This window comes from Streptomyces sp. NPDC005485 (assembly GCF_040606085.1).
Lineage (GTDB): Bacteria > Actinomycetota > Actinomycetes > Streptomycetales > Streptomycetaceae > Streptomyces.
In genome coordinates this window covers 1-49,050 of record NZ_JBEXDZ010000061.1, presented here as the reverse complement: position 1 = coordinate 49,050, position 49,050 = coordinate 1, and the positions used below count along the sequence as shown (strand labels likewise).

Here is a 49,050-nt window from a genome sequence, read left to right as displayed (position 1 = left end):
CCCGGCGCGGCACCCTGCGGCGGCCCGCTCCGGCCGGCGCTGGCTTCCCGCTCGCCCCCTGCCCTGCCGTCTACGGCCCGCCCGCCGACCGGGCCCGGACCGTGCCACGGCAAAGCCGGGGCGCCGCCGGGCGCGGCACCCAGCGGCGGCCCGCATCCGGCGGCCGTGGTCTCCCGCTCGCCCCCTGGGCTGCCTGTGCCGTCCGCCGGCCGTGCTGCCCCCGTTCGCCGCGGGGCTGCCGGTATGGGCGCGCCCTCTTCTATCCGCGCACATGCTTAAGGGGTGACCGCCTTCTCAGGCGGTCACCCCTGTGTGCGTTTGGGTGTACGAGCGGCTCGAAGAGCCGGGCTCACTGGCCCTGTTCGTCGCGGCGGCGCTGCCACCGTTGTTCGATGCGGTCCATCATGGAGCGGCGCTGTCGTCCCTGACGGCGCGCGGCGGGTGCGCCGGGCGTGGCCGACTGCTCACCGGGCTTGGGGGCCTTGCGCCAGCCGGTGACGGCAAGCACCGCGCAGCCCAGCATGACGAGGAATCCCACCACGCTGACCCAGATCTGCTGTGCGACCATTCCGGCCATGAGGAGCGCGATACCCACCAGGAAGCCCGCGACCGCCTGGTAGACCCGTCGTCGGGTGTACGTACGCAGCCCGCTTCCCTCAAGCGCTGTCGCGAACTTGGGATCTTCGGCGTACAGCGCTCGCTCCATCTGCTCGAGCATTCGCTGCTCGTGCTCCGAGAGCGGCACGGCGTCCTCCTCATCGTGCAGTCGCCGGGGCGACCGGGGGTCCCCTTCAGGATAGGCAGGGAATCGCCCCCGTGAAACCCGCCCCTCTACGCCAATTGGCCAACCGGGACCCGCCATGGCACCCCGGTTCACTGAGGCGTGCATTCCCCAGCGGCCGGTCCGTCATGCCGGACGGTCTCCCTCGATCATACGGCGCCGAGCGGCCGATCGGGGGGCCTGTGGCGTACTCCATGTGCAGCCAAGGCCCTGATCAGCGGGGCGCCGCGGGAGGCGGCTCAGCCCTCCTCGGTCCCCTGAGTCTCACCGAGCACATGCAGTTGTGTCGCCACGGAGTGGAACGCGGCGAGCTCGGCGGCCGCCGCCTCCAGCTTCAGCAGGGCGTCCAGGGCACCTGGCTCGGTGTCCACAAGGACCCCGGGGACGAGGTCCGCGAAGACCCGCACGCCGTGCACGGCACCGACCCGCAGGCCCGCGCCCTCGACCAGCGCGGTGAGCTGTTCGGCGGTGAAGCGGTGAGGTACGGGATCACCCTCGCCCCAGCGGCCGTCCGGGTCGTCGAGCGCCTGCCTGGCCTCCTTGAAGTGCCCGGCGAGGGCGCGCGCGAGCACCGCTCCGCCGAGGCCCGCGGCGAGCAGGCTCAGGACGCCGTCGGGGCGCAGCGCGTCGACCACGTTGCGCACGCCCTCGGCGGGGTCGTCCACGTACTCGAGGACGCCGTGGCACAGCACCGCGTCGTACCCGCCGCGCTCGACCACGTCGAACAGGCCGTGCGCGTCGCCCTGGACGCCCTTCACGCGGTCGGCGACCCCGGCTTCGGCGGCCCGGCGCTCCAGCGCGAACAGCGCGTTGGGGCTCGGGTCGACGACGGTGACTCGGTGGCCGAGGCGAGCCACGGGCACCGCGAAGTTGCCGCTGCCGCCTCCGGTGTCGAGGACGTCCAGCGATTCCCGCCCCGTGGCCTTGATCCGGCGGTCGAGGGCGCCTTGGAGGACCTCCCAGACCACGGCGGTACGCAGAGAGGCGCGGGGTCGGGAGGGGCCGGAGCGCAGCGACGTCGGTGAGGGGCTTTGGTGGGAGACGGGCGGGCGCATCGGGTCCGACACGGCAGTTGACTCCTCGGCGCGGCACCGCCTCTTGCACGGCGGAGCGATCGACGTGCCTCCCGGCCCCGGGGCCGGGGCGGAAGGCTTCAGGCGGTTCCACCCTATTGCCTCCGATGCCGTACCCGGTCCCCCGTCTCACGCGGCGGATCGCGCGGTGGCGGGGCGCGCGTCCCCGGCACAGTGGGCAGGTCACCCGGCGTCGGGGACGTCACGGTCCTCGTCCTGCCTCGGCTGGGGCAGCACCGGCTGCAGGACGAGCATCCGCTCGACGAGGCGCAGGAACATCGCCACGTCGCGCAGCAGGTCGTCGGCGTCGCGGCTGCTGGCCGCGCCCTGTATGCCCGCCTCGGCACGGGCGCGGCGGCGGGCCCCGGAGGCGAACAGCGCGCTCCACTCGGCGAGTTCGGGCGCTATTTCGGGGAGCACTTCCCAGGCGCTGCGGATGCGTGCCCTGCGTCGGGACGTGGGCTCCGGGCGTCCTCGCGCGGCGAGGACCGCGGCGGCGGTGCGCAGGGCGGCCAGGTGGGCCGTCGCATAGCGCTCGTTGGGTGTTTCGAGGACGGTCGCCTCGTCGAGGCCGGCGCGGGCCTGGGCGAGCAGGTCGAGGGCGGCGGGCGGGGCCGTGGCCCGGCGGAGCACGGGGTGCACATCGCTCGCCGGGCCGGTCAGTGAGGGGGCAGGGCCGGAGGCGCGGCGCCGGTGGGAGGCGGCTGCGGACGAGTTGGCCATGACGAACCTCCTGTCGTCGTGTGACGGCACTGTGGCCGTATGTGCCCATCGTGCGGTATGCCACTGACAATCCGTTCTGACCTGGGCCTTTGCTTCGATCGACAGTTCGGGATAGTTTTTGCACTGACCAGTCAGTTCAAAAATGGGGGTCTTGACCGGGCCCCCGGCTCAGGGGAGCGAGGGGGACATGGACGGGCCGGAGCAAGCTGCCGGAGTCGCTGTGCACGCCGAGGGGTTCGGGCTCAGGGGGCCGCGGGGATGGGCGTTCCGGGACGTCCGTATCGCCGCGGAACCCGGTTCGCTGATCGCGATCGAGGGACCCTCCGGCTCCGGCCGGACATGTCTGCTGCTCGCGCTCACCGGGCGGATGAAGCCGACCGAGGGGACCGCCACGGTGGGCGGTTCGGTGCTGCCGAAGCAGTTGGCGTCGGTGCGGCGCTTCAGCGCACCGGCCCACGTCCCCGGCGTCACCGACCTCGACCCCGCCCTGACCGTCGGGGAGCACCTGAGGGAACGGGCGCTGCTGCAGCGGCGGTTCGATGGTTCCGTGCGCGCTCTCCTGCGACCGCGCGCGGAGCGGATCGCGGCGGCGAAGCTGCGGATCGACACCGCGCTGGCCGCCGCCGGGCTCGACCGGTCCGCGCTGCCCAAGGGCTCGCGGACGGCCGTACGGGATCTGGAGCGCCTGGAGGCGCTGCGGCTGTCCATCGCCCTCGCTCTCATCGGACGCCCGCGTCTGCTGGGCGTCGACGACACCGACCTCAAGCTGTCGGACGCCGAACGGGCCGAGGCCTGGGCCCTGTTGAGGTCCGTCGCCGCCTCCGGCACGACGGTCCTGGCGGTGTGCAGCGAAGCCCCCGAGGACGCCGTCGTGGTGCGGACCTCGCCGCACGAGGACGAGCGCCAAGCGGAGGACTCCGACGCCGGCAGGCCTGACGGCGCGACACGTGACGACGAGAAGGGGGCGGCTGATGCGCTCGCCGAAACTGGCCGTTCTTGAGCTCAGGCGCTTCGGCAGGGGCAGGCTGCCCCGGGCCGCGCTCGCCGCGCTCCTGCTGCTGCCCCTGCTGTACGGCGCTCTGTACCTGTGGTCCTTCTGGGACCCGTACGGCCGCCTGGACCGCATCCCGGTGGCGCTCGTCAACGACGACAAGGGGGCGACCGCCGCGGGCAAGAAGGTCACGGCGGGCGACGACATCACCGAAGGGCTGCGCGACAGCGACACCTTCGAGTGGCACGAGGTGAGCGCCGCCGAGGCCCGTGCGGGCGTCGAGGACGGCACGTACTACCTGTCGCTGACCATGCCGTCCGACTTCAGTAAGAAGATCGCCTCCAGCTCCGGGGGCTCCCCCGAGACGGGCGCGCTCCAGGTCCGTACGAACGACGCGAACAACTACATCGTCGGGCAGATCTCCAGGACGGTGTTCAGCGAGGTGCGCACGGCCGCGTCCACGAAGGCGTCCCGGTCGTTCCTCGACAAGATCTTCGTGTCGTTCTCGGACATCCACGGGCAGACCGAGAAGGCCGCCAAGGGGGCCGACAAGCTCACGGGCGGGATCGGCAAGGCGGAGAAGGGCTCCAAGGACCTCGCGGACGGGCTGAAGGAGGCCAAGAAGGGCAGCGGCAAGCTCTCCGGCGGCCTCAAGAAGCTCAACACGGGTGCGGGCGACCTGGAGGACGGTTCGCGGCAGGTCGCGGACGGCACACAGAAACTGGCCGACAAGGTCAACGGGGTCGCGGACAAGGTGGGGCCCTTCCTGAAGGACAACGAGAATTCGATCGGCGACACGGCACAGCTCGTCGCCGACTCCGCCTCAGGGATCCGCGACAACCTCGACACCCTGGTGAAGACCGCCCCGATCGCCGCCAAGGGCGCCCACACCGCCTCCGACACGCTGAACGCCGTCTACAAGGCGCGCTGCGAGGACCTGCCGCTGCCCGACGCGGCCTGCCCCGACCTGAAGAAGGCCAAGCAGGCGGCCGCGGACGTCGCGAAGGTCGCCGACGACCTCAACACGCTGATCGCCGACCAGGACGGCGACCTCGACAAGCTCGACAAGAACCTCGCCACGCTGCAGAAGCAGGCGCAGGCCCTCGCCGACCGCTCGCCGCACCTCTCCGAGGACCTCACCGACTCCGTATCCAAGATCAACAAATTGAACGAGGGCGCCGGCAAGGTCGCCGCGGGAGCCAAGACGCTGCACACCGGGCTCGACACGGCCAAGACCGGCGCCGCGGACCTGGACACCGGCGTCGGCAAGCTCAAGACGGGCGCGTACGACCTCAACGGCGGCATGTACAAGCTCGGTGACGGCTCGGGGAAGCTGGCCGGAGGGCTCCACGACGGCGCCGGGCAGATCCCCGACTACGACAAGAAGGACCGCGACGAGCGCACCGGCGTCATGTCCGATCCGGTGCGGCTCGCCTCGAAGGACCTGCACCACGCGCCCAACTACGGCACCGGCTTCGCCCCGTACTTCATCCCGCTCTCCCTGTGGGTGGGCGCGATGGTGGCGTACATGCTGATCCCGCCGCTCAACCGGCGTGCCCTCGCGGCGGGCGGCTCGGCCTGGCGCATCGCGCTGGCGGGCTGGCTGCCGGTGGCCGCCCTGGGTGTGCTGCAGACGGCGGCGCTGATGTCGGTCCTGCACTGGGCGATCGGCCTGGAGATGGTGCGAGCGGCCGGAACGGTGGGCTTCCTCTTCCTGGTGACGGCCTGCTTCGCGGCGATCGTGCAGTGGCTGAACGCACGCTTCGGAGCGGCCGGCCGGATCCTCGTCCTCGCCCTTCTGATGCTCCAGCTGACGTCGGCGGGCGGTACGTACCCCGTCCAGACCAGTCCGGGCTTCTTCAACGCGATCCACCCCTTCCTGCCGATGAGTTACGTCGTCGCGGCCCTGCGCAGGCTCATCACGGGCGGCGGTCTCGGGCCCGTCTGGCAGGCGTGCGCCGTCCTCGTGGCGTTCACCGCGGGCGCTCTCGCGCTCACCGCCCTGTCCGCGCACCGCAAGCAGGTGTGGACCCTCGACCGACTGCACCCGGAGCTGAGCCTGTGACCCCGCACGTGACCGGTCCTGTGACAATCAAGGCCATGGACAGCAGCAGCACCACGGGAGGCGGCGGCACCCGCCGCGAGGCGACACGGCAGAAGCTCTACGAGGCGGCCGTCACGCTCATCGCGGAACAGGGCTTCTCCGCTACCACCGTGGACGAGATCGCCGAGCGCGCCGGGGTCGCGAAGGGCACGGTCTACTACAACTTCGCGAGCAAGTCCGTCCTCTTCGAACAGCTGCTGCGGCACGGCGTGGAACTCCTCACCGCCTCCCTTCGGGAGGCGGCGGAGAAGACCGCGCGCGATGGGGGCAGCAAGGTCGACGCCCTGGACGCGATGATCCGCGCCGGGCTCGTGTTCATCGACCGCTATCCGGCCTTCACCCAGCTCTACGTGGCCGAGCTGTGGCGCACCAACCGCGCCTGGCAGTCCACGCTGATGGTGGTGCGGCAGGAGGCGGTCGCGGTCGTCGAGGGCGTCCTGCGCGACGCTGTGGCGGACGGCGAGCTCAGCGACGAGATCGACATCCAGCTGACGGCGTCCGCCCTGGTCGGGATGGTCCTGGTAGCCGCCCTGGACTGGCAGTCCTTCCAACCTGAACGCTCCCTGGACGACGTCCACTCGGCGCTCTCCCGGCTGCTCCAGGGGCGCGTGAGCGGCAGCCGCTGAGCCGGGCCGACCCGGCCCGGGCCGGGCCGGGCCGACGGGCGCACGCAAAAGCGCCGGTCCGATGTGGCCGCGGGCCACTCGAACCGGCGCTTCGCCGTGCTTCCCCCGTACTCCCCCGTGTTCCCCCGTTGGACCCCCGTTCGGTCGTTCCCCCGGGCCCCCCGTGTCTCGCTTCCGCCGACGGATCGGCGGAAGGAGCGGTGAAGGGCGCCGCACCGTTCCGCCGCCCCGTGTCGGCGGTGCCGGAGCCGCGCCCCTTGCCGTGCCTCCACTCTCCCGTTCACGCAGGTCGGGCCCATCCGCGCGCGTACTCATCTCACTCCCTAGGTACGGATACTCAGCACTGCGCACTCAGGCCCAGGACACACCGTTGCCGACTGGTTACGATCGCGTCCGTGTCCGTACTCCCCTTGGCCGGGGGCCTGGGAGTTTGCCCCCGGAAGGCACAGCACCAGCGGCTGGGCCGCGGCCTGAGCGACCACGTGTCCGAGCCCCTTCAGCTTCCTGAGATCCTGGTCACAGCGGGCTGCGGAACGGGACGGGCGCCCGCCCGGCTGACGGCCGGGGCACGGGTTGTCAGTGGTGGCCGATAAAGTCCCTGGCATGGCACGGATTGCGGTGATCGGCGCCGGGATGGGCGCGATGGCGGCCGCTGCCCGGCTGGCCGTCGCGGGCCACCGGGTGGTGGTGTACGAGCGCGCGGCGACGTACGGCGGAGCGGTGGGCCGAGTCAAGCGCGACGGCTTCTCCTTCGACACGGGACCGGGGTTGCTCCCGCTGCCCGCGGTCTACCGCGACCTGTTCGTCAAGACCGGCAAGGAGCCGCTGGAGGCGTGCGTCGAGCTGGTCCAGGTCGATCCGTCGTCCCACCACGTCTTCGCCGACGGCACACGGGTCTCGCTGCCCAACGCCTCCCGCGCGGGGGTCGTCGCGGCCCTGGACGGGGCTCTGGGGGCCGGTGCGGGCGAGCGGTGGGGTGATTTCCTGGTGCGGGCCCGCGAGGCCTGGGACCGGACGCGCCGGCCTCTCCTGGAGGAGCCGCTCTGGACCGACTGGTCGGTGCTCGCCGAGCGCGAACCCTATCCGGCGGTGCCGCACAAGCGGCTGCTGCGCACCCGGCGGGCCACCACGCTCGCCGAGGTCGGCGCCTGGGAGCTGCGCGACCCGCGCCTGGCGGCCCTCCTGGAGAGCCACGCGCTGGCGTACGGCCTCGATCCTCGGGCCACCCCCGCCGCCGCGGCCGTGCTGCCCTACATGGAACACGCCTTCGGCAGTTGGTACGTGCGCGGTGGCGTCCGGGAGCTGGCCCGCGCGGTGTACGAGCGGTGCGTGGCCCGCCGGGTGGAGTTCCGCTTCGGGGCCGCCGTCGAGCGGCTCGTCGAGAAGGACGGCCGCGCGGCCGGTGTCGAGCTCTCCGACGGCTCGGTCGCGGAGGCGGACTTCGTGGTGGCCGGTGTCGCTCCCGGCGCGCTGGACCGCATCGCCTCCGGGGCGGCGCTGCGCGGCGAGGGCGAGGTCGCACCGCGCGGCGAGAGCATCACGCCGAGCCGGCTGAGCGTGCTGCTGGCGCTGCGCGGCGGACGTCCGCAGGGGGCTGCGCACCGGACGGTGGTGCACACGGCGGACCGGGAGGGCGAGTTGGCGCAGCTCTTCGGTGAGCGCCCGGGGTTCCCTGCCGCGCCCACCGTGACGGTGCTGCGGCCCGACGACCCGTCGCCGGTCCCGGACGCGGAGCACGAGGCGGTCACGTTGACCGTGACCGTGGCGCCGGGCCTGACGGTGTCCGGGGCGGACGTCGAGCGGGTGCTTTCCCTCGCCGAGCGGGCGATACCCGACCTCCGCGACCGCCTCCTGTGGCACGAGACGCGCACCCCCGCCGACATCGCCGGGGCGACGGGCGCGGACGGCGGCGCGGTGCCCGCCCCGGCACTCGCAGCGGCGGACGGGCGCCTGCTGCACCCCGCGAACAGCACCCGGATGCCCGGCCTCTTCGCGGTCGGCGGCTGGGCTCACCCCGGCGGCGGGCTCCCGCACGCGGGCATGTCGGGCGCCCTGGTGGCCGGACTGATCGTGGAGGGACCGGAGTTCCGCGGCTCGCAGTGAACCGCGCTCAGTACCGGTACTGCTCGTCGTACCCGTTGTTGTTGCCGTTGTTGTTGCCGTTGCCGTCGCCCTGGTACGGGTACGGCTGTTCCTGCGGGAGTTCGCCGCCGTACGGGTCGTCGGTGTTGCGCTGCTGGGGCACCCAGAGGCCGCCGGCCGGGGTCTCGCCGCCGTAGGTGCCCGTCGCGTACGGGTCCTGGGTGTAGCCCTGCTGCTGGCCGTACTGCTGCTGCTCGCCGTAGCCGGTGTCGTACGTGGCCCCGCCGTACGTCTGGGTGCCGATGTACGGGTCGGAGTAGGCGGCGTACTGCTGCTGGCCGGTGGTGTCGTAGGCGTACTGCTGCTGGTCGTAGCCGGCGTAGCCGTCGTACGCGAAGTTCTGGCTGGGGTCCTGCGCCTGGGCGGCGGCCGCATAGGAGGGGTCCGTGGCGGCCGCGTACGCCGCGTCGGTGTAGACGCCGTACTGGCCGGTGTCCTCGGGCAGCGGCTGCGGTTCGTAGACGGCGCTGCTCTCGGCGGCCGAGGCCATCGTCTCGACGGGCTGCGCGGGGCGGAACACGTCGTCGCGGTCGTAGTCGTCGTACGCCTCGTCGGGCGTGTACGACGACGTCTCGTCGGTCGCTTCGAGGTCGGTGACCTCAAGTGTCGGTTCCTGGTGGTCCGGCTCGCCGCGGCGGCGCTTGCTCTTGCCGCCGCTCTTGGCGCCGATGCCCGGGCGGTTGCGCACGGCCCAGCCGGCCGCGAAGCCGCGGCGGAACGAGAGCGTGACGTACGTCTGGCCGACCGTGAAGGCCGCCGCGCCCAGGCCTATGACCACGACCGAGCGGCTCAGTACGCCGAGGACGACGCAGAGGAAACCGACGAAGGCGAGCAGTCGCCAGCGCAGTCGCGCCTTGTACTGCAGCAGGACCTCGCCGAGCAGCCACAGCGCGACGATTCCGAACGCGATGTAGAGGACCGTAAAGCCCATGTACGCCCCTCTCCCAGGTGGCCGCTACGCAGTGTGTCGTACGCGGGTGCGACCGGTCTAGGCCTGCTGTGGGTGGTGCAGCCCCAGATTTTCGTAGATTTCCAGCGTCGCCGTGGAGTTGTTGAGCGTGATGAAGTGCAGACCGGGGACTCCCTCGTCCAGCAGCTTCGCGCAGAACTCCGTCGCGAACTCGATGCCAATGGAGCGTACAGCCGCCGGATCGTCTTTGGCTGTGAGGATCCGCTCTTTCAGAACGGCGGGGATCGCGGCGTTGCTGAGCTGCGGCAGGCGTTCCAGCATCTTCACGCTGGTCACCGGCATGACCTCGGGAATCACCGGGGTCTCGCAGCTCGCGGCGCCGACGCGGTCGCGCAGGCGCAGATAGGACTCGGGTTGGAAGAACATCTGCGTGATCGCGTAGTCGGCGCCGGCGCGGCATTTGTCGACGAAGTGCTCGACGTCACGGTCCCAGGTGTCGGAGCGCGGGTGCATCTCGGGGAAGGCCGCGACGCCTACGCAGAAGTCACCGGACTCCTTGATGAGACGGACGAGTTCGGCGGCGTAGGTCAGGCCGCTGGGGTGCGGCACCCAGTCGCCCATGGGGTCGCCGGGCGGGTCGCCGCGGACCGCGAGCATGTTGCGGATCCCGGCGTCGGCGTACTGGCCGATGATGTTGCGCAGCTCGGCGATGGAGTGGTTGACCGCGGTGAGGTGGGCGACCGGGGTGAGCGTCGTGTCGACGACGATCTGCTGGGTCTCCTTGACGGTGCCCGCGCGGGTTGAGCCGCCGGCGCCGTAGGTCACGGAGACGAAGTCGGGTGCGACGGCCTCGACCCGGCGCAGCGCGTTCCACAGGTTGCGCTCACCCTTGGGGGTCTTCGGCGCGGAGAACTCGAACGAGTACGTCTTCTTGCCGGTGGCGAGCATGTCGCGCACGGTGCGTGCGCGGTCAGTCCTGGTGGAAGCGGATCCGAGGGCCATACCGGCAGGTTAGCCAGGGGGCGTCGGTACCCCAACCGAACCGCTGAGAATTGTCCGATTTGTCGACTTCTTGTCCACCCCTCGGACAGTTCTCGGACAGTTGCCGCGCGCCTACGCGTCGCGCAGCCGCTTCGCGAACTCGCCCGCCGCCGCTCCGGGATCGTCCGCCTCCGTGATCGCACGGACGACCACGACACGGCGGGCGCCCGCCTCCAGCACCTCGTCGAGGTTGCCGAGGTCGATGCCTCCGGTGGCGAACCAGGGGCGGTCGGTGCCGAGGGAGGCGGTGTGGCGGACCAGGTCCAGGCCGGGGGCGTGGCGGCCGGGCTTGGTGGGGGTCGGCCAGCAGGGGCCGGTGCAGAAGTAGTCCACGCCGTCCTGGACGGCGGCGGCCTCGGCCTCGGAGTCGGCGTGCGTGGAACGGCCGATCAGGACGTTCTCCCCCAGGATCGCGCGGGCCGCGAGCACGGGCAGGTCGCCCTGGCCGAGATGCAGCACGTCGGCACCGATGGCATGGGCGACGTCCGCCCGGTCGTTGACCGCGAGGAGCTTGCCGTGGCGCGCACAGGCCTCGGCGAAGACCTGGAGGTGCTCCAGTTCCTCCCCTGCCTCCATGCCCTTGTCGCGCAGCTGAACGATGTCCACGCCGCCGGCCAGGACCGCGTCGAGGAACTCGGCGAGGTCACCCTGGCGTCTGCGGGCGTCCGTGCAGAGGTAGACGCGGGCGTCGGCGAGCTGAGCGCGAGCGCTGTTGGGCATGGCGGTGTCCCCCGTGGTCGATGGCGTACGAGCCGCCGGGTGCTCGGCCCGTACGCCGGACGGTTCCTTCGTTCGTTCAGGTCAGACGGCGAGCGCCTGGGCGCGGCGCTTCACCTCCGTGCCGCGATTCTCGCTGAGGGCCTGCGCGGGCGTGCCGGGCAGGCTCGGGTCGGGGGTGAAGAGCCACTCGAGCATCTCTTCGTCGGTGAAGCCGTCGTCCCGAAGGAGCGTCAAGGTGCCGGTGAGGCCCTTGACGACCTTGTCCCCGTCGATGAAGGCGGCGGGGACGTGCAGCGCGCGGTTCTCGCCGCGGCGTACGGCGATCACCTGGCCCTCCTTGACCAGCTGCCGGACTCGGGTCACCTCTACGCCGAACTGTTCGGCGATGTCGGGCAGGGTGAGCCAGGCAGGGACGAGAGCATCGGTCTTTGCGTCAATCTCGGTCACGGGACAAGCCTGCCATCCCGGACTGACACTCGGAAGCCGGGGCCGTCCGACCTGGGCCGACGGAGTGCCCCTCACCGCTGTCCCGACGGAAAACTCCGCCGACTACACCGCCGCCGCCTTCAGCGGCCGCGACGGATCGGGCAGCAGCTCCGGGTCCATCGGAGTGCCCGCCTCGATCAGCCGGCGTCCCTGGGCCAGGTCGCGGGGGCGGCCGACCGCCAGGAGGGCGACGAGCCGGCCGTCGCGAAGCCAGCAGACCGTCCAGGCCGGTGCCGAGGGGTCGCCGCGCCACACCGTCGTGTCGGCGGCCTCGTGGTGGCCGACGTACTGGACGAAGCGGCCGAACTGCTCGGACCAGAAGTACGGCACCGGGTCGTACGCCGTCGGGGACTCGCCGATGATGTTCGCCGCCACCGTGCGCGGACCCTGGAGCGCGTTGTCCCAGTGGTGGACCAGCAGACGCCCCTCGTACCTTCCCGAAGGGAAGGAAGCGCAGTCGCCGACCGCGTAGATGTCCTGCACGGAGGTGCGCAGGTGGTCGTCGGCGACGATCTCGCGATGGGCGCCCAGCTCGATGCCGGAGCCGGTGAGCCAGGCGGTGGCCGGGCGCGCTCCGATGCCGACGACGACGGCGCCCGCGGGGACCCGTGAGCCGTCGTCGAGCACCACCGCGCCCGCCTCGATGCGCTCCACGCGCGCGTGGGTGCGCAGTTCGGCCCCGCTGTCCGCGTACCAGGCCGCCATGGGCGCGGCCACCTCCGCCGGCAGGGCACCGGCGAGCGGCCGGTCGGCGGCCTCGACGACGGTCACCGCGCACCCCGCCTCGCGGGCGGCCGTGGCGAACTCGGCGCCGATCCAGCCCGCGCCGACGACCACGATGTCGTGCTGCTGGGCGAGGACGGGGCGCAGCCGCTCGGCGTCGTCGAGGGTGCGCAGCAGGTGGACGCCGGGCACGCCCTCGGCGCCCGGCAGCTGGATCGGTTCGGCTCCGGTGGCGACGACCAGAACGTCGTACGGCACGGGCCCGGTGACGGTGTCGAGCTCGTGGTCCACGGGCCGTACGCCCACGACCTCGCGCCCGAGCTGCAGTTCGATGCCGAGCGCCTCGAAGTCGACGTCGAAGGCGGAGCCCTCGGCCTTGCCGAGCAGGACGGCCTTGGACAGCGGTGGCCGGTCGTAGGGCTGATGGGGTTCCGCGCCGATCAGCGTCACGCTGCCGGTGAAACCCTGTTCCCGCAGGGCGACCGCGGTCTGCACCCCGGCCATGCCCGCGCCCACGACGACGACCCGCCGTGCCGAATGTCCCCGCGCCTGCGTCTGCTCGCTCACCTGATCACCATAGACAACTGACGGTTTGTCAGTCAGGGGGCGTGCTCGGTGACCTGTTCCACAGCACTCGTCCGCCCCCGGCCCGACTCCCGGAGGCCACCGGCGGAGGCTCCCTTACTGAGGCGGGGGCGGCGGGCTAGGGTGGCCCACGTACAAGCACTCGCGGGAGCCCGGACGCACCGGGCTGAGAGGGAGGCTGGCGGCCTCCGACCGTACGAACCTGATCCGGGTCATGCCGGCGAAGGGAGGGGCTGGACGCCCATGTCGCCTACACGTACATCAGCCGCGCGCGCCTCGGGCACGCACGCATCAGACGTCCTCGTCGTGGGGGGCGGGATCATCGGTCTGGTGACCGCCTGGCGGGCCGCGCAGCGCGGCTTCGCGACCGCGGTCGTGGATCCCGAACCGGGCGGCGGAGCAGCCCGGGTGGCGGCCGGGATGCTGGCCGCCGTCACCGAACTGCACTACGGCGAGCAGACCCTGCTGGGTCTGAACCTCGCCTCCGCGCGCCGCTACCCCGCGTTCGTCGCCGAGCTGACCGAGGCGACGGGCCAGGACCTCGGCTACCGCCGCTGCGGCACCCTCGCGGTCGCGCTGGACGCCGACGACCGCGCCCACCTGCGGGAACTGCACGCCCTGCAGCAGCGGTCGGGGCTGGAGTCGGAGTGGCTGAGCGGCCGCGAGTGCCGTCGCCTGGAGCCGATGCTCGCGCCGGGCGTACGCGGCGGACTCCGCGTCGACGGCGATCACCAGATCGACCCCCGGCGGCTCGCGAAAGCGCTGGTCACGGCGTGCGAGCGGGCCGGGGTGGTGTTCCGGCGGACGTGGGCCAAGCAGCTGAGCGTCGCTGCGGACCGGGCCACCGGCGTGGTCACCGCGGACGGCACCGAGCTCTCTGCCGGGCAGGTCGTCCTCGCCGCGGGCAGCCTCAGCGGGCAGCTCGCAGGCGTCCCCGACGCCGTACTGCCGCCCGTACGGCCGGTGAAGGGGCAGGTGCTGCGGCTGACCGTCCCCCGGAAGTACGCGCCCTTCCTGAACCGGACCGTGCGCGCCGTCGTGCGCGGCAGCCACGTCTACCTGGTGCCGCGAGAGAACGGCGAGCTGGTCGTGGGCGCGACCAGCGAGGAGCTGGGCTGGGACACCACGGTGACCGCGGGCGGCGTCTACGAGCTGCTGCGCGACGCCCACGAGCTGATCCCCGGCATCACCGAGCTGCCGCTCACCGAGACGCGGGCCGGACTGCGCCCCGGCTCCCCCGACAACGCTCCGCTGCTCGGCCCGACCGAGCTGGCCGGGCTCCTCCTCGCCACCGGCCACTACCGCAACGGCGTCCTGCTCACGCCCGTCACCGGCGACGCGCTGGCGCACGCCCTGGCCACCGGCGAACTCCCCGACGAGGCCCGCCCCTTCACCCCCCGGCGCTTTCGCACCACCGCACTCACGGAGCAGCCCGCATGAACGTCTTCGTCAACGGAGAGCGGCAGCACCTCACCGAGGGCACCGCGCTCGACACGCTCGTCGCGACACTCAGCCCGGCTCCCTCCGGGATCGCCGCCGCCCTCAACGAAACCGTCGTCCCGCGCGGGCAGTGGAAATCCACTCCCCTCTGCGAGGGAGACCGCGTCGAAGTCCTCACCGCCGTCCAAGGAGGCTGACCCATGGCCGACGATCCCTTCGTCCTCGGCGGCAGGACCTTCTCGTCCCGCCTCATCATGGGCACAGGCGGCGCGCCCAGCCTCGACGTCCTGGAGCGCTCGCTGGTGGCGTCCGGCACGGAGCTGACCACGGTCGCGATGCGCCGTGTGAACCCCGAGGCACACGGCTCGGTCCTCTCCGTGCTCGACAAGCTGGGCATCCGGGTGCTGCCCAACACGGCCGGCTGCTTCACCGCGGGCGAGGCCGTACTGACCGCCCGCCTGGCCCGCGAGGCCCTCGGCACCGGTCTGATCAAGCTGGAGGTCATCGCCGACGAGCGCACCCTGCTGCCGGATCCGATCGAGCTGCTCGACGCCGCCGAGACCCTGGTGGACGACGGCTTCACCGTGCTGCCGTACACGAACGACGACCCGGTCCTCGCGCGGAAGCTGGAGGACGCCGGCTGCGCCGCGATCATGCCGCTGGGCTCTCCCATCGGCTCCGGGCTCGGCATCCGCAACCCGCACAACTTCCAGCTGATCGTGGAGCACGCGCGCGTGCCGGTGATCCTGGACGCCGGGGCGGGCACGGCGTCCGACGCGGCGCTCGCGATGGAGCTGGGGTGCGCCGGTGTGATGCTCGCCTCCGCCGTGACGCGGGCGCAGGAGCCGGTGCTCATGGCGGAGGCGATGCGGCACGCCGTCGAGGCGGGCCGGCTCGCCCGGCGAGCGGGGCGCATCCCCAAGCGGCACTTCGCCGAGGCGTCCTCCCCCGCGACGGGAATGGCACGACTGGACCCGGAGCGGCCGGCGTTCTGAACGCCGCGGTCCGCGCCGTCGGCGGCTGCGGGTCCATGTCGGCGGGCGGCCCCGACCGCTCGCATACCGGCATCTCGCACAGCTGTGCCCACAGCGGTAGCAGCGGCCCGAGGCGTGCGTCACAGGTCGGCTGCAGTACCGCCCCGGTATCGCCCTAACGGGTGGTCGTGTCGGTGTCGGCTCGTACACTCACCTGCGTGGACACGACCCTTCAGGACCCGCTGGTCGGGCAGCTGCTCGACGGGCGCTACCGCGTCGAGGCACGGATCGCGGTGGGCGGGATGGCCACGGTCTACCGGGCCGTGGACACCCGCCTCGACCGCGTGCTCGCCCTCAAGGTGATGCACCCGACCCTGGCCGCCGACCACTCCTTCGTGGAGCGCTTCATCCGCGAGGCCAAGTCGGTGGCCCGGCTCGCGCACCCCAACGTGGTGCAGGTCTTCGACCAGGGAACCGACGGGGCGTACGTCTATCTCGCCATGGAGTACGTCGCCGGGTGCACCCTGCGCGACGTGCTGCGCGAGCGCGGGGCGCTGCAGCCGCGCGCCGCACTCGACATCCTGGAGCCGGTCCTCGCCGCGCTCGGCGCCGCGCACCGCGCCGGGTTCGTGCACCGTGACATGAAGCCGGAGAACGTCCTGATAGGGGACGACGGCCGGGTCAAGGTCGCGGACTTCGGGCTCGTACGGGACGTGGGCACCGTGACGAACACCACGGGCGCCGTCCTCGGCACCGTGTCCTACCTGGCCCCGGAGCAGATCGAGCACGGCACGGCCGACACCCGCGTCGACGTCTACGCCTGCGGAGTCGTCCTCTACGAGATACTCACCGGCGACAAGCCGCACTCCGGGAGCTCGCCCGCACAGGTGCTCTACCAGCACCTGCACGCGGATGTGCCCCCGCCGTCGGCCGCCGTGCCGGGACTGTCCTATGCCCTCGACGAGCTGGTCGCCACGGCGACCGCCCGCAACCCCGAGCTGCGCCCGCACGACGCGGTCGCGCTGCTCGCCCAGGTCCTGGACGCGAGAGCCGGGCTGAGCGCCGAGCAGCTGGACCTCGTGCCGCCGAAGGCGAACGCCATCGGCCACGACAACGCCCAGGACCGTACGAGTGTGATCCCGCGCTCGCTGTCCGTACCGCGGCCGCTCCCGGTCAACGAGGACGACGGGGACCGGGCCGGGCTCGCGCACACCGACCGCTTCGAGCGGACCAGCCTCTACGAGACGCCTCCGCCGCCGCCTTCACGGCGCTCCCGGCTCTCCTGGCACCCCCGGCGCGGACTGGTCGCGATCGTCGCCGCGGCGCTGCTGGTGCTGGGGGTCGGCGCGGGTGTCTGGTACATCAACTCCGGCCAGTTCACCAAGGTCCCGCCGGTGTTGTCGATGACCGAGACGAAGGCCACGGACCAGCTGGAGTCGGCGGGCCTGGACGTCAAGGTCAAGCACCAGTACAGCACCGTCGTCAAGCGCGGCACCGTCATCAACGCCGATCCCGCGGTCGGCGACCGCATCCGGGACAACGCGACGGTGACGCTGCTCATCTCCGACGGCCCGGAGACGGTGAAGGTGCCCGACCTGAAGGGCGACAAGCTCGACGAGGCCAAGGCCCGGCTGAAGAAGGACGGGCTGGCGGCGGGCATGGTCACCCGTGCGTTCAGCGAGGACGTCCTCAAGGGCTACGTCATCAGCAGCGACCCGGGCGCGGGCATCTCACGGCACGCCGGCTCGGCCATCGCGCTCGTCGTCAGCAAGGGCAGCCCGGTGGACGTGCCCGACGTCACGGGCGAGTCCGTCGAGGACGCCAAGTCGGACCTCGAAGAGCAGGGCCTGAAGGTCAAGATCGCCTCCGCGCAGGTCAATTCGGAGTACGACAAGGGCGATGTCGCCCAGCAGTCGCCGGGCGAGGGCAAGCAGGCCGCCGAGGGCGACACCGTGACCCTGACGATCTCCAAGGGCCCGGTGATGGTCGAGGTCCCCGACGTCGTGGGCAAGAGCGTCGACGACGCGAAGCAGGAGCTGGAGGACAAGGGCTTCAAGGTCGACGAGGACCGCGGTCTGCTCCACCTCTTCGGGGACAAGGTCAAGGGCCAGTCGGTGGACGGCGGCGAACAGGCCCCCAAGGGGTCGACGATCACGCTGGAGATCGAGTAGGTCTCCGGGGGTGCCCGTGCCGCCGACCGCGTGGCCGGGGCACCCCACGGGGCGTGACACCCTGAAAGGGTGACCAGCAAGCAGCTCCGCAACCCCGTCGGCGGCCATGTGCCCGTGGCCGGCGGCCTCAACTCCGTCGGCCTGACCTACGCACGCGAGATGGGCGCCGAGACCGTCCAGGTCTTCGTCGCCAACCCGCGCGGCTGGGCGACGCCCCCCGGCAACCCCCGCCAGGACGAGGAGTTCCGCGCGGCGTGCGCCGCCGAGTCGATCCCCGCGTACGTCCACGCGCCGTACCTGATCAACTTCGGCTCGCACACCCAGGCCACCGTCGAGCAGTCGGTCCTGTCTCTGCGCCACTCGCTGCGCCGGGGCCGGGAGATCGGCGCGCTCGGTGTGGTCGTGCACACCGGAAGCGCCACCGGCGGCCGGGACCGCCCGGTCGCCCTGAAGCAGGTGCGTGAGTACCTGCTGCCGCTGCTGGACGAGCTGACCCACGACGACGACCCGTACCTCCTCCTGGAGTCGACCGCCGGGCAGGGCGCCTCGCTCTGCTCGCGCACCTGGGATTTCGGGCCCTACTTCGAGGCGCTGGACGCCCACCCCAAGCTGGGCGTCTGCCTCGACACCTGCCACATCTACGCCGCCGGCCACGATCTGACCGGGCCGAGCGGGATGCATCAGACCCTCGACCTGCTGGTGGACACCGTCGGCGAGGGACGGCTGAAGCTCATCCACGCCAACGACTCCAAGGATGTGGTCGGCGCACACAAGGACCGTCACGAGAACATCGGCTCCGGCCACATCGGCGAGGACCCGTTCCGCGCGCTGATGACCCACCCCGCCACCGCGGGCGTACCTCTGATCATCGAGACGCCCGGCGGCAAGGAAGGGCACGCGGCGGACGTGGAGCGGCTGAAGAAGCTGCGCGACGGCTGAGTTCTCCAGCCCGTTGAGGAATACCCCTGGGGGGTATACGGTTCTTGCCAAGTGCAGGAACCGTTACCTGACGTTGGGGGCAGTCATGCAGCACGAGGCGCACGCAGCACACGATCACCACCACGAGGCGCACGACCACCCCGCCACCGGTGCGTCCTGGTCCATGGCCGCCCAGGCCACGCTCCACTGTCTGACCGGCTGCGCCATCGGCGAGGTGCTCGGCATGGTCATCGGCACCGCCCTGGGATGGGGCAACCTGCCGACCACGATCCTCGCGATCGTGCTCGCGTTCTTCTTCGGCTACTCGCTCACCCTGCGCGGTGTACTGAAGGCGGGCGTCGGCTTCGGGGCGGCCGTCCGGGTGGCCCTGGCCGCGGACACCCTGTCCATCGCCGTGATGGAGCTGATCGACAACGGCGTGATCGTGCTGTGGCCGGACGCGATGGACGCGACCCTGAGCGACGCCCTGTTCTGGCTGTCACTCACCCTCTCGCTCGTGATCGCCTTCGTGGTCACGACGCCGGTCAACAAGTGGATGATCGGCCGCGGCAAGGGGCACGCGGTGGTGCACCGGTACCACCACTGAGCGCCGGCAGGCAGGGACCAGGATCTAGAGCTCGGGGCCGTCCCCGGGCTCTTCCTGGTACGAGTAGCGCTGCTCGCGCCACGGATCGCCGACGTTGTGATAGCCGCGCTCCTCCCAGAAGCCGCGACGGTCGGCCGTCATGTACTCCACGCCTCGGACCCACTTGGGGCCCTTCCAGGCGTACAGATGCGGCACGACCAGGCGGAGCGGGAAGCCGTGCTCCGCGGTGAGCAGTTCGCCGTCCTTGTGGGTCGCGAAGATCGCGCCGTCGGAGGCGAAGTCCGCGAGGCGGAGGTTCGAACTGAACCCGTACTCGGCCCAGACCATGACGTGGGTGACGGCGGACGAGGGCGGCGCGGTCTCCAGGATCGTACGAGCCGGGATGCCACCCCATTCGGCTCCGAGCATGCTGAACTTCGTCACGCAGTGCAGATCGGCCACGACCGTGGCGTACGGCAGAGCCGTGAACTCCTCATGGGTCCAGCAGTGTTTCTCGCTGTCCGCGGTGGCGCCGAAGACCCTGAACTCCCAGCGCTCGGGCCGGAACTTGGGTACGGGACCGTAGTGCGTGACCGGCCAGCCGCGCTGCAGTCGCTGCCCCGGCGGAAGCTGTGACTGTGCACCTTCTCCAGATTCCCGCTCCACCGGCTGACCCATGACTCCATCCTGACAGACCCGGGACACTGCACATGACCAGCCCCGGTTCGATTCGGGCAACTCCTACTAAGCGTGCACTTACTGGACGCGTTTCCGCGCCCGGTGCAAGGATGCGGCGCAACCTGCCCAGTCCCCCGCTTGGAAGGAGCCTCTGCGATGCAGGGCGACCCCGAGGTCATCGAATTTCTGAACGAGCAGCTGACCGGCGAACTGACGGCGATCAACCAGTACTTCCTGCACGCGAAGATGCAGGAGAACTTCGGCTGGACGAAGCTCGCGAAGTACACGCGGCACGAGTCGTTCGACGAGATGAAGCACGCCGAGGTCCTCACCGACCGGATCCTCTTCCTGGAGGGCCTGCCGAACTACCAGCGGCTCTTCCATGTCCGGGTGGGCCAGACGGTCACCGAGATGTTCCAGGCGGACCGGCAGGTCGAGGTCGAGGCGATCGACCGCCTCAAGCGCGGGATCGAGGTGATGCGCGCCAAGGGCGACATCACGTCCGCCAACATCTTCGAGTCGATCCTCGAGGACGAGGAGCATCACATCGACTACCTGGACACCCAGCTGGAGTTGGTCGAGAAGCTCGGAGAGGCGCTCTACATCGCCCAGCTCATCGAGCAGCCCGAGAGCTAAGCGGCTTCTTCGAGGCCTTCCAGGCCGGCGAGCACCGGCTGCTTGCCCTGGTCCGCCGCGTCACGGCGCGGGCAGGCGCCCCGGCCGAGGAGTTCCTGGATCCGGCGGACGCACGAGCCGCAGTCCGTGCCCGCCTTGCACTGCGACGCTATCTGGCGGGGGGTGCAGGCGCCGCCCTCCGCGTGCTTCTTCACCTGCGCTTCGGTCACCCCGAAGCAGTTGCAGACGTACACGCGGGTTCACCTCCCGACGGGATTCATAGGTCGTGCCGTCCCGATTGATCGGTTGAATCGGTGAGGCTAACCTAACCTTACCCGGGACGCCGGAACCGCAAAAGTGCGGTGGGGCGCGGATCGTATGTGATCCGCGCCCCACTTCACGTGCTGGTAACAGGCGAACCCGTTCCTGATCTACTACTGGTCCCGGTACATCTCCGCGACCAGGAAGGCCAGGTCAAGGGACTGGCTGCGGTTCAGGCGCGGGTCGCAGGCCGTCTCGTAGCGCTGGTGCAGGTCGTCGACGAAGATCTCGTCGCCGCCGCCCACGCACTCGGTGACGTCGTCACCGGTGAGCTCGACGTGGATGCCGCCCGGGTGGGTGCCGAGGCCCTTGTGGACCTCGAAGAAGCCCTTGACCTCGTCGAGCACGTCGTCGAAGCGGCGGGTCTTGTGGCCCGAGGCCGCCTCGTAGGTGTTGCCGTGCATCGGGTCGGTGATCCAGGCGACGGTCGCACCGGAGGCGGTGACCTTCTCGACCAGCTCGGGCAGCTTGTCGCGGACCTTGTCCGCGCCCATCCGCACGATGAAGGTGAGGCGGCCCGGCTCGCGGTCCGGGTCGAGGCGCTCGATGTACTGCAGCGCGTCCTCGGCGGTCGTCGTCGGGCCCAGCTTGATCCCGATCGGGTTGCGGATCTTCGAGGCGAACTCGATGTGCGCGCCGTCCAGCTGGCGGGTGCGCTCACCGATCCACACCATGTGGCCCGAGACGTCGTACAGCTGCCCGGTGCGCGAGTCGACCCTGGTCAGCGCCGATTCGTAGTCGAGGAGCAGCGCCTCGTGGGAGGCGTAGAACTCGACGGTCCTGAACTCCTCCGGGTCGGTGCCGCAGGCCCGCATGAAGTTCAGCGCGTTGTCGATCTCGCGGGCCAGCTGCTCGTAGCGCTGGCCGGACGGCGACGACTTCACGAAGTCCTGGTTCCAGGCGTGCACCTGGCGCAGGTCGGCGTAGCCGCCGGTGGTGAAGGCGCGCACCAGGTTGAGCGTGGAGGCGGAGGCGTTGTACATCCGCTTCAGGCGCTCGGGGTCCGGGATGCGGTCCGCTTCGGTGAAGGCGAAGCCGTTGACGGAGTCGCCCCGGTAGGTCGGGAGCGTCACGCCGTCGCGGGTCTCGACCGGCTTGGAGCGCGGCTTGGAGTACTGGCCGGCGATCCGGCCGACCTTCACGACCGGCACCGAGGCGGCGTACGTGAGCACGGCGCCCATCTGGAGCAGGGTCTTGAGCTTGTTGCGGATGTGGTCGGCCGACACCGCGTCGAAGGCCTCGGCGCAGTCGCCGCCCTGGAGAAGGAACGCCTCTCCCTTGGCGACGGACGCCAACCGGGCGCGCAGCTGGTCGCACTCGCCGGCGAAGACGAGCGGCGGATACGACTCGAGGTCCGCGATCACATCGCGCAGAGCCTCGGCATCGGGGTACTCGGGCTGCTGCGCCGCGGGAAGGTCTCGCCAGGTGTTGCCAGCGCTTGCGCTGGACTTAGCGTTCACGGTCACCTCCACAACATTACGGGGTCGTGTCCGGCGTCCATCCCCCTGCTCATCAATTGAGACGGACCGCGCTCGATCGGCGGTGCTCCGCGATCTTTGCCCGCCTCCTACCGCCGTCGGCCCTCGACGCGGCCGGCCCGCTCCGCCGCGCTCGGCGCGGCCAGGGCGAGTGCGCGGTGGGTGCGGCGCAGCATGGTGCGGGCCATGAAGGGGTGCACCTGCCTGACCACTCCCCAGTAGAGCCGTGCGCGGGGGCTGTCGGCGCGCACGGCCGTGCTGAGAGTCACGTACCGCTCGTCCACCAGGATGGAGGCGCGCGCCTTGAGGCCTGCCGTGTTCACGTCCAGCAGCAGTTCGCCGTCCGTGCGGGCCAGGACGGGGAAGGCGTCGCGCAGGATGCCGGTCCACCGCTGCGGGTCGGTGGGCATGCCGGGCCGCAGTTCCATCGCGTACGCGTCCTCGTACCCGGGGCGGTCGAGCGCGCCACGGATCAGCAGGGCGCCCTCGGGGGTCGCGACGGTCTTCGGGCGCGGCCAGAGGAGGCGGTGGACCAGCCGCACGCGGGGCGACCAGCGGACCGGGTGTGCGGGGGCGCCGGCCACCGCGCGTTCGACGTTGTCGAGGAGCTCCTCGATCACGGTGTCGTGCGCCGGGCGGACGACGAGCAGCCAGCCGAGCAGGGCGGTGCCCCGCAGGTCGTGCTCCAGGACGTGCCGCACCCGGCAGCGCCGCTCACCCAGCGGCTCCACGGTCAGCTCGTGGAAGCCGTGGCCCGGCGGACCGAAGGCGAAGCGGATGCGGTGGCCCGGTTCGTACGCCGTGACGGCGTAGCGCACCCGGCCGTGGCCGCCCTTCGCGCCCACGCCGAGCGGGCGGTCGAAGCGCATCGGGGGCCAGGCGGGGACCGGGAAGACCGGGTCGTCCTCGGCGGAGACCCGGTCGAGCAGGGCGCCGACGGTTTCCGCCGGGGCCTCGACGACTCGTTCGTGGACGTTGCGTATCGCGCTCATCGAACACCTCCATACGCTGGCGTATGGTTCACCGTACGGTACCGTATGGTCATGGCGCAACGAGGGCAGCGAGGGCAACAGACGGCAGGGAAGCCCCGGTTGAGTGCCGAGGACTGGGCGGACGCCGCGCTCACCGCGATCAGCGAGGGCGGACTCGCCGCGGTCGCCGTGGAACCGCTGGCCGTCCGGCTCGGTGCCACCAAGGGCAGCTTCTACTGGCACTTCGCGAACCGGGACGCACTCATCGAGGCGGCGCTCGAACGCTGGGCGCAGACCGAGACAGAGGCCACCATCACCGAGCTGGAGACCGAGCCCGATCCTGAGCGGCGGCTGCGCCGGCTGTTCTCCAAGGCCATGGCGGCGGCCGCCCAGGACCCGCTGGAGGTCTCGCTGCTGGCCACCGCGGACGACCCGCGGGTGCGGTCGGCGCTCGAACGGGTCACGCTGCGCCGGATCTCCTATGTGGCCCGGCTCTTCGGCGAGTTGGGCTTCCCGGAGGCGGAGGCACGACACCGCGGCCTGCTCGCCTACAGCACCTATCTCGGGCACACGCAGCTCGCGCACGCCGTACCGTCGGCCCTGCCTTCGGGTGATGCGCTCCGGCACTACCTGGAGACGGTGCTGCATCCCCTGCTGCAGCGCGACTGAAGCGAGCCCTCACCAAAGCCCGCCCGCACACACACCGGGCCCCTCCACCCGGAGGCGGAGGGGCCCGGCGACGGTGCTGTCAGCCGCAGTTGTGCGCGGCCGTCGTACTGGACGCGACGACCACGTCCACACCGGGAGCAGTCAGGTGAGCCGCGTTGACCGTGAGGCCGCCGTCCACCTTGACCTGCTCATTCACCACAAGCTTGGTGCCTACGACGCCAAGGTCGACGGTGGTGTCGGGCGCGCCGTCGAGCTTCACCTCCACGCCCGCCACGGTCAGCTTCAGGTCGGTGGTGCCGGTGGCCGCCGTGCAGCTGCTGGTGGAGACGGCCCTGATGCCGGACAGGCCCAGTACGGGCAGCCCCGGCAGACCGATGCTCGCTTCCTCCAGCGAGGCCGTGGAAGTGGCGCCGCTCGGGCCGACCTTGCTCTCCACCTTGGCGCACAGCGTCCTGGCATTGATGACCAGGACGCTGATGTTCGACGTGCACGGCGGCGCCGTGGCCCCCGCTCCGGCGGTGCGGACGGTGCCGGTGTCCGGGGTCGGCTGGATCCCGATCGGCAGCCCGAGCAGCGAGACGCCCGCCGAGAGGCCGTACGCCCGCCCGGTGACGTACTGCAGCTTGACGGTCGCCGCGACCGCCGAGGCCTTGTACGCGTCGTCGCCGGCGAAGGCCGCCTTGACCGGCACGGTCGCGTCGGCGTTCAGCGGCTGGTCCACGGCGGCGATAGTGCAGTTCGCGGCGCCCTGCGCGTCCGTCGTGCCCTCGCAGGTCTGCGCGGCGCCGAGGGCGAAGCTCACCTTCCGCTCGGCCACGGGCTCACCGGTGTCGGTGGTGAGGGTCGCGGAGAGCTTGGCCGGGGAGCCGTTGGAGACGGTGCCGGGGCCGGTCCAGGCGAGCTTGGTGTCCTTGGGCTGCGGGGGCTGGGGTGTGCCTCCGGCACCCACGTCCAGCTGGTTGCGGTCGATGCCGATCGTGACACCGCCGTGGGTCTCCCTCTGGTCGCCCGCGTACTGGTGGATGCGCTGGTGATCGGCCCACAGGTTCGCCGGGATCGCCGGGTCGTCGGTGGTGGCCTGGTCGTTCCAGCGCGCGAAGTCGATCACGTCGGGCAGCGTGACGGCACCCGCGTTGGCGACCAGGTCGGTGACGAGGGACGAGACGCTGCCGTACGCGCCGGAGCGGTAGCCCAGCTCGTGCAGGCGCTTGGTGTAGGCGTCGAGGTAGGTGAGAACCCGAGCGGTGACAGCTCCCCCGCGGTTGTACTGCTCCAGGTTGTTGTAGAGCACCGAACCCTGGCCGAGCCCCAGGGCGCCGGCCTGCGCCGCCGCGTCGTCGGCGGCCGCGATGCCCTGCGGCGCCGGGTCGGTGATGACCTGGCAGTCGCCCGTGCAACTGCCCGAGCCGGCCTCGGCCTGCGGCCCGACGTAGATCGGGAAGAAGCGCCAGCCCTTGGTGTACTGCGTCTGCACCCACTGGGCGCTGAGGTTGGCCTGGGAACAGCCGCGGTTGACGCCACCGATGTAGATGCCGATGGCGCCGTACGGCGAGTCGGCCTTCCACGCGTCCATCGTCGCCTGGCTCGGGGCGGTGCAGGCGTCGAACCCCTTGCCCTGGAAGGACGTCGCGTCCGCCGGAACGGCCAGGGCTGAGGGCGCCTCGGACGGCTGCTCGGCCTTCGCCGCGGCGACGGGCAGTCCGGCACTGCGCAGGATCCGCCGGATCTCCGTACGGTCGCTGCCGTAAGCGGCGGTCACGGCGATCCGGTCCGCGGTGGCCCGGTAGGTGCGGGCGGTGCGGTTCTCGGTGACGCGCCCGGCGCCGGCGGTCGCCTCGGCGGGCTGCACGAGCAGGGCCTCGGTCCGGCCCGTCACGTCCGCGGGGCAGTGCTGCCGGACGGAGGGGGTGCCGAGGTAGACGGCGTGCCGGTCGAGGCGGACGCAGGCCTCCGGGTGCTTGTCGAGGTCCACGACCTGCCAGGAGGCGGGGACGGTGAACTCGTGGCCTCTGTAGGTGACTTCGGTGGTGGAGCCCGTGGTGGGGCCGGAGCTTCGGTCCGATGCCTGCGCGGTGCCGAGCGATCCGGTGCCGAGCGCCGTGACGGCGGCCAGCACGGTGAGCACGCGTGCGGCGCGCCGGTTCGCTCTCGGGCGATTCATCGATGAACGTTGTACGGAAATGACTCTCTCCTCGGTCGAGTGCGGTCTGCTGCAAACCGGGGGTGTCGGACCGCCCCGCGGGTGGCGGAGGCGATCCGTGTGAAGAGTGGGTTTTACGACATGCGCATGTCAACCAATACCTGTTCATCGCTGAACATTTCAGCCTTCGCACCCCTCTCGAAACCGCTGTGAGGGTGGTGTGCGCCGCCGGTGAAGGGCCCGGTCGGCAGACGTGCCGGGACCCGGCCACGCGGCCCGGCCGCCGAGGTCGGTGACAGAAGACGCCGCTCACGCTTGTCCGGATCGGGTAGGGTGCCTCGCATGTTCGCGCACTCGACCCAGAACTCGATCCAGAACTGGTGGTGGACCGCTCATCCGGCGGCCCACTGACTGCGCGTACGCAAGACTTCGCGAAGGCCGCCCCAGGGGCGGCCTTCGGTGTTTCCGGACCCGGGCCGCCCCTCTCGCAGAACTCTCCGAGCACGCTCCGAGACCCGAGAGAAGGAACAGGACCGATGAACCTGCTCGACCTGCTCGACGATCCCCGCCCGTTCGCCCTGCTGCGCCGCCGCACCCCCGGCCACGGGCATGACGTGGTGGAGCTGCTGATCGGCCCGGTGACCGCCTACGAGCGGCTGGCCGAGATCCCCGAGGGGCTCGCCCTCGTCCCGTTCCGCCAGATCAGGGAGCGCGGCTTCGACGTCCGCGACGACGGCACGCCGCTCGCGGTGCTGACCCCCGAGGAGACCTACGAACTCCCCCTCGACGACGTGCTGTCGCAGCTGCCCGCGCACGACGTCGGCGTGCGGGCCGGCGGCTTCGACGTCGACGACGAGGAGTACGCGGAGATCGTCGGGCGTGTCCTGCACGAGGAGATCGGCCGGGGCGAGGGCGCCAACTTCGTGATCCGGCGGACGTACGAGGGCGAGATCCCGGGGTTCGGGAGGGCCGACGCCCTCGCGCTGTTCCGGCGGCTGCTGGAGGGTGAGCGGGGCGCGTACTGGACGTTCGTCGTGCACACCGGGGAGCGGACGCTGGTCGGGGCGAGCCCCGAGGTGCACGTGCGGATGTCCGGCGGGACCGTCGTGATGAACCCGATCAGCGGCACGTACCGCTACCCCGCCGAGGGGCCGACACCCGAGGACCTCCTGACCTTCCTCGCCGACGGCAAGGAGATCGAGGAGCTCTCGATGGTCGTCGACGAGGAACTCAAGATGATGTGCACGGTCGGCGACCGGGGCGGGGTGGTGATCGGGCCGCGGCTGAAGGAGATGGCCCATCTCGCGCACACCGAGTACGAGTTGCGGGGCAAGTCCACGCTGGACGTGCGCGAGGTGCTGAAGGAGACCATGTTCGCGGCCACCGTGACCGGGTCGCCGGTGCAGAACGCCTGCCGGGTCATCGAGCGCCACGAGGTCGGCGGGCGCGGTTACTACGCGGGTGCGCTGGCCCTGATCGGGCGGGACGAGGGCGGGGCGCAGACCCTCGACTCCCCCATCCTCATCAGGACCGCCGACATCGACGCGGACGGCCGGCTGCGGGTGCCGGTGGGCGCCACGCTCGTACGGGGGTCCGACCCGGCCGGCGAGGTCGCCGAGACGCATGCGAAGGCGGCCGGCGTGCTGGCCGCGCTGGGCGTCCGTCCCGGGCGGCCGCGCGCGAAGGACGTACGGCCGAAGCTGGCGGACGACCCGCGGGTGCGGGCGGCGCTCGACGGGCGGCGGGCCTCGCTCGCGCCGTTCTGGCTGCGGATGCAGGAGCAGGCCGCGGAGCTCACCGGGCACGCGCTCGTGGTGGACGCCGAGGACACGTTCACGGCGATGCTGGCGCATGTGCTGCGCTCGTCGGGCCTGGAGGTGACCGTACGGCGCTACGACGAGCCGGGGCTGCGGGAGGCGGTCCTCGCGCACGAGGGCCCGCTGGTGCTCGGCCCCGGTCCGGGCGATCCCTCGGACGCGGCCGACCCGAAGATGCGGTTCCTGCGCGCCCTGACCGCCGAGGTGATCCGCGACCACCGGCACGGCGTGCTCGGCGTCTGCCTCGGGCACGAACTGATCGCGGCCGAACTGGGGTTGGAGATCGTCCGTAAGGAGGTCCCCCACCAGGGGGCGCAGGTCGAGATCGACCTCTTCGGCAGGACCGAGACCGTCGGCTTCTACAACAGCTTCGTGGCCCGCTGCGACGACGAGACGGCGGTCGAGCTGGCGGCCCACGGCATCGAGGTCAGCCGCAGCGCGAGCGGCGAGGTGCACGCGCTGCGCGCTCCCGGGTTCGCCGGGGTGCAGTTCCACCCGGAGTCGGTGCTGACGCTGCGCGGCACCGGTGTCGTACGGGAGCAGATCGGTCAGCTGCGCGGGACGAGCACGTTCTCCGAGCGGCGGCCCGCCTTGTAGTCGAGGACGTTCTGCACCGTGGCGTCGATGATCTGGCCGACGGCGTCCACGGTGTAGTACGCCTGGTGGGAGGTGACCAGGACGTTCGGGAAGGTGACGAGGCGGGCCAGCGTGTCGTCCTCGACGGCCTCCAGGGACTTGTCGAGGAAGAACAGGCCCGCCTCCGCCTCGTACACGTCGAGGCCGACGCCCGTGAAGCGGCCCTCGCGCAGTTCGGCGACGAGGGCCGCGGTGTCGATCAGGCCGCCGCGGCTGGAGTTCACCAGGATCGCGTCGTCCTTCATGGCGCGCAGGGCCGCCGCGTCGATGAGCTGCTGGGTCTCCGGAATCAGCGGTACGTGCAGGGTGATCAGGTCGGACTCGGCGAGGAGTTGGTCCTTGGGGACGTACTTCATGCCGAGTTCGACGCAGGCCGGATTCTCGGCGATGTCCCAGCCGAGCAGGTTCATACCGAAGCCGTGGGCGATCCGGGTGAACGCCTCGCCGATCTTGCCGGTGCCGAGGACGCCTGCGGTGCGGCCGCGCATGTCCCGGCCCAGCAGTCCGTCGAGCCGGAAGTCGAAGTCGCGGGTGCGGTTGGAGGCGCGCACGATACGGCGGTTGACCGCCATGGCGAGGGTCCAGGCGAACTCGGCGACCGAGTACGGCGAGTAGTACGAGACCCGGGCGACCGTCATCCCGAGGCGTTCGGCGACCTTGAGGTCGATGTTGTTGAAGCCGGTGGAGCGCTGGGCGATCAGCTGCGTGCCGCCGGCCGCGAGGGTCTGGAGCACCCGGTGCCCGAGATCGGCGTTGACGCTGGTGGAGATGATCTCGTAGCCCGCCGCGATCGGAGCCGTGTCCTCGTTGAGGAAGACCCCCACGCAGCGGACCTCGTGGTGCCCTTCGAAGGCCTTCTCGATCAGGGGGCGCTCGTCGGCCTGGACACCGAAGGCAAGGATCTCCAAGACGTCTTCTCCCGTTCTGCAGGGTTATGGGCCGAATACCGCTCGGGTACGGCGAATATACGGCCCATAACCCCGGGATGCCGGGTCAGCCGAAGAAGACCCCGACCTCCTCGTACAGCTTCGGGTCCACCGTCTTCAGCTTGGCCGTGGCCTCCGCGATCGGGACGCGGACGATGTCGGTGCCGCGCAGGGCGACCATCTTGCCGAAGTCACCGTCCCGGACGGCCTCGATGGCGTGCAGGCCGAAGCGGGTGGCGAGCCAGCGGTCGAAGGCACTGGGGGTGCCACCGCGCTGGACGTGGCCGAGGACCGTGGTCCGGGCCTCCTTGCCGGTGCGCTTCTCGATCTCCTTGGCGAGCCACTCGCCGACGCCCGAGAGGCGGACGTGCCCGAAGGAGTCGAGCGACTGGTCCTTGAGGACCATGTCGCCGTCCTTGGGCATGGCGCCCTCGGCGACGACGACGATCGGCGCGTACGACGCCTTGAAGCGCGAGGTCACCCAGGCGCAGACCTGGTCGACGTCGAAGCGCTGCTCGGGGATGAGGATGACGTTGGCGCCGCCCGCGAGCCCGGAGTGGATGGCGATCCAGCCCGCGTGCCGGCCCATGACCTCGCAGACGAGGACGCGCATGTGCGACTCGGCGGTGGTGTGCAGCCGGTCGATCGCCTCGGTGGCGATGCCGACGGCGGTGTCGAAGCCGAAGGTGTAGTCGGTGGCGGACAGGTCGTTGTCGATGGTCTTCGGTACGCCGACGGCCTTGATGCCGTACTCGTCGGCCAGCCTCGCGGCCACGCCGAGGGTGTCCTCGCCGCCGATCACGACGAGCGCGTCGACCTCCTGCTTGGCGAGGTTCTCCTTGATCCGGCGGATGCCGTTCTCCTGCTTGAGGGGGTTGGTCCGCGAGGAGCCGAGGATGGTGCCGCCCCGCGGCAGGATGCCGCGCACCGCGGGGATGTCGAGCGGGACGGTGTCGCCCTCCAGTGGACCTCGCCAGCCGTCCCGGTAGCCGACGAAGTCATAGCCGTACTCCTGCACGCCCTTGCGGACGATGCCCCGGATGACGGCGTTGAGCCCGGGGCAGTCGCCGCCTCCGGTCAGTACTCCGACCCGCATGGAAATGTCCCTTCGCCGCAGCGGCCTGCTGCACGCAGATACCTGACGCGGCTCACGCTAATAGTGATCCAGGTCACTTCGGCATGCCCAGGAAGGTCAATTCCAGTGTTTTGTACGGGTGTTGATCACTCGCCTTCACTCGAAGGTGGGTGCCGCGCGGTTTACGCGCGCCGGTTCACTCGTCGTCGAGGCCGCGTTCTATCGCGTATCGCACCAGCTCCACGCGGTTGTGGAGCTGCAGTTTGCCCAGGGTGTTCTGGACGTGGTTCTGCACCGTGCGGTGGGAGATGACCAGGCGCTCGGCGATCTGCTTGTAGCTGAGGCCCTTGGCGACCAGCCGCAGCACCTCGGTCTCGCGGTCGGTGAGCTGCGGGGCCTTCGGTTCGTCGGCGCTGCCGGTGGGTGCGGGCTCGGAGGCGAGCCTGCGGTACTCGCCGAGGACCAGGCCCGCGAGGCCGGGCGTGAACACCGGGTCGCCGACCGCCGTGCGGCGCACCGCGTCGATCAGCTCCTCCGTGGACGCCGACTTCAGCAGATAGCCGGTGGCACCGGACTTCACCGCCTCCAGTACGTCGGCGTGCTCGCCGCTGGCGGACAGCACGAGGACGCGCAGGGCCGGGTTGGCGGCGACGAGCTCCTTGCAGACCTGGACACCGGGCTTGGCGGGCAGGTTCAGGTCCAGGACGAGGACGTGGGGCGCGACGGCCTGGGCCCGGCGCACCGCCTGCTCGCCGTCGCCGGCCGTGGCCACCACGTCGAGGCCGGACTCGGCCAGGTCCCGGGCGACCGCGTCGCGCCACATGGGGTGGTCGTCGACCACCATGACCTTGATCGGGCCGTGCCGCTCGTCCGTACTGTCCGTCATCGCTGTTCTGCCTTCCCCCGTGAGTCCTTCGGACCCTTCGGGTCCTTCGGTACCTTCAACTCGACTTCCGTGCCCTGTCCCGGGACCGAGATCAGCTCGGCCGTGCCGCCGATGTCGCGCAGCCGCCCGCGGATCGACAGCGCCACCCCGAGCCGGCCCTCGCCCTCGGCCTGGTCGAGCCGCCCCTCCGGGATGCCGGGGCCGTCGTCGCGCACCGTCACGATCACCGCGTCCGGCTCGTCCTCGACCAGGATCCAGGCGCGGGCGCCGTCCCCCGCGTGCCGGTGGACGTTGTCCAGGGCGGCGCCGACGGCGGCGGCCAGCTCCCTGGCGGCGGCCGGCGCGAGCGGCACCGGGGCGCCGGGCTCGGAGAGGGTCACGCGCGCGGCTGCGTAGCGGGTGAGGAGCGAGCGCAGATCGACGGGGCCCTCGTCCTCGTCCGGCTCGTCGACCGCTCGGACGACCGCGCCGAGCGCCGCGTCCTCGGACACCCGGGAGACGGGCACCATGCCGCCGGAGACCAGCGTGCGCAGCGCCACCTCCTGCTCGCCCGCCATCCGGCCGAGCTCCGCGGCCTCGCCGCCGAGCGCGGTGCCGCGCCGCTGCACCATGGCGAGGACCTGGAGGACACCGTCGTGGATGTCGCGGGCCAGCCGCTCCCGCTCACGGGTCGCTGCTTCGATCTCCAGGGCGCGGGCGAGGGTGCGCTCGGAGGCGCGGGCGACCTCGACGACGTAGCCGATGGCGATCGAGGCGACCCAGACGAGGATCACGTTGTGGACGGTGTCGCGGGTCGGGGCGCCGCGCTCGATGATGTTGACGGCCGCGACGAGGGTGGAGGCGAAGGCCGCCCAGCGCCAGCCGCCCTTGATGGCGAAGGCCAGGACGGAACCGGCGGTCCATATCGACGGCAGGGTGGGGCCACCGCCGTCGATGCGGTACGAGGCGTCGGCGACCCGGGTGAGCAGGATGCCGACGAGCGCGATGGTGAGGTCGGCGGTGAGGAACCGCTTGGTGCAGCTGGCCGCGTTCGCGACCCTGGGGAGGGTGGCCAGGGTCCACACGCACAGCACGGCGAAGTACGCGATGGCCACCCAGGGGCGGGCGAACCTGTCGTACGCGGTGGCGAAGAGTCCCACCGCGTACAGCATGGTCAGCACGCGGTACGCGGTCAGCGCACGCCACAGGGGCAGCTCGACCGACATCCGCATGACCTGTACGCGCTTCGCCATGTGCTCTCCCCCCACCTCGACGAACGCGTCTAGGAGCCGGAGCGTTCCTGCTCCGGCTCCGGCTGTGCTCCCTGCTGCGCTTCCTGCTGTGCTTCTTTCTGGGCTTCCTTCTGTGCCTGCTTCTCCGCCTTCGCCGCTTCGGAGATCTGCCGCTTGGCGGCCGTCGCGTAGATGTCGACGTACTCCTGGCCGGAGAGCTTCATGATCTCGTACATGACCTCGTCGGTCACCGCGCGCAGGACGAACCGGTCGTGCTCCATGCCGTTGTAGCGGCTGAAGTCGAGCGGCTTGCCGATGCGGATGCCCGGGCGCATCAGCTTGGGCATCACCTTGCCGGGCGGCTGGATCTTCTCCGTGTCGATCATGGCGACCGGGATGACGGGCGCGCCGGTGGCGAGCGCCACGCGCGCGAGGCCGCCGGGCTTGCCGCGGTAGAGACGGCCGTCGGGCGAGCGCGTGCCCTCGGGGTAGATGCCGAACAGCTCGCCGCGCTCGATGACATCGATGCCGCTCTTGATGGCCGCCTCGCCCGCGCCGCGCGCGCCGGAGCGGTCCACCGGGAGCTGGCCGACGCCCTTGAAGAAGGCGGCGGTCATCCGGCCCTTGAGCCCGGGCGTCGTGAAGTACTCCGCCTTCGCGATGAAGGTCACCTTGCGATCGAGGACCGCGGGCAGGAAGAAGGAGTCCGAGAACGAGAGGTGGTTGCTGGCCAGGATGGCGGGGCCCTCGGCGGGAATGTTCTCGAGGCCTTCCACCCAGGGCCTGAAGGCGAGCTTCAGCGGCCCCCCGATGGAAAACTTCATTGCGCCGTAGATCAACCCACTGCCTTCCTGTATCTGTGGATCAGACCTTAACCCGGAGCGCTGTCAAAGGCCCCGACGCCCCTGGCCGGTGTCAGCGACGACCCTGGTCGGTGTCAGTGCGGTCGCGTACGGTGAAGTACTTGCAATCGACCTGACGATTCGACCTGCCGATTCGACCTGATGAACAGGAGACCGAGGTGCCGGTCCTTCCTGGAGCCGAGCCGTTCCGCCACGAGGGCGGAGAGGTCGGCGTCCTCCTCTGCCACGGCTTCACCGGTTCCCCGCAGTCCATGCGCCCCTGGGCGGAGTACCTCGCCGAGCGCGGCCTCACCGTCGCGCTGCCCCTGCTGCCCGGGCACGGCACCCGCTGGGAGGACATGCAGCTCACCGGCTGGCAGGACTGGTACGCGGAGGTGGACCGCGAGCTGCGCGTACTGCGCGAGCGGTGCGCCCAGGTCTTCGTCTTCGGCCTCTCCATGGGCGGCGCGCTGGCGCTGCGGCTGGCCGCCAGGCACGGTGAAGAGGTGAGCGGCGTCGTGGTCGTCAATCCGGGGAACAAGGTGCACGGCCTCGCCGCGTACGCCCTTCCGGTGGCCCGCCACTTCGTCCGTACGGCGCCGGGGATCGCCAGCGACATCGCGAAGGAGGGCGGCCTGGAGATCGGGTACGACAAGGTGCCGCTGCACGCGGCCCACTCGCTGCGCCGCTTCTTCCAGGTGGTCGACCGCGAGCTGCCACAGGTCACGCAGCCGATGCTGCTGCTGCGCAGCCCGCAGGACCATGTCGTGCCGCCCGCCGACTCCGCGCGCGTCCTGAGCCGGGTGTCCTCGACGGACGTCACGGAGATCCTGCTGGAACAGAGCTACCACGTCGCGACGTTGGACCACGATGCGGACCGGATCTTCGAGGAGAGCTACGCGTTCATCGGCCGGCTCGCGCCCAGTGTCGGCAAGGAAGGGACGGCCACCGGTGGCTGAGCACGAGGCGGAGCGCGGCGAGCCCGATGAGAAGGGCGTGCCCGTCGGCGAGCCTCTCGGCGACGAGCAGAGCGTGCCGTTCGACGAGGACGCCGCCTGGCAGGCGATCGTCGAGGGGTACGGCGAGGAGCCGAAGGACCCGCCCGGTGCGAAGCCGTTCAAGTCGGTCGAGGACCTGGCGCTCCTGGAGCCCGAGACGAACGACAGCGGCGACGGCGAGGACACCGCCGGACCGCTGAAGGACAAGGGCGGCGACAAGCCCGCCGCGGCCCAGCCCCTCGGCAGCTCCGTAGCGTTCGCGCCCGGCGTGGGCGGCCCGCGCGACTACCAGTCGCCGGAGCCCTCCGAGGAGGACTTCGACGACGAGGACGAGGGCCACTTCGTCCCGCCGGAGCCGCCTCCGCTGCCCGCCGCCGACGCCACCGCCAAGTTCGCCTGGCTCGCCGTGATCGGCGGGCCGCTCCTGCTGCTCCTGGCGGTCCTGCTCAGCTGGGACATGACCTGGTGGCTGGCCACCGTGGGCATCGGCGGCTTCCTGGGCGGCTTCGCGACCCTGGTGATGCGCATGAAGGGCGACGACGAGGGCGAGGACGACCCCGGACGCGGCGCGGTGGTCTGAGCACCGCCCAGGACGCCGGGCCACAGAGAGTCGGCCGGGACAGGTCGGAGATCAGACGGCCGGCACTCTCAGCGCGGCCAGCACCGGCAGATGGTCCGTCGCCGCCTTCAGGGCAGTACCTCTCAACACCGCCCTCGCACTGCTCGGCCCCGAAGGGCCTCACAGGCTTCGAACGGCTGCGCCGGACTCCGTCCGGCCGGCCGGACAAGTCGGGGCTCAGGCCGCCGGCACTCTCAGCGCGGCCAGCACCGGCAGATGGTCCGTGGCCGCCTTCAGGTCTTCCTCCGTCACCCCGGGCAGCCCGTGCGGGACCCCGCAGCCCAGGATCTCGACGCCCTCGGTGGCGAGGATCGCGTCGATGCGCTGGTAGGGGTTGCCGGGCGTCCAGGTGTGCTCGCCGCCCCAGGGCGCGGCCGGCCGGCAGTCCGTCAGGGCTGTAGCGAGGCGCTTGAAGGTGCGGCCGTCGGGTCGTTCGTTGAGGTCGCCGCCCGCGACGGCGTACGGCGTGCCGAGGCCGGCCAGCCGGTCCAGGAGCATGCCGCCCTGCTCGTACCGCTCGTCCTCGCGCAGCGAGAGATGACAGCTCAGTACGCCGAGCCGGGCGCCGCCGAAGCGTACGACGGCGGTGGCGAAGCCGCGCCGGTGCTCGCCGAGAGTGAGGGGCAGCAGCACGTCCTCGGTGCGCTCCACCGTCGCCCGCAGCGAGCACAGCAACGCCGGTCCGGCGGCGGTGGCGCCGCCCGACAGGATGACCTGCCCGGACGCGGCCGCGAGCCGGGCCAGTTTCTTGCGCCAGCGGAAGAAGCGCGGGGCCTCCTGGACGAGGACGAGGTCGGGCTCGCAGGCGGTGATCACCCGGGCGAGCGCGTCGGTGTCGTCGCGCATCGAGCGGATGTTGTAGCTGAGCACCCTGATCACGGCCGAACCGTCGGGCTCGGTGCGGGAGTTGGGCAGCGGACTGGCGGCAGCTGGGCTGGTCGGCATGACGATCAACATACGCGTGCCGGGGCCCCGCGTCCGCACACGACGGCGCCCGCCGCACCCCTTGCGGGGGGCGACGGGCGCCGTCGTCGAGTGAGCGTGCGTCACATGATCGGGTCGGGCTCCCGGGCCAGGTCCGCCGCACCGACAAGGCCCGCCTTGTTGCCCAGCTGGGCGGCGATGACGTCGGCCACCGGGCGCCAGTTGCCGCCCACCAGCCAGCGCTTGTACGACTTGCGGATCGGGTCCAGGACCAGCTCTCCCTCGTCCGAGAGGCCGCCGCCGACGATGAAGGCGGACGGGTCGAAGAGCGAGGCCAGGTCGGCGAGGCCCGCGCCGGCCCAGCGGGCCAGCTCGCGGTAGGAGTCCACCGCGACCGGGTCGCCCTGCCGCGCGGCCATCGAGATGTGCTTGCCCTCGATGCCGTCGGGGGAGCCGTCGCCGAGGCCGAGCAGGACCTCCGCGTTCTCGGGGGTGGCGTTGGCGCGCTGCTTCGCGTAGCGCACGAGGGCGCGGCCGGAGGCGTACTGCTCCCAGCAGCCCTGCGAGCCGCAGCCGCACAGCAGCCCGTCCGGCACCATGCGGATGTGGCCGAACTCGGCGGCGACGCCGAAGTGCCCGCGGCGCAGCTTGTTGCCGATGATGATGCCGCCGCCGAGGCCCGTGCCCAGGGTGATGCAGATGACGTTGCGGTGGCCCTTGCCGGCACCGAACTTGTACTCACCCCATGCGGCCGCGTTGGCGTCGTTCTCGACGACGACCGGCAGGCCGACGCGCGCCTCGACCTCGGTCTTCAGCGGCTCCTGCCGCCAGTCGATGTTCGGCGCGAAGTAGACCGTCGAGCGCTGGCGGTTCACATATCCTGCGGCACCGATGCCCACGCCGACGATGTCGTGGCCGGCACGCGCTCCCTCGACGGCCGAGGCAATGGCGTCCACGATGGCCTGCGGCGTGCTGGGAGTCGGCACCTTGTGGGTCGAGAGGATGTTGCCTTCCTCGTCGACCACACCGGCCGCGATCTTCGTGCCGCCGATATCGACGCCGATGGTGAGTCCCATGAATCCCTCAGTTTCGGTCGAGCCCCGCTACGGCCAACCGTACCCGAGGGGGCTCTAGTCCAAGTCGATCCGTTCCCCCGGGCCGGGGTCCTCGTCACCGGGTCCGGTGTCCCGGGTCGTCCAGCGCCGCTCCTGGGCCTCGACCGCCGAGCGGTATGCGGCGAGCAGCTCGGATCCGGCGGTCGCGAGGTGGTCGAAGACGTCGGGGTTGCGTTCGATGACGGGTTCGACGGCGGCCTTGGCCTGCTGCACGACCTGGTTGACGACCTGCTGCGCCGCTCCCCCGGCCACCGAGCCGAACAGCGGCGACTGCAGTCCGGAGAGCTTGTCGGCGACGGCGTCGACGAGCTTGCGCAGCTCCTCGGCGGCCGATCCCGGCGGCGGCCCGTACTGGGTGCGGCGGCGGGCCTTCTCCGCCGCGAGGTCCTCGGCACACGCCTTCGCCCAGGCGTCGGCGTCGCTCGCCCTCACCTCGTCGTCGGCCGCCTCCTGAGCGGCGTCATACGGGGGGCGCTCTTCGCTCATGGCGGACTCCTGCCTACGGTGCTTGCTTCCGACGTTACCCGAACGGGGGTACGCGATTCACCGTGTCCGCGGCCACAGCTGCGGATCGGGCGCGAACCGGATCCGCAGCTCGCCCTCGCGCAGGGCCGCGCCGTCCACGGTGCAGCGGCGCAGGGCGGACGGGAGCGGCACGATACGGCGGAACCGGCCCGCGGTGACGAGGAGTTCGTCGCCGCGCCGGATCAGGTCCAGTTCCTCGCGTATCGCGCCGGGCAGCGGGATGTGCCAGACCAGGACCCCGTCGTCGGCGAGGCGGTCGGCGACGGGCCATTCGACGCGGGCCGGTGCCGTGCCGACCCCGGGCACGTCGAGGACGGCGAGGTCGTCGGCGCCGCGCGGGTCGCGCCCCAGATGGGCGGTCTCGTGCAGGTCGTGCGTCTGTCCCCACTCCTCCAGCGCCTTGCGCTGCTGGGCGGCGAGAGCGGCCAGCCAGGTGTCCTCGGTGGCGGCGGGCAGGACCCGGTTGGCGACCAGGACGTCGACGCGCAGCCCGCGCAGCGCGAAGCCGGTGGTGGCCTCGCGTACCGCGTCGGTGCCTGCCGGGCCGGGCTCGGCGACCAGCCGTACCGTCGTGGTCCGGTCCTGGACGACGGCCTCCACTGCGGCCAGCTCGACGTCCCAGCGCGCGGCCGTCTCGTACAGCCACTCCGCGGGCATCGGGACGCCCGCGAGCCGGCCGAGCACGGGGCGCAGGGCGCGGGCCGCCTGGCGCTCCGGCGGGAGCAGGCGGCGCAGGTAGCGGCGGAGTTCCTCGGGCAGGGCGAGCAGGGCGAGGGACTCCGGGGCGGGGGGAAGGTCCACGACCACGAGGTCGTACGTCCCGGCCGGCGCCGTCGCCGCGTCGCGCAGGGCGCGCAGCAGGGCGAGTTCCTCGGCGCCGGGGAGCGGGGTGAGTTCCTCGGCGTCCAGACGGGAGGCGCCGAGCAGGTCCAGGGCGGTGGTCGCGCGCTCCTGGAAGGCGGTGAGGTCGGCGCGGAACCGGTCGGCCGCGTCGGGGCGCCAGGCAGTGAGCAGGGGCGCCGCCTCGATCGGGGCCGTGCCCGTGGGTACGCCCAGGGCGGCGCCCAGGGTGTCCGTGCGGTCGGCGCTGAGCACCAGGGTGCGGGTGCCCTGGCGGGCGGCGTTCAGCGCGGTGGCCGCGGCGACGGTGGTACGGCCGGAGCCGCCGGGGCCTGTGATCAGGAGGGTGCGCATGGGATTGAACGGTACCCGTGGGTGGGGGGAGGTTTTTTCGCCCCCTCCGCCCCCACCCTTCCCGTTGTCGTGGAGGCTGCGCCCCCTTGCCTCCTGCGTCGCGCTTCGCGCTCGTCCTCAAACGCCGGACGGGCTAAGAACCCGACTCGACCCGCTTCTTCAGGCCCGCCAGCGCCCGGTCGATGATGACCTTCTCCGCCTTGCGCTTGATCATGCCGAGCATGGGGATCTTGACGTCGACCGTGAGGCGGTAGGTGACCTCGGTGGCTCCGGCACCCGCGGGCTTGAGGGTGTACGAGCCGTCCAGGGAGCGGAGCATCTGGGACTTGACGAGGGTCCAGGAGACCTCGTTCTCGCCGGTCCAGGTGTAGCCGAGGGTCTGGTCGTCCTTGATGGCCCCCGCGTCCATGACGAGGCGCACCTGCTCGGCGCGGCCCCGCTCGTCCGTGGCGAGCACCTCGGCCTCCTTCACCTCTCCCGTCCAGTCCGGGTAGCGGGCGAAGTCGGCGATCACCGCCATGACGTCAGTCGGTGCCGCCTCGATCGTGATGCTCGAACTGGTGTGTTCCGCCATCGCGGTGGCTCCTCCAGATGCGGTCCGGTGAGGGAGGGTGGTGCGCACGTGTGTGCAGCGTGAAGGCTACCGCGCACAGCGACAGGCGCTGTCACCCCACCTGAGGTTCGCCTCCGCCGCCGCTCACCACTCCAGCACCCAGGGCCTGCCGGAACCCGCGAAGTGCCCCACATTCACGCATTCCGTCGCCCCGACCCGCATCCGTCGCGCCAGCGGCTGGTGGACGTGGCCGAAGAGCGCGTACCGGGGACGGGTGCGGCGGATCGCGTCCAGCAGGGCGCGGCTGCCGCGCTCGAAGCGCCGCGCCACCGTGTCGTAGACCAGCTCCGGCACCTCCGGCGGAATGTGCGTGCAGAGCACGTCGACCTCGCCGATCGCCTCGATCTTCGCCGCGTACTCCTCGTCACTGATCTCGTACGGGGTGCGCATCGGGGTGCGCAGGCCCCCGCCGACGAAGCCGAAGGTACGGCCGCCGATCTCCACCCGCTCGCCGTCCAGCACGGTCGTGCCGGGTCCGGCGTACTCCGGCCACAGCATCGGCATGTCGACATTGCCGTACGTGGCGTACGTCGGCGTCGGGAACGCGGCGAACATCTCGGCGTACTGCTTGCGCACCGCCTTCTCGATGGCGGCGGCGCGGTCGCCCCCGATGCCGGACCACAGCCGGGCCCCGAACTCCCGGGCCTCCTCGTAGCGGCGGGCGGTGCGCAGTTCGACGATCCGGTCGGCGTTCTCGGCGCCGAACAGGTCGGGGAAGATGCCGCGCGAGTGGTCGGCGTAGTCGAGGAAGAGGACCAGGTCACCCAGGCAGATCAGGGCGTCCGCACCCTCGCCGGCTCGGGCCAGGTCACGCACGTTGCCGTGCACGTCACTGACCACATGGATGCGTGTCCTCGGATTTCCGGCCGGTGTGGGTGCCATGACGATCAAGCGTAGGCGTGTGGGGCAAACGTGAACAGTGGCGTTCGGACCTGCGGTTACTGGCCAGTCAGGAAAGGGCTGGACTACTCTGCGCTAAGGAACACCCCCACGTGTGACGCAGGGAACATCTCGCCGGGACCCCCTATCGGAACCGGCGTACCGGTGGGTAACGTCCGGGCAGTCCAGTCGTACTCAGGAATTCAACAATGATTCTTCTGGGTACCTGCCCGAGCCTTGGACCGCACCGTCGCATCACACAGAGTCGTGGCGCCGGCGCCCTATGAGGAGCAGCAGTCTTGCGCGAGTTCAGCCTTCCGGCTTTGTACGAGGTCCCTGCGGACGGAAACCTGACCGACATCGTCCGCAGAAATGCCGCGCAGCATCCTGACGCAGCGGTCATGGCCCGCAAGGTGAGCGGCGTGTGGCAGGACGTGACGGCCACGGTGTTCCTCGCCGAGGTGCACGCGGCGGCCAAGGGGCTCATCGCCTCCGGCATCCAGCCCGGCGACCGGGTCGGCCTGATGTCCCGTACGCGCTACGAGTGGACGCTGCTCGACTTCGCGATCTGGAGCGCGGGCGCAATCACCGTGCCGGTGTACGAGACCAGCTCGCCCGAGCAGGTGGAGTGGATCCTCAGCGACTCGGGCGCGACCGCCTGCATCGTCGAGCTGGACACGCACACCGCCACCGTCGAGTCGGTGCGCGACCGGCTGCCCGCCCTCAAGCACGTCTGGCAGATCGACGGCGGCGGCGTCGAGGAGCTGGGCCGCGCGGGCAAGGGCGTCAGCGAGGAGACGGTCGAGGAGCGCAGCTCGATCGCCAAGGCGGACGACCCGGCGACCATCGTCTACACGAGCGGCACCACCGGCCGCCCCAAGGGCTGTGTGCTCACCCACCGCAGCTTCTTCGCCGAGTGCGGCAACGTCGTCGAGCGCCTGCGCCCGCTCTTCCGCACGGGCGAGTGCTCCGTCCTGCTCTTCCTCCCCCTCGCACACGTCTTCGGGCGGCTCGTGCAGATCGCGCCGATGATGGCGCCGATCAAGCTGGGCACCGTCCCGGACATCAAGAACCTCACGGACGAGCTGGCCTCGTTCCGGCCGACGCTGATCCTCGGTGTGCCGCGCGTCTTCGAGAAGGTCTACAACTCGGCGCGCGCCAAGGCGCAGGCGGACGGCAAGGGCAAGATCTTCGACAAGGCCGCGGACACGGCGATCGCCTACAGCAAGGCGCTGGACGCCCCCTCGGGTCCGTCGCTCGGCCTGAAGATCAAGCACAAGACGTTCGACAAGCTCGTCTACAGCAAGCTGCGCGCGGTGCTCGGCGGCAAGGGCGAGTACGCGATCTCCGGCGGCGCGCCGCTCGGCGAGCGCCTCGGCCACTTCTTCCGCGGCATCGGCTTCACGGTCCTGGAGGGCTACGGCCTGACCGAGTCCTGTGCGGCGACCGCGTTCAACCCCTGGGACCGCACGAAGATCGGCACGGTCGGCCAGCCGCTGCCCGGCTCGGTCGTGCGGATCGCCGACGACGGCGAGGTGCTGCTGCACGGCGAGCACCTGTTCCAGGGCTACTGGAACAACGAGGCGGCGACCGCCGAGGCGCTGGCCGACGGCTGGTTCCACACCGGTGACATCGGCACCCTCGACGAGGACGGCTACCTGCGCATCACCGGCCGCAAGAAGGAGATCATCGTCACCGCGGGCGGCAAGAACGTCGCCCCGGCCGTGATCGAGGACCGCATCCGCGCGCACGCGCTGGTCGCGGAGTGCATGGTGGTGGGCGACGGGCGGCCGTTCGTGGGCGCGCTGGTCACCATCGACGAGGAGTTCCTGGGCCGTTGGGCCGCGGAGCACGGCAAACCGGCCGACTCCACCGCGGTGTCGCTGCGCGACGACGCCGATCTCCTCGCCACGATCCAGTCCGCCATCGACGACGGCAACGCGGCGGTGTCGAAGGCCGAGTCGGTGCGCAAGTTCCGTGTCCTCGGCGCCCAGTTCAGCGAGGAGTCGGGGCACCTCACGCCGTCGCTGAAGCTCAAGCGCAACGTGGTCGCGAAGGACTACGCGGACGAGATCGAGGCGCTCTACCAGAAGTAGGCGGGCTGTTGGTGCTGTTGGATCAGGGCGCGGGGCCTCGGTGAGCGAGGACCCGAGCCCTGCCCTCTCCCCCTGCATCGCGCTGACGCGCTCGTTCTCAAACGCCGGACGGGCCGAAATGCCTACAGCAGCGTCTTCAGGCTCTCCGCCAGCAGGTCCCAGCGCCACTTCTCCTCGACCCACTCGCGCCCCCGCTCGCCCATGCGGCGGCGCAGTTCGGGGTCGCCCAGCAGCGTGACGATGCGGTCGGCGGCCTCCTCCGGGGAGCCGCCGCGCACGACCCAGCCGGTCTCGCCGTCGAGCACCGCGTCGGGCGCGCCGCCCGAGTCGCCGGCGACCACGGGCAGTCCGGTGGCGGACGCCTCCAGGTACACGATCCCGAGCCCCTCGACGTCGAGCCCGCCCCGGCGGGTGCGGCACGGCATGGCGAAGACGTCCCCCGCGCCGTAGTGGGCGGGCAGCTCGCTCCAGGGCACAGCGCCGGTGAAGCGCACCGCGCCCGCCACCCCGGTCTCCCGGGCGAGCCTGCGCAGCTCCTTCTCGTACGGGCCGCCGCCGACGATCAGCAGGACCGCCTCCGGCTCCCTGGCGAGGATGCGCGGCATGGCGAGGATCAGCGTGTCCTGCCCCTTGCGCGGGACCAGCCGTGAGACGCAGACGACGACGGGCCGGTCGGTGAGCCCGAGCCGCGCCCGGATCTCGTCGCCGCCCGATCCGGGGTGGAAGGTCTTCTCGTCGACGCCGGGCGGCAGTTGGACCATCCGGGAGGCGGCCGCCGGCGTCAGCGCGGAGGAGATGCGCGAGCGCGTGTACTCGCCGAGATAGGTGATCGTGTCCGTGGACTCGCCGATCCTGCGCAGCAGCCCGCGCGCCGCCGGGAGCTGCGCCCAGCCGGCCTCGTGGCCGTGCGTGGTGGCGACGAGCCGCTCGGCGCCCGCCCGGCGCAGCGCGGGCGCCATCAGCCCGAGCGGGGCGGCCGCTCCGAACCACACCGACGTGCAGCCGTGTTCGCGCAGCAGACCGGCGGCCTGCCGGGTCGCCGCGGGTGTCGGCAGCAGCATGGTCGTGCGGTCCCGTACGACAGGGAAGGGCTGCTCTGCGTCGAAGGCTGCCGTCGCCTCGGCGCCCTCACGGCCCCGCTTCCACGTGGAGGCGTAGACGACGAGCCGCTCGGGGTCCAGGCGCAGCGCCATGTTGTGCAGGAACGCCTGGATGCCGCCCGGCCGGGGCGGGAAGTCGTTGGTCACGATCAGGGTCTTGTGCATCGCGCCCGACCCTACCGAACCCGTCCCCGGACGCACTCACAGCTCCGTACGGCCGCGCTTCATGGCTCTCGCACAGCACGGCACGCCATCATGACTCAGCGAAATCCACAAGATCGACGCAAACAAGGGTCAGGTGGTCATGACGGGCGCAAGGGGGACAAGGCTCCCGTACGGGCTGCCGGCGGTCTGGGGCCTGACCAGGCTGGCGCTGCTGCTCTTCGTCTTCAAGGTGTTCCTCTTCCCCGGCCCGGACGTCACCACCGATGTGTCGGTGATCTACCAGGGCTGGTACGACGTCCTGCGCACCGGCACCTTCCCGCTCGACGACGTCACCTGGCAGTACCCGCCCGCCGCCGCGCTCGCGATCCTCTCCCCCGCACTGCTGCCCTTCCTCGACTACGCCTCGGCGTTCTTCGTCCTCGCCTTCCTCGCGGACCTGCTGGTCTTCTGTCTGCTGCAGTACGCGGGCCTGCGTCCGGGCAAGTCGCCGCGCGGCGCCTGGGTGTGGGTGGTGGGCGTCCCGCTGCTCGGCCCGACCGTGTACGCCCGCTACGACGTGATGGTGACGGCGGTGGCGGTGGCCGCACTGCTGGCCGGCGCGCGCCACCCGCGGGTGATGGGGGCGCTGGCGGGCCTCGGCGCGCTGCTGAAGGTGTGGCCGGTGCTGCTGCTGGTGGGGGTGCGCAAAGGGGCGGCGTGGGCCTCGGCCGCGGTGACCGTCGCCGTGACGGCGGTGCTGTTCACGGCGGCGATGCCCGGCGCCTTCGCCTTTCTGACCTTCCAGCGCGAGCGGGGCACCGAGGTGGAGTCGCTCGGCTCCCTCGTCTTCCATGTCGCCCGGCACTTCGGCTGGGACGGCGAGGTGGTGCTGAACTACGGCTCCGTGGAGTTCGTCGGGAAGTACGTCGACGTGGTGAGCACGGCGGCGCTGGGGCTCACCGCGGTCGCCTTCGGCTGGCTGCTGCTGTGGCGGCTGAGCGCCAGGCACTTCCTGCCGCACACGCTCGCCGACGCCGCGTTCGTGGCGGTGCTGATGTTCACCGCGACCAGCCGGGTCATCAGCCCGCAGTACCTGGTGTGGCTGGTCGGGCTCGCGGCCGTCAGCCTGTGCTTCCGGGGCAGCCGGATGGCGCTGCCGGCCGGCCTGGTGGTGGCGGCGTGCCTGGTGACCGTGCTGGAGTTCCCCGTCTGGTTCGACCATGTGGTCCTCAGCGACGCGCTGGGCCTCACCCTGCTGTTCGCGCGCAACGGCCTGCTGGTCCTCGCCGCGCTGCTCGCCGCCCGGGAGCTGTGGCGGGGCACGGTGTCGCAGCCGGCCCCGACCGTGCCCGCTCAGGCCGCCCGCACCAAGGAGACACTCGCCTCGCCGTGATCCCGGGCGCGCCCGGCCCGCCGCAGGAGCACCGCGACCGCCGCGCACTGCACGGTCGTGGAGAGCGCCATGGCGAGGCAGATCCCGGGCAGGCCGAGCCCCGACAGGGCGTGGGCGAGCGGGAGTTGGACCGCCGTGCCGAGCAGGGTCACGCGCAGCAGGAGCGGCGCGCCGCCGCTTCCCTCGAACACCCCGCCGACCGCGATGAAGCAGGCCATCAGCAGCAGATAGGGGCCGATGCAGCGGAGCAGGAGCACGCCCTCGTGCGCGACGTCGGGTCCGGCGCCGAAGGCCCGCATGATCCAGGGGGCGAGGACGCAGAGCAGGGCCGCGGCGACAAGGCCCACGGCTCCCGACACGAGCACCGCCTGCCGTCCGACGGCGCCTCGTTCGTCGCGGCCCGCCCCGCGCAGGTGCGCGGTGTGGATCGAGGCGGCCTGCCGGACGGAGTAGAAGGCCATGGTCGCGATGTACATGACCTTGTAGGCGATGGAGTACGCCGCCACGGCGGTCACTCCGAGCCTGGCCACGATCGCGACCAGGACGAGCGCGCCGCCCTGGCGCACGGTGAAGTCGGCGGACATCGGCAGGCCGGTGCGCAGGGTCCGGCGCAGCGCGGCTCCGGTGCTCTCGGCGGGGCGGACGTCCGCCGCCGTGCGCAGCAGCGCGTTGCGGCGCAGCACGTACAGCCCGACGGCGAGGGCGGCGGCGCGGCACAGCACGGTGGAGGCGGCGGCGCCCCGGACGCCGTAGAGGTGGATGAGGAGCGGGTCGAGGCCCAGGATCAGTCCGTTGGCGAGCAGGGCCAGGCACATCGGGGTGCGGGTGTCGCCGGTGCCCTTGAGGATGCCGTCGACGAGTTGCTGGGCGAAGAAGACGGCGATGCCGGGCAGGGAGATCGCGAAGTACTGCACGGCGAGCGTCAGGGCGGGCCCCGCGCCGCCCAGGACCAGCCGTGCGAGGGGTTCGCGCAGGACCAGGCCGCCGACGGCGACCACGGGGGTGACCACCGCGAACAGGGCCCAGCCGCCGCGTACGGCCGACCGGAGGGCGCCGGGGTCCTCGGCCCCCCGGGCGTGCGCGACCAGCACGGTCGTCCCGGAGGCGAAGACCAGGGCGACCCCGAGCAGCACGTTCTCGGTGTTCGTCGCGACGGCCACGGCGGCGACGGCCGCGCCCCCGAGCCGCGAGACCCACACGGTGTTGATGATCCCGGCGGCGACGGAGGCGAGCAGGGAGAAGTAGACGGGATGGGCGAGTGCGACGAGCTGCTTTCGGTGGGTGTTCACGGAGCCCCCTCGATACGAGCTACATCGTTTAGAGGTAGCTCGATAAGAGGTATCATGCTGATACGACGCCCGCAAGCGCCCCGCGAGAAGGAGCTGATCCCGTGCTGGAACTGTCGATCCTCGGCTTTCTCCACGAAGAGCCCCTGCACGGCTACGAGTTGAAGGAGCGGATCAAGGCCCTCAGCGGCCACGTCCGCCCGGTGAGCGACGGCGCCCTCTACCCGGCCATCAACCGCCTGATCGCCGCGGGCAAGCTCGACGAACACGAGGAACCCGGCGCAGGCGCGGCCCCGCGCCGCATCCTGTCGCTCACCGAGGAGGGCCGCGAGGATCTCCTGGAGCGGCTGCGCCGGCCCAAGCAGGCCGAGATCACCGACCAGGTGCGCTTCAACACACTGCTGGCGTTCCTGCGCCATCTGCCCGACCCGGCCGAGCAGTCCGCGGTGCTCCGCCGCCGGCTGGACTTCCTGGAGACACCGGCCAGCTTCTTCTACCGCGACGGCAGCCCCGTAAGGGCGGAGGAGGCCGGCGACCTCTTCCGGCAGGGCATGCTGCGGGTCGCGCGCGCCACGGGCGAGGCCGAGCGGAAGTGGCTCGCGGAGGCCATCGGCCTGCTGGATCAGCCGAGTTGAGCCCGGAGATAGTCCCGCCACCGCGCGGTGAACTTCTCCGGCGTCGTCCCGAGCACGTCCCGCAGCGCGTCCTCGACCGCGCCCGGCCGCTTCCGGTGGCTGCCGACCGCGCGGTAGAAGTCGTTGAGGCGGACCTCGCCCCAGTGGTCCGCGATCAGCCTGCAGGCCATCCAGCCGCCCTCGTACGCCTTGGCCAGCTCCGTCGCGCTCCCGCTGAACCCGAAGGCCGCGTCGTCCGGCAGCCCGGCCGGCACCTGCCCGTCCAGCACGGCCCGCTGGAGCTCGGGCGCGGCCTGCGCCGCGGTGCGGCCGCTGCCCCGGTAGCCGACCCAGTCCGCGTACCCCTCGGAGAGCCACAGGGGCGTGGCGGCGGTGGTGCGGGCGCGGGTGGCGACGTGCGTGGTCTCGTGGGTGAGCACGACCTGCCGGCCGAAGTCACCGAGCACGCCGTACGCGTCCGGGTTGACGATGATCCGGTCCGCGGGCGCCTTCGCCGAACCGCCCGCCTCCCCCGTGGTGACCGCCGCGATCCCCCGGTACCCGGACGCGGACGCCCCGAGCAGCCCCGCCATGTCGTCCAGCGAGTCCGGTACGAGCACGACGTCGCGCCGCGCCCAGTCCGTGCCCCACGCGTCCGACACCGCGGGCACCGCGTGGTCCGCCAGGTCCGCGTAGCCGCGCAGCGCCTCCTGCGACTGCCCGACCCCCAGCACGAGGCTGTGCTTTCCCCGGGCGACCAGGACGTCCCCCTGGTCCCACAGCTGCTCGCCGGTCTTCTTCGCGGGCTCGTCGGACACGACGTACCAGCCACCGTCGTGGCGGGTCAGGGTCAGCGTGCGGGCCGCGGTGACGGGCGCGTGGTCGTAGCCGTCGATGCGGTAGCGCAGCTCCGTGTCCGCCGTCGCCCGGTCGCCCGAGCGGTGCACCCCGGTCAGCCGGTAGGACCAGGCCGCCAGCGGGACCCGGTCCAGGTTCCCGAACTCCTCGACCCCGGCGCCCTGTTGACCGGTGGCCCGGAACGCCGGCTCGTCCCGGTCGAGAACCGCCAGCGCCCGCCGGTCGAGCACCCGCCGCACATCCGCGGACACACTGTCCGAGCCCTGACCGCCTCCGCAGCCGACGAGCACGGCGAACAGCAGCACCAGGGAGAACCCCGCTCGCGACGTACGCCTTCGACCTGCCACCTTTCAGATCGTACGGCGCCTCACCCCCGTCCGGTCAGACGCGGGTGACCGACGAGACCGGCATCATCCCGACCGGGTCGTAGCGCACGGGCGCGCCCGGATAGGGGGCGTGGATCACCTGGCCGTTGCCCATGTACATCGCGATGTGGCTCGCGTCGTCGCGGTAGGCGATCAGGTCGCCGGGCTGCGCCTGGGAGAGCGGCACCTGCCGTCCGGCGTACCGCTGCGCCTGCGAGGTGCGCGGCAGCCCGACGCCCGCCTGCGCGTACGACCACTGCATCAGGCCCGAACAGTCGAAGCCGCCGGGGCCGTTGGCACCCCACACATACGGGCGGCCGAGGGCGGAGCGGGCCGCGGCGATGGCGGCCGCCGCGCGGTCCGAGGAGGGGGCGCCGGCGCCGAGGTCCGGCATGTCGGCGCGGGTCGAGCGGGAGGCCCGGTCGTAGGCGGCGCGTTCCGCGGACGGCAGCTGGTTGAGCAGCTGCCGCGCCTTGGCCAGCTTGCGTTCGACGGTCCGTTTGTGCCGGGTGACGGCCTTGCGGCTCTTCTCCAGGTCGGCGAGCTTGCCGGTGGCCTCCGCACGCTCCTGGGCGAGGTCGCGCATGGCGCTTTCGAGGTCCTTCAGTTCGCCGGCCTGGTGGACGGTGATGCGGTCGAGCGCGGCGGCCTTGTCGAGGTAGTCGTCCGGGTCGTCGGAGAAGAGCAGCGCGAGGGAGGGGTCGATGCCGCCGGAGCGGTACTGGGCCCCGGCGAGCGAACCGAGCGCGTCCCGCATGGTGTTGATGCGTTCCTGCTGCCGGGCGATCCGGTCCTGGGCCGTGGACACCTGCTCGCGCAGCGCGTCGGCGCGCTCGTCGGCCTTGTTGAACGCCTCGGTGGCCTTCTCGGCCTGCTCGTAGAGGCGGTCCACCTCGGCCCGGGTGTCGTCCTGCGGCGCGGCGCCGGCCGGTACGGCGCCGAGGGCCGCGGCCGCGGTGGCCGCGGCGGACAGCACGGCGACCCGGGCGCCCAGGCCCCGGCCCCCGGCGGTTGTGGCGAATCGGCGATGGGCCCCCACGACCGGGCGCACAGCCCTTCCCGGTCGTG

47 protein-coding genes and 1 riboswitch are annotated in these 49,050 nt (G+C 71.6%); of the genes, 19 read left to right on the top strand and 28 right to left on the bottom strand.

Features of this window, described 5'->3' with window-relative positions; all coding sequences use genetic code 11:
• Positions 1 to 349 precede the first annotated feature (349 nt).
• From ABZS97_RS21600 to ABZS97_RS21590, 3 genes are all read right to left on the bottom strand, one after another.
• Positions 350 to 745 (bottom strand): DUF3040 domain-containing protein, encoded by a 396-nt coding sequence (locus ABZS97_RS21600; protein WP_356139909.1) that lies wholly within the window; start codon positions 743 to 745, stop codon positions 350 to 352.
• Between the two features lie 275 nt (positions 746 to 1,020).
• Positions 1,021 to 1,848, bottom strand: coding sequence for a methyltransferase (locus tag ABZS97_RS21595; protein ID WP_356139908.1), 828 nt, complete (start codon positions 1,846 to 1,848; stop codon positions 1,021 to 1,023).
• Between the two features lie 189 nt (positions 1,849 to 2,037).
• Entirely contained in the window at positions 2,038 to 2,577 is a 540-nt protein-coding gene (locus tag ABZS97_RS21590; RefSeq protein ID WP_356139907.1) for an SAV_6107 family HEPN domain-containing protein, read from the bottom strand.
• A 187-nt stretch (positions 2,578 to 2,764) separates the two neighbouring features.
• Between ABZS97_RS21590 and ABZS97_RS21585 the strand changes: the two genes are divergently transcribed.
• The 4 genes from ABZS97_RS21585 to ABZS97_RS21570 all read left to right on the top strand — a co-directional run bounded on the left by ABZS97_RS21585 (position 2,765) and on the right by ABZS97_RS21570 (position 8,401).
• Positions 2,765 to 3,577 carry an ATP-binding cassette domain-containing protein gene (locus ABZS97_RS21585; RefSeq protein ID WP_356139906.1) on the top strand — a complete coding sequence of 271 codons (813 nt, stop codon included), beginning with the start codon at positions 2,765 to 2,767 and terminating at the stop codon, positions 3,575 to 3,577.
• Complete coding sequence (locus ABZS97_RS21580; protein ID WP_356139905.1) at positions 3,549 to 5,633, top strand: YhgE/Pip domain-containing protein; 2,085 nt, start codon at positions 3,549 to 3,551, stop codon at positions 5,631 to 5,633. Before ABZS97_RS21585 ends, ABZS97_RS21580 begins: the two co-directional genes overlap by 29 nt.
• 35 nt (positions 5,634 to 5,668) lie before the next feature.
• A complete protein-coding gene (locus tag ABZS97_RS21575) occupies positions 5,669 to 6,298 on the top strand; it encodes a TetR/AcrR family transcriptional regulator (RefSeq protein WP_356139904.1) in 630 nt (209 codons plus the stop codon).
• A gap of 603 nt (positions 6,299 to 6,901) precedes the next feature.
• Positions 6,902 to 8,401 carry an NAD(P)/FAD-dependent oxidoreductase gene (locus tag ABZS97_RS21570; RefSeq protein ID WP_356139903.1) on the top strand — a complete coding sequence of 500 codons (1,500 nt, stop codon included), beginning with the start codon at positions 6,902 to 6,904 and terminating at the stop codon, positions 8,399 to 8,401.
• A gap of 7 nt (positions 8,402 to 8,408) precedes the next feature.
• On the opposite strand, the gene ABZS97_RS21565 is transcribed toward ABZS97_RS21570, so the two are convergent.
• The 5 genes from ABZS97_RS21565 to ABZS97_RS21545 form a co-directional block, all read right to left on the bottom strand.
• A complete protein-coding gene (locus ABZS97_RS21565) occupies positions 8,409 to 9,371 on the bottom strand; it encodes a hypothetical protein (protein ID WP_356139902.1) in 963 nt (320 codons plus the stop codon).
• Between the two features lie 57 nt (positions 9,372 to 9,428).
• Positions 9,429 to 10,352 (bottom strand): methylenetetrahydrofolate reductase [NAD(P)H], encoded by a 924-nt coding sequence (gene metF / locus ABZS97_RS21560; protein WP_356139901.1) that lies wholly within the window; start codon positions 10,350 to 10,352, stop codon positions 9,429 to 9,431.
• A gap of 111 nt (positions 10,353 to 10,463) precedes the next feature.
• Entirely contained in the window at positions 10,464 to 11,111 is a 648-nt protein-coding gene (thiE, locus tag ABZS97_RS21555) for a thiamine phosphate synthase (RefSeq protein WP_356139900.1), read from the bottom strand.
• Positions 11,112 to 11,192: 81 nt separating this feature from the next.
• Complete coding sequence (locus tag ABZS97_RS21550) at positions 11,193 to 11,558, bottom strand: Rv2175c family DNA-binding protein (protein ID WP_356139899.1); 366 nt, start codon at positions 11,556 to 11,558, stop codon at positions 11,193 to 11,195.
• Positions 11,559 to 11,660: 102 nt separating this feature from the next.
• A complete protein-coding gene (locus tag ABZS97_RS21545) occupies positions 11,661 to 12,887 on the bottom strand; it encodes an FAD-dependent oxidoreductase (protein WP_356139898.1) in 1,227 nt (408 codons plus the stop codon).
• A 152-nt stretch (positions 12,888 to 13,039) separates the two neighbouring features.
• Positions 13,040 to 13,151, top strand: a riboswitch (TPP riboswitch).
• Between ABZS97_RS21545 and thiO the strand changes: the two genes are divergently transcribed.
• The 6 genes from thiO (at position 13,149) to ABZS97_RS21515 (ending at position 19,015) form a co-directional block, all read left to right on the top strand.
• Positions 13,149 to 14,345 carry a glycine oxidase ThiO gene (thiO, locus tag ABZS97_RS21540; protein ID WP_356139897.1) on the top strand — a complete coding sequence of 399 codons (1,197 nt, stop codon included), beginning with the start codon at positions 13,149 to 13,151 and terminating at the stop codon, positions 14,343 to 14,345. It overlaps the preceding riboswitch by 3 nt.
• Entirely contained in the window at positions 14,342 to 14,542 is a 201-nt protein-coding gene (thiS, locus tag ABZS97_RS21535; RefSeq protein WP_356139896.1) for a sulfur carrier protein ThiS, read from the top strand. Before thiO ends, thiS begins: the two co-directional genes overlap by 4 nt.
• A gap of 3 nt (positions 14,543 to 14,545) precedes the next feature.
• Entirely contained in the window at positions 14,546 to 15,340 is a 795-nt protein-coding gene (locus ABZS97_RS21530) for a thiazole synthase (RefSeq protein ID WP_356139895.1), read from the top strand.
• A gap of 197 nt (positions 15,341 to 15,537) precedes the next feature.
• Complete coding sequence (gene pknB, locus ABZS97_RS21525; RefSeq protein WP_356139894.1) at positions 15,538 to 17,490, top strand: Stk1 family PASTA domain-containing Ser/Thr kinase; 1,953 nt, start codon at positions 15,538 to 15,540, stop codon at positions 17,488 to 17,490.
• Between the two features lie 69 nt (positions 17,491 to 17,559).
• Positions 17,560 to 18,429, top strand: coding sequence for a deoxyribonuclease IV (locus tag ABZS97_RS21520; RefSeq protein ID WP_356139893.1), 870 nt, complete (start codon positions 17,560 to 17,562; stop codon positions 18,427 to 18,429).
• Positions 18,430 to 18,514: 85 nt separating this feature from the next.
• On the top strand, positions 18,515 to 19,015 hold the full coding sequence (locus ABZS97_RS21515) for a DUF4396 domain-containing protein (protein ID WP_356139892.1): 501 nt from the start codon (positions 18,515 to 18,517) through the stop codon (positions 19,013 to 19,015).
• A gap of 24 nt (positions 19,016 to 19,039) precedes the next feature.
• On the opposite strand, the gene ABZS97_RS21510 is transcribed toward ABZS97_RS21515, so the two are convergent.
• Positions 19,040 to 19,672, bottom strand: a complete 633-nt coding sequence (locus tag ABZS97_RS21510) for a sulfite oxidase-like oxidoreductase (protein ID WP_356139891.1) — start codon at positions 19,670 to 19,672, stop codon at positions 19,040 to 19,042.
• Between the two features lie 156 nt (positions 19,673 to 19,828).
• Between ABZS97_RS21510 and bfr the strand changes: the two genes are divergently transcribed.
• Complete coding sequence (gene bfr / locus ABZS97_RS21505) at positions 19,829 to 20,308, top strand: bacterioferritin (RefSeq protein ID WP_356139890.1); 480 nt, start codon at positions 19,829 to 19,831, stop codon at positions 20,306 to 20,308.
• Here the strand turns inward: bfr and ABZS97_RS21500 are convergent.
• The 3 genes from ABZS97_RS21500 to ABZS97_RS21490 all read right to left on the bottom strand — a co-directional run bounded on the left by ABZS97_RS21500 (position 20,305) and on the right by ABZS97_RS21490 (position 23,078).
• A complete protein-coding gene (locus tag ABZS97_RS21500; RefSeq protein ID WP_356139889.1) occupies positions 20,305 to 20,541 on the bottom strand; it encodes a (2Fe-2S)-binding protein in 237 nt (78 codons plus the stop codon). The two genes, bfr and ABZS97_RS21500, sit on opposite strands and share 4 nt — an antisense overlap.
• A gap of 180 nt (positions 20,542 to 20,721) precedes the next feature.
• Positions 20,722 to 22,074 carry a class II 3-deoxy-7-phosphoheptulonate synthase gene (locus ABZS97_RS21495; protein WP_356139888.1) on the bottom strand — a complete coding sequence of 451 codons (1,353 nt, stop codon included), beginning with the start codon at positions 22,072 to 22,074 and terminating at the stop codon, positions 20,722 to 20,724.
• A gap of 101 nt (positions 22,075 to 22,175) precedes the next feature.
• A complete protein-coding gene (locus tag ABZS97_RS21490; protein ID WP_356139887.1) occupies positions 22,176 to 23,078 on the bottom strand; it encodes an SRPBCC family protein in 903 nt (300 codons plus the stop codon).
• A gap of 51 nt (positions 23,079 to 23,129) precedes the next feature.
• On the opposite strand from ABZS97_RS21490, the gene ABZS97_RS21485 reads away from it, so the two are divergent.
• Complete coding sequence (locus ABZS97_RS21485) at positions 23,130 to 23,726, top strand: TetR family transcriptional regulator (protein WP_356139886.1); 597 nt, start codon at positions 23,130 to 23,132, stop codon at positions 23,724 to 23,726.
• 79 nt (positions 23,727 to 23,805) lie between these two features.
• Here ABZS97_RS21485 and ABZS97_RS21480 read toward each other — a convergent pair whose 3' ends face one another.
• Complete coding sequence (locus ABZS97_RS21480) at positions 23,806 to 25,887, bottom strand: choice-of-anchor P family protein (protein WP_356139885.1); 2,082 nt, start codon at positions 25,885 to 25,887, stop codon at positions 23,806 to 23,808.
• Between the two features lie 321 nt (positions 25,888 to 26,208).
• Between ABZS97_RS21480 and ABZS97_RS21475 the strand changes: the two genes are divergently transcribed.
• On the top strand, positions 26,209 to 26,277 hold the full coding sequence (locus ABZS97_RS21475) for a trp operon leader peptide (protein WP_106971759.1): 69 nt from the start codon (positions 26,209 to 26,211) through the stop codon (positions 26,275 to 26,277).
• 125 nt (positions 26,278 to 26,402) lie between these two features.
• A complete protein-coding gene (locus tag ABZS97_RS21470) occupies positions 26,403 to 28,280 on the top strand; it encodes an anthranilate synthase family protein (RefSeq protein WP_356139884.1) in 1,878 nt (625 codons plus the stop codon).
• Here ABZS97_RS21470 and ABZS97_RS21465 read toward each other — a convergent pair.
• The 5 genes from ABZS97_RS21465 to ABZS97_RS21445 form a co-directional block, all read right to left on the bottom strand.
• On the bottom strand, positions 28,232 to 29,227 hold the full coding sequence (locus ABZS97_RS21465; RefSeq protein WP_356139883.1) for a 2-hydroxyacid dehydrogenase: 996 nt from the start codon (positions 29,225 to 29,227) through the stop codon (positions 28,232 to 28,234). The genes ABZS97_RS21470 and ABZS97_RS21465 overlap by 49 nt on opposite strands.
• A gap of 85 nt (positions 29,228 to 29,312) precedes the next feature.
• On the bottom strand, positions 29,313 to 30,341 hold the full coding sequence (locus tag ABZS97_RS21460) for a 6-phosphofructokinase (protein WP_356139882.1): 1,029 nt from the start codon (positions 30,339 to 30,341) through the stop codon (positions 29,313 to 29,315).
• Between the two features lie 175 nt (positions 30,342 to 30,516).
• Complete coding sequence (locus ABZS97_RS21455; protein WP_356139881.1) at positions 30,517 to 31,206, bottom strand: response regulator transcription factor; 690 nt, start codon at positions 31,204 to 31,206, stop codon at positions 30,517 to 30,519.
• Positions 31,203 to 32,438: a DUF5931 domain-containing protein gene (locus tag ABZS97_RS21450; RefSeq protein ID WP_356139880.1), complete on the bottom strand. Its 1,236-nt coding sequence runs from the start codon at positions 32,436 to 32,438 to the stop codon at positions 31,203 to 31,205. The genes ABZS97_RS21455 and ABZS97_RS21450 overlap by 4 nt, the downstream gene beginning before the upstream one ends.
• Before the next feature lie 29 nt (positions 32,439 to 32,467).
• Positions 32,468 to 33,241: a lysophospholipid acyltransferase family protein gene (locus ABZS97_RS21445; RefSeq protein WP_356139879.1), complete on the bottom strand. Its 774-nt coding sequence runs from the start codon at positions 33,239 to 33,241 to the stop codon at positions 32,468 to 32,470.
• A 197-nt stretch (positions 33,242 to 33,438) separates the two neighbouring features.
• On the opposite strand from ABZS97_RS21445, the gene ABZS97_RS21440 reads away from it, so the two are divergent.
• Together ABZS97_RS21440 and ABZS97_RS21435 are read left to right on the top strand one after the other, a co-directional pair.
• On the top strand, positions 33,439 to 34,218 hold the full coding sequence (locus tag ABZS97_RS21440) for an alpha/beta fold hydrolase (protein ID WP_356139878.1): 780 nt from the start codon (positions 33,439 to 33,441) through the stop codon (positions 34,216 to 34,218).
• Positions 34,211 to 34,837 carry a hypothetical protein gene (locus ABZS97_RS21435; RefSeq protein ID WP_356139877.1) on the top strand — a complete coding sequence of 209 codons (627 nt, stop codon included), beginning with the start codon at positions 34,211 to 34,213 and terminating at the stop codon, positions 34,835 to 34,837. Before ABZS97_RS21440 ends, ABZS97_RS21435 begins: the two co-directional genes overlap by 8 nt.
• 216 nt (positions 34,838 to 35,053) lie before the next feature.
• On the opposite strand, the gene ABZS97_RS21430 is transcribed toward ABZS97_RS21435, so the two are convergent.
• From ABZS97_RS21430 to ABZS97_RS21405, 6 genes are all read right to left on the bottom strand, one after another.
• Complete coding sequence (locus ABZS97_RS21430) at positions 35,054 to 35,821, bottom strand: endonuclease/exonuclease/phosphatase family protein (RefSeq protein WP_356139876.1); 768 nt, start codon at positions 35,819 to 35,821, stop codon at positions 35,054 to 35,056.
• A gap of 101 nt (positions 35,822 to 35,922) precedes the next feature.
• Positions 35,923 to 36,876: an ROK family glucokinase gene (locus tag ABZS97_RS21425; protein ID WP_356139875.1), complete on the bottom strand. Its 954-nt coding sequence runs from the start codon at positions 36,874 to 36,876 to the stop codon at positions 35,923 to 35,925.
• A 54-nt stretch (positions 36,877 to 36,930) separates the two neighbouring features.
• Positions 36,931 to 37,401, bottom strand: coding sequence for a DUF5304 domain-containing protein (locus ABZS97_RS21420; protein WP_356139874.1), 471 nt, complete (start codon positions 37,399 to 37,401; stop codon positions 36,931 to 36,933).
• 57 nt (positions 37,402 to 37,458) lie between these two features.
• A complete protein-coding gene (locus ABZS97_RS21415; protein ID WP_356139873.1) occupies positions 37,459 to 38,634 on the bottom strand; it encodes an ArsA-related P-loop ATPase in 1,176 nt (391 codons plus the stop codon).
• A 133-nt stretch (positions 38,635 to 38,767) separates the two neighbouring features.
• Positions 38,768 to 39,208 (bottom strand): SRPBCC family protein, encoded by a 441-nt coding sequence (locus ABZS97_RS21410; protein ID WP_356139872.1) that lies wholly within the window; start codon positions 39,206 to 39,208, stop codon positions 38,768 to 38,770.
• 123 nt (positions 39,209 to 39,331) lie between these two features.
• Positions 39,332 to 40,087, bottom strand: coding sequence for a metallophosphoesterase (locus ABZS97_RS21405; protein WP_356139911.1), 756 nt, complete (start codon positions 40,085 to 40,087; stop codon positions 39,332 to 39,334).
• Between the two features lie 338 nt (positions 40,088 to 40,425).
• Here ABZS97_RS21405 and ABZS97_RS21400 point away from each other — a divergent pair, with 338 nt between their 5' ends.
• Positions 40,426 to 42,222, top strand: a complete 1,797-nt coding sequence (locus tag ABZS97_RS21400; protein WP_356139871.1) for an AMP-dependent synthetase/ligase — start codon at positions 40,426 to 40,428, stop codon at positions 42,220 to 42,222.
• 122 nt (positions 42,223 to 42,344) lie between these two features.
• Here the strand turns inward: ABZS97_RS21400 and ABZS97_RS21395 are convergent, their stop codons facing one another.
• Positions 42,345 to 43,487, bottom strand: a complete 1,143-nt coding sequence (locus ABZS97_RS21395) for a glycosyltransferase family 4 protein (RefSeq protein ID WP_356139870.1) — start codon at positions 43,485 to 43,487, stop codon at positions 42,345 to 42,347.
• Positions 43,488 to 43,626: 139 nt separating this feature from the next.
• Here ABZS97_RS21395 and ABZS97_RS21390 point away from each other — a divergent pair, with 139 nt between their 5' ends.
• Positions 43,627 to 44,859 (top strand): glycosyltransferase 87 family protein, encoded by a 1,233-nt coding sequence (locus tag ABZS97_RS21390; protein WP_356139869.1) that lies wholly within the window; start codon positions 43,627 to 43,629, stop codon positions 44,857 to 44,859.
• On the opposite strand, the gene ABZS97_RS21385 is transcribed toward ABZS97_RS21390, so the two are convergent.
• A complete protein-coding gene (locus ABZS97_RS21385; protein WP_356139868.1) occupies positions 44,820 to 46,148 on the bottom strand; it encodes an MATE family efflux transporter in 1,329 nt (442 codons plus the stop codon). The genes ABZS97_RS21390 and ABZS97_RS21385 overlap by 40 nt on opposite strands.
• Positions 46,149 to 46,249: 101 nt before the next feature.
• Here ABZS97_RS21385 and ABZS97_RS21380 point away from each other — a divergent pair, with 101 nt between their 5' ends.
• Complete coding sequence (locus tag ABZS97_RS21380; RefSeq protein WP_356139867.1) at positions 46,250 to 46,780, top strand: PadR family transcriptional regulator; 531 nt, start codon at positions 46,250 to 46,252, stop codon at positions 46,778 to 46,780.
• On the opposite strand, the gene ABZS97_RS21375 is transcribed toward ABZS97_RS21380, so the two are convergent.
• Both ABZS97_RS21375 and ABZS97_RS21370 read right to left on the bottom strand, forming a co-directional pair.
• A complete protein-coding gene (locus ABZS97_RS21375) occupies positions 46,768 to 47,964 on the bottom strand; it encodes a hypothetical protein (protein ID WP_356139866.1) in 1,197 nt (398 codons plus the stop codon). The two genes, ABZS97_RS21380 and ABZS97_RS21375, sit on opposite strands and share 13 nt — an antisense overlap.
• A gap of 34 nt (positions 47,965 to 47,998) precedes the next feature.
• The gene (locus ABZS97_RS21370; RefSeq protein WP_356139910.1) at positions 47,999 to 49,021 is read right to left on the bottom strand and encodes an NlpC/P60 family protein; all 1,023 of its coding nucleotides are present in this window, start codon (positions 49,019 to 49,021) and stop codon (positions 47,999 to 48,001) included.
• Positions 49,022 to 49,050: the final 29 nt, after the last annotated feature.

What these genes read in the sequence shown, in the direction of transcription:
- ABZS97_RS21530 (WP_356139895.1), top strand. Translation starts at nt 14,546, where the DNA reads ATGGCCGACGATCCCTTCGTCCTCGGCGGCAGGACCTTCTCGTCCCGC.
- thiO (WP_356139897.1), top strand. Translation starts at nt 13,149, where the DNA reads ATGTCGCCTACACGTACATCAGCCGCGCGCGCCTCGGGCACGCACGCA.
- ABZS97_RS21410 (WP_356139872.1), bottom strand. Translation starts at nt 39,208, where the DNA reads ATGGCGGAACACACCAGTTCGAGCATCACGATCGAGGCGGCACCGACT.
- ABZS97_RS21390 (WP_356139869.1), top strand. Translation starts at nt 43,627, where the DNA reads ATGACGGGCGCAAGGGGGACAAGGCTCCCGTACGGGCTGCCGGCGGTC.
- thiE (WP_356139900.1), bottom strand. Translation starts at nt 11,111, where the DNA reads ATGCCCAACAGCGCTCGCGCTCAGCTCGCCGACGCCCGCGTCTACCTC.
- ABZS97_RS21425 (WP_356139875.1), bottom strand. Translation starts at nt 36,876, where the DNA reads ATGGGACTCACCATCGGCGTCGATATCGGCGGCACGAAGATCGCGGCC.
- ABZS97_RS21590 (WP_356139907.1), bottom strand. Translation starts at nt 2,577, where the DNA reads ATGGCCAACTCGTCCGCAGCCGCCTCCCACCGGCGCCGCGCCTCCGGC.
- ABZS97_RS21470 (WP_356139884.1), top strand. Translation starts at nt 26,403, where the DNA reads ATGAACCTGCTCGACCTGCTCGACGATCCCCGCCCGTTCGCCCTGCTG.
- ABZS97_RS21490 (WP_356139887.1), bottom strand. Translation starts at nt 23,078, where the DNA reads ATGAGCGCGATACGCAACGTCCACGAACGAGTCGTCGAGGCCCCGGCG.
- thiS (WP_356139896.1), top strand. Translation starts at nt 14,342, where the DNA reads ATGAACGTCTTCGTCAACGGAGAGCGGCAGCACCTCACCGAGGGCACC.
- ABZS97_RS21445 (WP_356139879.1), bottom strand. Translation starts at nt 33,241, where the DNA reads ATGAAGTTTTCCATCGGGGGGCCGCTGAAGCTCGCCTTCAGGCCCTGG.
- ABZS97_RS21460 (WP_356139882.1), bottom strand. Translation starts at nt 30,341, where the DNA reads ATGCGGGTCGGAGTACTGACCGGAGGCGGCGACTGCCCCGGGCTCAAC.
- ABZS97_RS21455 (WP_356139881.1), bottom strand. Translation starts at nt 31,206, where the DNA reads ATGACGGACAGTACGGACGAGCGGCACGGCCCGATCAAGGTCATGGTG.
- bfr (WP_356139890.1), top strand. Translation starts at nt 19,829, where the DNA reads ATGCAGGGCGACCCCGAGGTCATCGAATTTCTGAACGAGCAGCTGACC.
- ABZS97_RS21580 (WP_356139905.1), top strand. Translation starts at nt 3,549, where the DNA reads ATGCGCTCGCCGAAACTGGCCGTTCTTGAGCTCAGGCGCTTCGGCAGG.
- metF (WP_356139901.1), bottom strand. Translation starts at nt 10,352, where the DNA reads ATGGCCCTCGGATCCGCTTCCACCAGGACTGACCGCGCACGCACCGTG.
- ABZS97_RS21515 (WP_356139892.1), top strand. Translation starts at nt 18,515, where the DNA reads ATGCAGCACGAGGCGCACGCAGCACACGATCACCACCACGAGGCGCAC.
- ABZS97_RS21430 (WP_356139876.1), bottom strand. Translation starts at nt 35,821, where the DNA reads ATGCCGACCAGCCCAGCTGCCGCCAGTCCGCTGCCCAACTCCCGCACC.
- ABZS97_RS21395 (WP_356139870.1), bottom strand. Translation starts at nt 43,487, where the DNA reads ATGCACAAGACCCTGATCGTGACCAACGACTTCCCGCCCCGGCCGGGC.
- ABZS97_RS21510 (WP_356139891.1), bottom strand. Translation starts at nt 19,672, where the DNA reads ATGGGTCAGCCGGTGGAGCGGGAATCTGGAGAAGGTGCACAGTCACAG.
- ABZS97_RS21450 (WP_356139880.1), bottom strand. Translation starts at nt 32,438, where the DNA reads ATGGCGAAGCGCGTACAGGTCATGCGGATGTCGGTCGAGCTGCCCCTG.
- ABZS97_RS21415 (WP_356139873.1), bottom strand. Translation starts at nt 38,634, where the DNA reads ATGCGCACCCTCCTGATCACAGGCCCCGGCGGCTCCGGCCGTACCACC.
- ABZS97_RS21575 (WP_356139904.1), top strand. Translation starts at nt 5,669, where the DNA reads ATGGACAGCAGCAGCACCACGGGAGGCGGCGGCACCCGCCGCGAGGCG.
- ABZS97_RS21420 (WP_356139874.1), bottom strand. Translation starts at nt 37,401, where the DNA reads ATGAGCGAAGAGCGCCCCCCGTATGACGCCGCTCAGGAGGCGGCCGAC.
- ABZS97_RS21585 (WP_356139906.1), top strand. Translation starts at nt 2,765, where the DNA reads ATGGACGGGCCGGAGCAAGCTGCCGGAGTCGCTGTGCACGCCGAGGGG.
- ABZS97_RS21485 (WP_356139886.1), top strand. Translation starts at nt 23,130, where the DNA reads ATGGCGCAACGAGGGCAGCGAGGGCAACAGACGGCAGGGAAGCCCCGG.
- ABZS97_RS21570 (WP_356139903.1), top strand. Translation starts at nt 6,902, where the DNA reads ATGGCACGGATTGCGGTGATCGGCGCCGGGATGGGCGCGATGGCGGCC.
- ABZS97_RS21480 (WP_356139885.1), bottom strand. Translation starts at nt 25,887, where the DNA reads ATGAATCGCCCGAGAGCGAACCGGCGCGCCGCACGCGTGCTCACCGTG.
- ABZS97_RS21565 (WP_356139902.1), bottom strand. Translation starts at nt 9,371, where the DNA reads ATGGGCTTTACGGTCCTCTACATCGCGTTCGGAATCGTCGCGCTGTGG.